Raw genomic sequence first — 48300 nt, 5'->3', positions numbered from 1 at the left:
ATTCAGCTTGCGCTGAATCGCAAAGCCCCCGCCGCTAGGTGGGGGCTTTTTGTTGCCTCTGAGCCCAGCACTGTGAGCGATGCCGATGCAGTGGTTGGCATCTAGGGCATCAACGCCACAGCTTCAGAAGGCGTTGATGATCCAGCAGAAGCACTGCTGCCAGCAAGCGAAACGCCTTCACGCGCTGGGCAGACGGGCTACAAGTAGTGAAAGCGGGGAAACAATGACAGACCACCAAGCCGGCCCCACGGGCGAACACAGTGCGAATGCAGTGGTCGAAGGCTTGATCGAGGAGTGGAAGATGCAGCCCCACCCCGAAGGGGGTTGGTACAGAGAGATCCATCGCAGCTCCCAAACCGTCACCCGCTCCGATGGCGCGACACGCGCAGGCTTCACCACCATCCTGTTTCTGCTGAAAGCTGGCTCCACCAGCCGTTGGCATCAGGTGCGCCACGCCGATGAAGTCTGGATCCACCTTCAAGGGGCACCGCTCAGCCTCTGGGACCTGCCGGAGACAGGAGGAGAAGCAGCCCGACAGATTTTGTCACTGCAGCAGCCAGTTCAGGTGATCCCAGCAAACCACTGGCAGGCCGCCAGGCCTGAGGGCCCCTACTCCCTGGTGAGTTGCTGCGTCGGACCTGGCTTCGCCTTCGAGGACTTCACGATGCTGCACGAACTTCCGCAATCAGAGTGGCCAGAAGGCGCGCTCACGGATCTGGTCTGACCTCAACAGCTCAGACCTGACAGACGACTCATTACGCTCTATCCAGCTCTATCCAGGTGGAGAGAGGCATGGGAAGCAGCATCGGCACACTGTTCCGGATCAGCACATTTGGGGAATCTCATGGGGGTGGTGTCGGCGTGATCGTCGACGGATGCCCACCCCGCCTCAGGCTTGATCTAGAAGCGATCCAGGCAGATCTCGAACGGCGCAAGCCTGGCCAAAGCAAGATCACCACCCCACGCAAGGAAGCTGATCAGGTGGAAATCCTCAGTGGTCTGGTCGACGGCGAGACCCTGGGAACGCCGATTGCCATGGTGGTGCGCAACAAAGACCAGCGTCCTCAGGATTACAGGGAGATGGAAATAGCCTTCCGCCCCTCACACGCCGATGCCACGTATCAAGTGAAATATGGCATCCAAGCCAGGAGTGGAGGAGGCCGTGCATCCGCCAGAGAAACGATCGGCAGGGTTGCCGCTGGTGCCATCGCCCGCCAGCTTCTGCACAAGGCCGGGGGCACCGAGGTGATCGCTTGGGTCAAACGCATCCATGACCTGGAAGCCAGCATTGACCCAGCCAGTGTGGAACCCGACGCGGTTGAAGCCAATATCGTCCGCTGCCCGGATCAAGCGATGGCTGAACGCATGATCCAACGGATCGAAGCGATCGGCCGCGAAGGGGATTCCTGCGGAGGGGTGATCGAATGTGTGGTGCGCAATCCCCCCGTGGGTCTCGGCATGCCGGTGTTCGACAAACTGGAAGCTGACCTTGCCAAAGCGGTGATGTCTCTGCCGGCCACAAAGGGATTCGAAATCGGATCCGGATTTGCTGGCACCCTGCTCAGGGGTAGTGAACACAACGATGCCTTCCTGCCGAGCGAAGACGGCCGCCTACGAACGGCCACCAACAACTCTGGAGGCATCCAGGGAGGCATTAGCAACGGCGAACCAATCCTGATCCGCGTGGCTTTCAAACCAACGGCAACGATCCGCAAGGAACAGACGACCATCAATTCGGCTGGAGAAGCAACCACCCTTGCTGCCAAGGGTCGGCATGACCCTTGCGTGCTGCCAAGGGCTGTGCCGATGGTGGAAGCGATGGTCAATTTGGTTCTGGCCGACCATCTGCTGCGTCAGCAGGGGCAGTGCAGTCTGTGGTGAGTCGCCTCAGGCTGCACTACGAATCCAGCGCCAATCGAATCAGCTTCGCGCTGGCGAACTGATCCCACTGGTCGCAAGAGCACTGCTACTGCTGAGGCGACCGGCGGCCTTGGCCATGCGCTTGGCGACCGACGTGGTGCCAGTGCCAATGGTCGCCTTGCGGGCCCGCTTGGCTGGCCTTGGCTTACGGGTCGCGGATGTGGTGGTCGTCGAGGCCGATTTACGCACGGTCTTGGCGCTGGCCTTCGAACTGGTCTTCGTGCTGGTCTTGGCACTCGCCTTCGTCACAGGCTTGGCCGACTTCGAGGTCTTGGCACTGGCCTTGGTCGCAGGCTTAGCGGTTTTGGCAACCTTGGCGACCGCTTTAGCAGCTGTTGCTGTTGAGGCCTTGGTCTTCGCAGCGGCTTTCGTGCGTTTGCGAGGTGCCGACTTGGACGCTGAACCATCGCTAGCGGAGCGCTGTCGATGGTTCAGAACCATCGCCCATTCAGCATCACTCAACGACGATGGCTTGCTGCCATGGGCATTGGCGAGCTTCGCCGCTTTTTCAATGTCCTTGATCAGATTGGTCCAGGACGTGGCGAAACGCTTGTCGGACTGGGAGCGGGCACCACTTTCAACGAGGCTCTCCACCACACCCGCCGCGGTGACTTTTTTGCGGCGACGGTTGAAGATCTCCTTCTGAAGCTGAGCGATCAAGGCATCAGCCTTATCGGACAGCTTGATCGAAAGCTGAGACATTGAACAAAGAACATCTATCTCATCTGTAGCACTTGATTCTCATCCCAACCATGAAAGGAGGCTTTGATCGAGCTTTTCGCCGTCGATCAAACCGCGACCAAGGGCCAAGGCGTGATAACCCGCCGCAAGCCAAGGATCCAGATCTGCTGCAGTCAGACCGCCCGCCGCGATCATGCAAGGCAACGGCGAAAGCGGCGCCGATAACTGTCGGAGATAGTTGATCCCAACTGTGGCAGCCGGGAAAAGCTTCACGAGCTCGCATCCGAAAGCGACGGCCTGCTGCACCTCCGAAGGCGAAAACACCCCGGGAACCAGAAGCTGACCATGGCGACGGGCCAACCGGAGTAGAGATAGATCAAAACAAGGAGACATGGCATAAGCCATGCCGAGGTCGATCACCATCTCCAACGCTTCCCGTCGCGTCACCGATGCAGCTCCTAGCCGCAGGGCTGGATAGCGGTCTCGCAGCCAGCAGATCAGCTCACCCCAGCGGCGATGAGGAGTCCAGGCGATTTCGATGTGGTGAACTCCAGCATCGACTAGTTGGTTGATCACACAGAGCAGAGGTGCCTGATCAAACGTCTCCACTGACCAATCGAGAGGAGAGGGGCGAAGCACCACCAGAAAGGGCTGCTCTCGCAGAGATCGGATCAACTGGTGCTGACGATCAGTCCAGTTGATCCGATCAGGACGCGATCGATCAGATGTATTCGGCAACGCGAACGTCGCGGCGAATCAACAACTCTTGCAGCTCCTCGGAATCCACGGTCTCCTGTTCAACAAGCATCTCGGTCAGTTCATCCAACACCGAGCGATTGTCGAGAAGCACCTTGGTTGCGCGCTTGTAAGCGGCATCAACAAGCTCAGAGACCTCAGCATCAATCGTGGCCGCGGTGTCTTCCGAGAAATCTCTTTCGGCTGCGATGTCGCGGCCCAGGAACATCCCGCCCTGAGCACGACCAAGCGCGACGGGTCCTAATTTGTCGCTCATGCCAAAGCGAGTCACCATCTGACGGGCAACCTGAGCAACCTGCTGGAGGTCATTGGACGCTCCGGTTGTGACCTCGTCTTCGCCATAGATAATTTCTTCAGCGACACGACCGCCAAGGGCCACTGCCATTTGGCTCTGGAGATAGGTGCGGGAATACAACCCCGACTCCATCCGCTCTTCACTGGGCGTAAAGAAGGTGAGACCGCCGGCATTGCCACGAGGAATGATCGAGATCTTTTGGACTGCGTCGTAATCGGGCATCACAGCTCCCACCAGAGCGTGGCCTGCCTCGTGATAAGCAACGAGACGCTTACGCCGTTCCGTCATCACCCGATCTTTCTTTTCGGGTCCCACCATGATGCGCTCAATCGCATCACTGATCTCGTCATTGCTCACCTCCGTGAGGCCACGACGTGCGGCCAGGATCGCCGCTTCGTTGAGAAGGTTCGCTAAATCAGCTCCGGTATATCCAGGCGTTCGCCTGGCCACCTTGTCGAGGTCGACGTCCTTGGAGAGCGTCTTGCTGCGGGCATGAACGCCGAGAATCTGGAGCCGACCGTTGTAATCAGGACGATCGACGGTGACCTGTCGGTCAAAGCGACCAGGACGCATCAAAGCAGCATCCAGAACATCAGGACGATTGGTGGCGGCGATGATGATGATGCCGGTGTTGCCCTCGAACCCATCCATCTCTGTGAGCAATTGGTTCAGGGTCTGCTCACGCTCGTCGTTGCCACCGCCTAAACCTGCCCCACGCTGGCGTCCAACGGCATCGATCTCGTCAATAAAGACGATGCAAGGTGCATTTTTCTTGGCCTGCTCAAAGAGGTCACGAACACGACTGGCGCCAACACCGACGAACATCTCCACAAACTCCGAGCCGGAGATCGAAAAGAACGGCACACCCGCTTCACCCGCCACAGCCTTGGCGAGCAGGGTTTTACCGGTACCGGGAGGACCGACCAGAAGGCAGCCTTTAGGGATCTTTGCGCCAACAGCGGTGAAGCGGTCGGGGTTCTTGAGGAAGTCGACGACCTCAGTGAGCTCAAGCTTGGCTCCTTCGATGCCAGCCACATCTCCAAACGTGACCTGAGTGGAAGGCTCCATTTGGACACGAGCCTTGCTCTTGCCGAAGTTCATGGCTGGATTGCCACCGCCTCCGCCCTGGGCACGGCGGAAGAGGAAGAACAATCCACCAAGCAGCAGCAAGGGGAACACCAAACTGCCAGCAGCCTGCTGCCATGCACCCTGTTGTCGGGTGGGTTGCACCGCGATATCAACGTTGTGATCGGTCAACAACTTGAGCAGATCCTTGTCCGGAGCGAGATTCACCTCGGCGCGTCGGCCATCGTTCTCCACGATCAACGCTGAGCCGCGGTCTGGAGAGATGGTCACCCGACTGACCTGATCCTCCTGAACCGCCTCCACGAAATCGCTGTAACGGAGGGTACGGGCTGCGGTCGCAGGGTCTGGACGGTCAAGGAAGGCTGTTCCCACCGCAATGACCACGACCACAAGCAGGACGTAAAGCCCAACGTTGCGCCAACGCTTGTTCAAGGTTCTCTTGCCTCTGATGAAGGAATGTTAATGGAGATGCTCAGGGATCAGGCGGAGCGGAGCACATCAACAACGCTCTTGAATGCGAACCACTCCGGGATCTCCTCACCGCTGCGCAGCATCTTGCGGAATTGGGTGCCGCTCAGCTTTTTGACATGGAGACCACGGGTCTCTGCATGCTCAGCCGTCACATAGCCCTCTTCCTCCGTGAACACAAGATTGAGGGAAGGAACTGTCTCCATCGACAGTTCAACAGCACACTCCTTGGCAAAGTTCTGAGCGTCATAAGGGCCGTAAAAGTCATCGCCGTTCAGCGACGACTTACAGCCAGCCATATCGCGGCCGATGATGAAGTGGGTGCACCCGTAGTTGCGGCGGATGATCATGTGCTGCAGAGCCTCACGAGGGCCAGCCATATGCATCGCATAAGGGAGGTACGCCCAGCGGATGCTCGCGTTGTCCACTTCAGCCGCTAAACGTTCATAGGTTTGAAAGCGCACCACCCCGGGGATGTCGTCTTGTTGGGTGGGGCCGCAGGTGGGATGCACCAGCACCACAGCGTTCTCACTCACGTTTTGGGCATGCAGCGCCCGGGTGAAGAGCTCATAGTGGGCACGGTGAATGGGGTTACGGCACTGGAATGCCACAACATCTTCACCACTGGGCAAGCCTGCACGCACCTCAGCAGGCGTCTTACAGGGGAAGACTCGCTTGGGCAGTGCAAGCCCCTGGATCAGCCCACCTAAATAAAACCGCTTCCGCTCCATCGTGATCATGCGAACAGCGGGGTGCTCAATCGACGTAGTGCCATAGCAACCCTTGGCTTCCACAACCTTGTCGGGCTCCCACTTGTCTTCAACAGTAAGCACCGCCAGATCCTGACCCTTGTAGGTGAGCAGCACCCGATCGCCAACCGCAACATCGTCGCAATCGGTGTCCATCACGATCGGCAGGCCGAACAGATATCCCGACGTGGTGCGATGAGACGCCACAACGGAGTCGTAATCGGCCTGATGCATGAACCCCCGCTCAGGGGAAAAGCCACCCACCACAAGCAACTCAACATCGCAAGCATTGCGATCGGAGCACTCCAAGGTCTTCGTGGCTGAAGCCTTCACTGCTGCCTGTTCCGCATCGGAGACCATCAGGTCCACCAGGGTGCCGCCGTATGGAGCGATCACGCTGTTCGGAGCAGAGCTGGCAGTCATGGCTGAGCTTGGGAGGGAAACAACGGGGGGATTCTCACAGACGACACAAAAAAAGGGGGGCCAATGGCCCCCCTTGCGATCTGGCAGGTGTGCGGCTTGCGATCAGCCCTCTTCCAGACGTCCGTAAAGATCACCACTGATTTTCACGTCGACAATCTCGCGTCCTCCCATGTCGGAGTCGGAAGGCTGGGTGGCTGAGAACACGCCGGCGAATTCACCGGTTTCTGGATCCACCTTGGTGATCGAGAGGGTCATTTGACCAACGCCATCGATGTAGCGCTTGATGTTCTCGCTATCCAGTTCCTCGTAGTCACCAGCCAAACCAATCAAACCCTGGGGATAGTCCACACCGGTGGTGAGGGCACGACCCTTGGGATCAATGAAGTTGCTGGTGCGGTAGCTGGGGGTGCGGTAGGTGCCTTCGAAGTCAGTACTGGTGGTGATGGCAGCGCCATCAGCTGTGGCTTCAAGCGACTTACTGGAGAAGGTGAAGGGGTACTCCTCCCCGCCAGGAACCAGCACGGTGATCGGCTGAAAGTCGATGCCGCCTTGCTCGCTGAAATTGATGCCGTCGCTCTTCACGGTGAGGTTGCCGTACACCTCATCAAGACTGGAGGTAAAGCGCGTGAGGATCTTGCCCTCAACGAACTGAGCCTCCTGACGCTTATTCGCGGGCTCACCTTTCACGAAAACCCTTGTGGGATGCATGCAGATGCCCTTGAGCTCATAGGAGCCACCGGGGGTGAGGCTGATCGATCCGCGGGCGGAATCAGAAATAACTGGGCAATCATTCGCTTTGCCGGTGTTGCGAATGTCGTCGTAAGTGATGTTGGAACTGTCAACAGCCTGGGCACCACCGCTGCAGGCGGTCACCACGGTGAGACAGAAAGCCAGCACCAGGGCCAGCAGGGGACGGATGCTCATGAAAGGAAGCCGAATGGCCGAATGATGACGGTATCCACCGATCAGGCGGATCCTACAGGTGGCAAACGCTTGTTCCGGGTACCCTTTCGCAGCTGTAAACAACCCGTCGCGTTGTCCGTCCTCAGTTCTGAGATCGAAACACTGCCTTCAGCAGAGCAGGAACGACTCGAAGCACTGCTGGCAGAACTGAATGCACTGGCCGGCCATCTTCAGGGGCGGCCCCAAGCTCTGCTCACGATGCTGCGCAGTATCGAAGCCCTGCATCGCGACATTCAAGATGGATCTTTCCGCAGCAGCCTCCCGGAAGATCGTCAGCAGTTGTTCAACCTGCTTCAATCCATTGAGCGCTCAGGCGGATGGCCCTACATCCCCAGGCTGCAGCTCAAGACCTTCATCGCCATGCTCGACCAACCCCAAGTCGAGATGGCAGCCTGAGGGATCGAGATCAGGCTTCCTGCAAGGAGAGCAAACGATCCAGCAACCGATGGGCCAAGCAGAACTTGTCCATCACAGGCACCACCTCCACGCCGCCATTGGCGCTGATCAACCAACCACCATTCGGAGCCTCTCCGAATCCCTGGCCAGGGATGTCGATGGGATTCGCCAGCAACAGATCGCAACCCTTGGTTGTGCACTTCGCATGGGCACGGCTGATAATCTCCTCCTCCCCACCGCTAAGGGCTGCGAACCCAAGCAGCCGCTGCGTTGCTGGTCGGTTGGCATGCAGCCCCGCCAGCAAATCGGGCACAGGTTCAAGGTTGGAGGTGAGGGACGCTTGCAACGCAGCCTTGGCAGCCTTGGCAGGGGAAGGCCCGCCTCGCAGACGCAGATCAGCCACGGCAGCAGCCATCACGACGGCATCAGCGCCTGGCTGGAGAGCACCAAGCTGCTCTTGCATCGCTTCTGCTGAGCTGACCGGATAACAGCCGAGCCCTTCCAGCCAGGCTTCAGGCACCTGCAGCGGACCGTGCACAAGCTGCACAGCCGCTCCGCGAAAGCGCGCAGCTTGGGCGATCAGCACCCCCATGCGTCCACTGCTGCGGTTGGTGATCAACCGGGCAGGATCCAGTGCTTCCACGGTCGGTCCCGATGACACCACCAGGGTGCGTCCGGCCCAGTCACGGGGAACACCACCGTGGGGATCACATCGCTGCAGAGCACTGGTCGCTGCAAGCTGAATGCACTCCGGGGCCGCCATACGACCATCCCCCATGCGGTCGCAGGCCAGCAGCCCGACCTCGGGGCCAAGGCTGAGAACCCGCGGATCCTCCGCCAAGAGAGTCCAGTTGCGTCGCACCGCCGGATGATCCCACATGCCTGTGTTCATGGCGGCTGCAGCAACCACAGGCCGCTCACAGGCCAAAAGCAGGCTGGCCAAGAGACCATCAGCAAGGCCCTGAGTCCATCGCGCCAGGGTGGTGGCACTGAGCGGAGCAACGATCACCACCTCCGCCCATTCCGCCAAACTGACGTGCAGGGGCCTGGGCTGGTCTGGATTCCACTGATCCTCGTCTTGATAACAACGATGACGACTGAGGCTTGACAGGGCCACTGCACTGACCAACCGGGCGGCACTGGGAGTAAGCACACACCGCACCTCAGCACCAACTTTCACCAGCGCACTCACCAACAGGGGGGTTTTAACCGCGGCGATGCTTCCACTCGCAGCAACAAGCACCCTGCGCCCGCAGAGGGTGCCGGAATCAGTCCTCATCGAAGGGTTCCTGATCAATCAAATGCACATAGGGCGCTGTGAGCTCAGGACGATGAATGGCGAGAGCCCGTAACAGGTGCCAATCCCCCAGCCCAGCGAAGGGGGTGGGGTAGTCATCGTCTTCGAGGCGCTGTGCCAAGACAGCCACAGAGGACTCATCAAAGCTCTCGAGCTGTTCTGGGGTGATGGCTGAACTGGCCATGGGCATCTCTGCCGCCTATGCCTGCATTCTGCCTGGACTCTGACGCTAGGTTTTTGCAATCGGGGAATTAGCTCAGCTGGTAGAGCGCTGTGATCGCACCGCAGAGGCCAGGGGTTCGAGTCCCCTATTCTCCATTGACAATCCAACAAAACCCTGGTGCCAACTGGATCTGATCCAGTGCCACTGAACATTGCAGGATCAGATGCGGTGCCAATCTCCACGGCTGCCTTGGCAGAGGAGGAGACGTGCAGAGCTGCCAGGGCAACAGCACCAACCATCACGCCAGCTCTCAAGCTGGAGCACTGCGCAACCCGTGAGACTGCAGACCTCTTGGAGCGTGGCCCAGCGCAAGCAAGATGGCGGGGCGGTATCCCTAACGCCCCAAGACATTTTGAACCGTTTTTGAGAGCGACCGCGAGCGCTGTGGACCCGAGACACAAAGCCCAGGGGTCGTCACCATCCATCCAGCTGGGATGACGCTTTATCACCTCACAGGCTCGCCAACCTCAAGATGTCGTGCTGCTGCGCCTGTGCAGTTCGGCCTAGCAGCCCATCAAAAAAGGAAGACCGCCCTCACCGGCGGGAAGGCGGCCTACGTCGCTCGTTGGTGCATGGCTCAACCCAATCAATGCAAAGGACAGAAAGGTGTAAGCGTCTGGCTCGAGGCGGCCTGGGGCCATTGGCTCAAGGTGTTGGGTCGCGATCTCCAGGGGTACCTAGGGCGATGCGAGCGGAGGGTCGATTGGCGCGGCGAACATTCCAGTGCCGACCAAAAGACCAACCCAGACGCTTGTTTGAGACTGTTGGAGCAGGCGCCAGAAAGTCAGCCTGCTTCTGCAATCTGCTGGGGTGGAGTATCCGCCGTCATGGGCTCCTCCGATCTGGTTGGTCTTAACTTTCCACCCTTCAAGCTGCTTCTGACATCCGTCGAATCGCCCATTGCTCTCGAAGACGAAACCGCCGAAAGTGGCGCTGGCTTGCCGGAACGTGGCGCAAGGATGAATGTTCAGCCCAATCCGATCGGAGAGTCAGACAACACCAAGGAAGCGCTAAGGGCTCGCACGGCTTTGATCTAATGCCTGAACTGCAGACCTAACCAGAGCTCAAGATGGAATTCGCTCGCCAACCTCTTCGAGGCGAAGTCTGCGCTGAGGCCACAGCCCTACTCCAAGGCACTCAGGCCATCGTTTGCATGGCGGACCCATTGACGCTGGGAGCATTCAGCCTCCTACCCCCAATCTCCGAGGGATTAATAGGGGCCTACACCACAGAAGAAGAGGTTGTGGAGATCACAAAAAGCTGCTGCCCAGACCTGCTTTTTGTGACTGAGGACTTGGAAGAGGGCTGCGGCATCAGCCTGGTCAGAAAAACCAAGCTTGCTTGCCCTGACACCATCTGCCTTGTGTTTCTGCGCACTGAGACCAAGTCGATGGTCCATCACTGCATCGAAGCTGGTGCAGAAGGAGCAATGTTCGTGTCCTCTCTCGGTGGCCGCGGTGATGGTGACTTCATGGGTGCGTTACGGAAAACCCTGCATGGCGGCATCTATTACCCGCGCGATGTACTCAAAGCGGCTGATTTCGCCAACAACCCACAACATTTACTGCCATCTGATCTAACCAAAAAGGAATCCGAGGTCCTGAGCTGCCTCACCTCAGGCTCCACGAATAAGGAAATTGCCGAGCGGCTCTTCGTGTCTGTGGAAACAGTCAAAAGCCACGTCAGCGCTGTCATTGGCAAATTAGGCGTACGCAACCGGCAAGCAGCCGCAGTCGTCGCGATCCAAGCAGGCATGGCGATGTAATCAGCCAATACCAGTGCTGCACAAACGAACCGCAAAAGGCACTGATATCAATCCTTCTGGATTCCTTTCAGCCAGGCCTCACCACAGGCCATTGACCCAAGCCCTGACAGGAACGCCAAGTGACGAAAAAGCCTTCAACAAACATTGACGCTCTAAAACCGATGCATGCGTTAGAGAGCACATCATCATCAGGCCATCAGCTTCTCACCAGCAAACCAATCCAAGCATTAAAGCCTTGATCCAAACGCACTAAAAACCAAGAAAAATCTAATCTTGCACAGGCAAAATCGAGCAGATGCAATTCGGGTGCTGCTTAATATAGTCATTAAATTCCATGGCAAGAATGCGAGCTTTTACCACATCAGCGGCAGAAATAGAGGTGCACTCTGTAAAACCATCAGGTTTTTTGTAGCAAATACTGTAAGCCTGCTCAGCGGTAGACATTTAAAAAATCGAATCGAATACTCTTAAAGGCTGACTCGACTATGACGCAAGGCAAAGAAACAACAGATTTCATCCATCCGCTTGCACAAGCGCAAAAATACTCAAACAGCTCCAACCGTCTTGAGAGGGTGCCTTTTAAGCTATCACCAGAGCCCTATCGAGACTTTTTCGTCCAAACCTGCAAAGAAGTCTGCTTGCAGCAACCTCTGGTTCAGCAACAGAGGCAGAAAAGCTCGATTGTTGACCTTGGCACGATTCAGGGCTGACAAATAGGCCTCCAGGCCCTCCAAGCCCTCGAAAAGAAGCCCGAGTGTCAGCACTCCATCGCACAACTGCATCCATCGATCCAAGTGTGGCTAACAACAGCAAAGCCACTGGCCGACTGATGCAGCACTTCCTGATCGTTTGGACGTTCCCAACTGTTGAGGGAGCGTGGGAATCATGCCCCGGATTTGCTGACTACATCAATGCAGGAGGCCCTGGCGACACATTCGAAGGTTTTGAGCTGAAATACCGCGTTTGCGAACCTGTCAGCGGGAGCGGCGTCGCCATCGCGATGGCAAGCGACATCGGCAAAGTTTGGGCACACCTTGGCCCTTGGATCAAGGGATATGGGATTCAATTCGAAGTCACGGCCGTCGTGTCTGATGCAGAGTTCGTTGCTTTATGGCCAGGGGTCGAAGCCGCGGCGGCTGTGGCCTAAAGACAGCCGCAAAACCCAGAGACGTGAAAGGCCGAGCCCTGCACTTGCCAATGGCCCCATCAAGCAAGATCCGGAGGGTCAACACTTAACGGCTGGGCTTGTCACCCCAGCATTCCTCCCACTCGTCTTGAAGCTCGCTGGCACTGAGGGAGTTGTAAAAACCTCTCCACTTCGCCTCGGCCTTGGAGTCAGTCGCCACCAAAGACACCAACAAGTCGATGACTTCTTCAACGGAGAAGAGCCGTCCTGTCTGCGATCTGAATTGCATGCTCCCAGCCGTAGACCTTGCGGCTAACTATCCTGCCAAAGCAAACGCAGCACGTCAGATATTCAGAGAGATAGGGCAATCAAAAATGAAGACTTCGGCACCCATTTGGAAGCCGGTCTAGTGAGGTCCGAGGGCAGCGGCTCCCGAGTCAGGCCTGATGGGACACAGCATTGATGGGCATCACAACAGCTACCGCACATCCGAGTAGAGAAGCGTTAGGTCTGCTGTCGCCAAAGCGAGTTAGTGTTGCTCAGATGAAGGGTGCGCCGCTCTTTCTTTTGGACGGCTCGGCACAACGCCATCACTCCGGATTCAACGACTCTGAAGAGAAAGATCCGACCTCAACCGATTTTGCTTTCCTTTAAGATCATGCGCCTCCTGCGCTCTGCTGCACATATTCCGCTCATTTGCGCGCCTTTATTTGTCCTGAGCTCATGCTCAGACCTTCAGGAAAATCGATTCATTTCAGTATATTGCTCAAACTCCAATCATGTGCTCGATCAATCCAAAGCAGCCTTTGATACCTATCCAGACGCGAGCTCCCTTCATGCACAAAGAGCCTCTCAAGGCAAAGAACCTTTATGGGCTTTTGATAGAAAAACTGGTCAAATCTATGCATATGAAGGATGGCCCACAGAAGCTTTTATCCCTCTTACAAAGACCGAAGAGAAAGAAATAGCGGCAGGATCAGGAGCCTACTGGGAAGAGTACCAGTCTTCTCTGAGCCCTGACAAGAAGCGGGTGGAGATCAAGATGCGACATGTGAAGAGAGATTCACTCATGAATGAGAGCCTCATCGGTGAGGCTCTCATTCATTTTTCCTTCGATGAATTGCAAATTACCTGGGGCGCGGGTGGTCCTACTGAGTTAGTAGAGAAATGCGTGCTAGTACCCACTCTTGGTATCCAAATTAATTGGAAGGAGCATGGCTAGGCATCATGCAGAAAGGTGATCAGTGCTCCCAATTCCGTGAAGCGAGCTGACGAAAAGACTCCTGCTGGTCATGCCGTTGCAGATTCTCAGCGAGTCACCAGCACGGGCCCAAGACAATTCAGAAGCCTGACTTCAGGCCCATACCAAGAAACAGCTCCCGCTAGTTGAGCACCGTTAGTTGTTGAATTCGAGCCCGACGGACCCAGGCGGCCAATGCATCGATATCTGATCGATCCGGAATGCAGATGCAGCCAGTACCTGGAAAACAGCGATGGATGCCAAGCGCACTGCGCGTGGTCTCAAACCGAGGCTGCAAATCAAACCAGAGATCATGCCCCCAGGGTTCCGGTTGACCAAGGGCATAGATCCCGATCGGTAGAGGAGAAGCATTGCCAGGGCTCCAGCGGCGATCTGCATGTTGTCGCTGGGAGACCCCACTGGCCGCATCCCAGCTGGCGAGCAGTCTTCGCCCACGATGCAACTCCACTTTCCAGATGGGATTGCCATCCGGAAACCATTCATCCGTACGGCGAGCACTAAGACGAGGGACCTCTCCGGCTAAGAGATCCGCTGTCGGACCAACCTGACCGGGTGGTTGCAATGGAAGCTGCGCAGCTACAGCGCCAGAAGAGATGGCACTTGGCTGGAGCTCTTGGGTACTGTCGAGGGACGAACAGGCAGCAAGAAAGCAAATAACAGCCAGTGAGACTGCTCGCAGCAAAACGATCAACGCAGAAATCACATCAACTCTGGCGGAGCCAAAGCCAAAAGGCTGTGCCTACGAATGATTAGCAGTTGATTCTTATGCGAAGAGCGAACTGGCAAGCCGCTTGTGTGAATTCAACGCAATGCCTGGTGCAGTGAGCGAGCAAGCCAGAAGGAGCATTGATGCCAACGAGCACGGGATTGGATGGTAGGAAGCAACCATCCACAAACTCTGCGGGCACTATGCAGCAGACGGCTTCTGACTCAGCTCGGAGAGAGTGGGCATCGGATCAGGCTCACCATCAGCGATGGCACGAGCTCGCAGATAAAAGCCGCTATGGATTGCACCAGCAGCCTCCATATCTGATGCGATCTTTTGCCAGTTTTTAAATTCGGTCTGATCCATGCAAGCCTGAGATCATATCCAATCTGACTGGTCGGACTAGACCACTGCAACTGGTTCTAAGGGTGGTTGCCGAACCAACGACCGAACAACACCAACCGACCAGAGATCCATAGCTTATCTCGATGATCAACGATCCCCATGAGCCACCATCGCTTGTCTGTCGAACAGAGATTTCAGCTTGAAGCCGCCTTCCGCGAGATTGATGCCTGTCAAGAACTGGCTGAACTGAAAGAGGTCACCAAGCAAATCCTTACCGCACATGAGAACGAAAAAGCATTTGTTCGTGAAGCCACCACTCACCTACGCAAGGAACTAGAAACACGCGCAGCATCCAGAGTTGGCCTCCATGCCAAAGCGATGCAAGATTTTTCGGATGCGCGCGCGTGATCCAACGCCCACTCTGGACACCAGCGCTCTAAGCCCATGACCATTCAAGACAGGCTGGGGCAGTCAAGAGAACGGGGAGAGGCCAATGTGTATCGCGGGTGATCACGATGCTGTGTGGTTGCTTCGAAAGCAACCGTTTTGGCAGCAAGTGCCTACATGATGCTCACCAACTGAGAGTTTCATGAGTGTGACGATGTTCATGTTCAGCAAGTGCCGAGACACTGCTTCGAGGCAGCATCCACCGAAACGGCACACCATCGATATGTAAAGCCGCTGGAGACCCCACTCACCCAGCCAAGAGAAAACGATAAGATTATCTGACGCGATTGGGCTTCAAAGCCACCGCGCGCGATCCGATAAGAGTCAAATCAAATGAGCAGAAGAGGCATCCACCCCCTTTTGATGGGGTGCAACAAAGCAGAGAGAGCCAAGGAACAACAGCAGCAGGAACTGACTGGCTATGAGTCAGCCCAGCGCAAGCGTTTCTTGCTCTCCGAAGAGGACACCAAACAAGAAGAAGCTGCTTAGACAGCCTTTTCAACCGGTTGTGATCAGCTCACACATTTGAAGCGATCGCTACACAATCACGCAACTCCTACACTCATCCCCCTGAGCAGAGCAGCCCCCTTGGGTTCAACTCTTATTGGTTGCATGATATCGATGGCAGAGCGATCAATCGCAAACGACAGGGATGAGATCATCGTGCTTCGCGGCCAGAAGAGACCTGTCTTGTCTTGAGAGCGACTGAATCGAAGAGGCGGCAATAGGACGGGCACAGAGTGCCAACCTTGAGAAACAGATTGGTGACACAACAATGCCATCACAGTGACTGGCCTGCAGTCTTGAGCATCCACAGCCAGTAGCACTGTTGATCGTCAGACCGCTGGTCAACGCTTGCCAGATGAAAAGTCGGCAACACCGCATTGCATTCAATGATGCGTTGCCTTCGATGCTGCCAGATACAAATGATCAGAGCAGGGACAAGAGCTGATGGTTCGTGACCACCACCTCACTGATCACGAGACGATGCCTCAAGCGATTGACAGGGGAGAGCCTGCATTCCTGCAGGCTGTTGTTCGATGCAATGGCCGGCCAAGCGGGGCTTCACGACAGCCTGCATGGTCTTGGCTAGCCCTGGTCGACTTGATCAAGAGCTGGGGTGGAGAACACAAAGCAGAGGAACGTTTACTTTCAGCCGCAGGTGACTGGCAACGCGGAAGCATGAGCTGCTAACGAAAAAGTGCAACTTTCTATCCCAATAGCTGACAGCAAAAACTCAACTCTTCACTCACTCGTGCTCAAAACTGGATCAACCAAGATGGCTAGCCACAACAGATTGAAGCCAAACCGCCCATTAGACATCCATCATGTTTGCAACTTGATGCTCGACGACAACAGTGACAAGCTTGTAGAGCTTGGCCTATCTGCTGAAATGCATGCGGAGCTCTCTGCCATGCGTTCCACTTATCGAGATGCTGAGCGACTCCAGGAGCTTGCTGAGCAACGAATGGTTGCGTATGAGATGCGATACAACCGCCTGAAGCAGCTCATGCTTGCTGATCAGCCAGCCAGCCAGACCACCGCACTCGCCTCGAAGGGAGGTGAGATGCAATCACGATCTCAAGCATGATCAGCAGGATCTTCCTAAAACCGAGGCTCAAGATCGAGACTTTGAGCGATTCACACGATCAGGCAAGGCTCTGGTGAGACCCTCTGCAGGACCTTAGTGGAGGGAAAGAGAAGAGCGGGTGCGCGCCTGATGCGGCATCCAGACCACTCAGCCAACGATGCCGAGCAGGGCCGCAACGCGTCGTGGAGTTAAAGCATGCAGGCTCAAAAAACTGCCGCACACCAAAAAGGCCAACGCAATGAAAGCATCAAGTCATTCAACCAAGATTCTGCCGGAAGACATCATTGCAACGCAAAAATCAAGAGATAAATCTTAAAATGTTAAGACGAACAAGCTTCTTACACCAAAAAACCAGCGAAATCACCATCGCAAATGCAAACACCATTCCCATGCCCCACTCAATGGTTCTTTCTACACCCAACCAATCAAGACAATGAAAAGCTGAGCCCATAAAAAAAATCAATGCCAAGGCGAGGCTCCTGGGCGCGAGCAAAATAGAGCTAGACAATTTGCTCACCTTCAGACCCCAAAGCAATGTTAATCAGAACGATCAAAAATCCCAAGGCCACAACGACCATTGGCAAGACCGCGATCCCCATACTCAGCACATCTGCTGAAGCTAAAAACATCTCGTGCGCATAGACAGCACTGATCAAAGAAAGCATTGCGCAGACCAATGCTTTACTCATCAGCCCCGTCATCGATTGAGCAATGAGAGCTTTAAAGCGGAGCGCTAGTTCAGCCATAGAACAAGGAGAACCATAATCTCACAGATTAAATCGAGTCAGCATCTAAACCCCAACAATTTGAGCCAAACCATGGCGACATACAGCCCATCTCAATGCACAAAGGATACATAGATGCGAATACTTTCTTACAACCTTTTACCACCATCTTTAATGAGCCCAGCACAAAAAGGAGACCCACAAACGTCCTCACACCGATCACCTCAAAAACACAACATCACTGTTCACGACACAATCAAGACCAATGCATAAATCGCATCCTGCCATTGCCATCAGCCGAATGAGGCCGCCGTGGTGAGTTGATCGCAGCGTGAACAACAAGTGTGAGCAAAAGCCGTGCAGCACATTCTGGCGGGCCGACCCCAGAACACTGTCACTGCCCAGCGATGAGGGCAGACAGACGCGAGAACACTGAATGACACTCAATCAGAGCCCAACCGCTAGTGACAGCAAAAGAACTCAAAGATGACGCCCTTCAAGCACTGCATCCTTTAGCCTCTTTTTAAGGCGAAGATTGATAAGAGCATGGAGTGGAGCAATGAAGCTGAACAAGCCCTGAGGGAAGTTCCTTTCTTCGTGCGTCCGGCTGTGCGCAAGAAAATCGAATCGATCGCCAATGCCGCCGGCATCAACGTGATCGATGCTGATGTGTATGCCGAAGCCCGGGCCCAGTTCAGCAAAAGGCGATAACCATGGCCAAGCGAAGGCCATCCACATTGGCCCGATCCCTAACGCGCCGGCCGAGGCTCCCCCTGCTCACAGCGCTCAGCACACTCGTGGCAGCCACGGTGCTGGCCAGGCCAACCGCTCTTGTCACCTTCGGACTGATCGCACTGGCCGGAACACTGAACAGCAAACGCCATCCGCAAGGACGGATCATGAGGTAAAAGGGAGGGCATTAGTAGCTTTTCCCTCATGTCGCAGTCGAAGCGAGAGCAGGTAGTCAGCCACCTGCGCTACATCCGTCAGGAGCTGCGAGAAATGCACCAAGGCGTGATGGAGGACGGGCTGCTTCCAGAAGCAGGCGAAGTGCGCGGTGTGATGGCTCAGATGGAAGCCCTGCTTGAGCTACTGGAAGGGAAGGGATCCAGGAAGGCCAAAGCAGAATCGAAATAAGCAATCGCCACCTTGCCAAGCCTCCCGTGGGGAGGTTTGCTTGGGACATGAGCGCTGACGGCGGGCCAAGGACTTCAACGGTCGAGCCCTCTTTACCCACCACCCGTAGTGCATCGTTACGGCACGAACACCAGAAATGGTGTATATAGCTAATGGCAGGGCACTGGGTCGGGTGATGGGGATCATCGACTGTCATCCCTGCCTCTTTTTCCACGGGATTGACTGGATCTCTCCGGATGGTGCCGGAGAGCGATGAGTCAACGTTTACAGACAACCCATCTGCAACGGAGCTTGGGTGATTGGTGGGGGCGACTGCAGCGCTGGGCAGACAACCCATGGCGACGAGCCTCCTTGCTGCTGATCTTGATGCTTGCCAGCTTCCTGATCGGAAGCTCCGTGGGGTCGATCGCTGGCGCCAGCGGACTGATGGATCCTGTGGCTGCTCTCATCACAGTGGCCTTCTGGGAAATGCTTGTCAGGATCCGCCGGCCATGGCCGAAGCGAACCGAGACCCTTTTAGGCCTGCAAATGATCGATATGACGAGAATCGGTTTGCTCTACGGCCTGCTGCTGGAAGGCTTCAAATTGCTCTGAATAGGGGCCATCACAACGCGCACACCTTCCATCCGGATCAATTCCGAAGTTTCAAACCAAAACGGTCATTTCCGAACAACGTTCATACCATTCGGTTTAGGACCATTGCTACAGGGTTGATGGCAGCAGAGCATTTCTTCCTCGAGCTGGAACCACCGGAAGAGAGGCTCCGCCATGCGCCCCATGTTGTGATCGTGGGGGGAGGATTTGCAGGAGTCAGGGCCTGCAAGGCCCTTGCTAAGGCCGATGTACGCATCACCTTGATCGACAAGCGCAACTTCAACCTGTTTCAGCCCCTGCTGTACCAGGTCGCCACTGGCCTCGTCTCTCGTGGTGATGTTGCCACCCCTCTGCGCCAGCTAGTCGGCAAACAAAGCAACGTTCAGGTGCTTCTGGGCGAGGTCACCAATCTGAAGCCTGATAGCAAACAAATCATTTTCAACTCCAGGGCCTACAGCTACGACCATCTGGTTCTGGCCACGGGCTCCGGAAGCAGCTTCTTCGGCCATGAGCAATGGCGCACCTTTGCGCCGCCAATGAAGATCCTCGAGCACGCTGAAGAAATCCGTCGACGTCTGCTGATGGCGATTGAGCAAGCAGAACAATCACCAGATCCTGCGGCCCGTAAGTTCCTCCAGACCGTTGTGATTGTTGGAGGTGGGCCAACCGGCTGTGAAATGGCTGGTGCGGTGTCGGAACTGATGCGCAACGCCATGCGTCGTGAGTTCAAGCAATTGAACACCGAGGACACGCGAATCGTGCTGGTAGATCCAGGAGAAAGGCTGCTCAAGGCGATGCCGGAGTCTCTGTCAAAGGCGGCGCAGACCAGCCTCGAAAAGCTGGGAGTGGAAGTGCAATTCAAGGCTCGGGTGCAGACGATGCAACCGGGCGAAGTGACGATGAGCACCCCGGAGGGGGACCTGCTCATCCAGGCGGCCACAGTGATCTGGACCGCTGGGGTGCGCCCTTCTCACCTTGGCCGACAACTGGCCGAAGCAATCGATTGCGAACTCGACCGAGCCGGTCGAGTGGTTGTCGAACCAGACTTCTCGATCAAAAGCCATCCGGAGATTCGGGTGGTGGGGGATCTTTGCTCCTACCGCCACACCAGCAGCGGCAACCCACTTCCTGGCATGGCCGGTCCTGCCACCCAGGCAGGCGGTTTCGTGGGCAAAGACATTGGCGCCATCGTGGCTCAAACACCTCGCCCGAACTTCAACTGGTTTGATTTCGGCAGCATGGCCGTGCTCGACCGGATCGACGCAGTCGCCGATCTGCGTGGCTTGAAATTCAGTGGCGGGATTGGCTGGCTCCTCTGGGCAATGGCCCACTTGGCCTTCATGCCCGCGCGTGAAAACCGCCTGACGCTTCTGATCAAGTGGATCTTTGCGGTGACATCACAACAACGAGCATCCATGCTGCTCACTGGCATGCCAAGCCAGCACATTGGCCTTGATGCGCCGGATGCACCCTTCCCGATGCAGAGCGGAGGCACAGGCCCATCGATCTCGGCACCCGACGCTGCTTTGAAGGCCGCCATGGAGTACTACTCCAATCAGGTTTCAGGCCATCATGATCATCCCGCAGAAACCTCAGAAGGCTCCACAGACGACTCAGCAGCTGCCATGAGATAAAGCAGGGCCATGCGCACTGGGATGCCGTTGCGGACTTGCTCCTCGACCAAACAGCGGGCATTGTCATCAAGAAGGGAGCCGCTCATCTCCACCCCACGGTTCACAGGGCCTGGGTGGAGAACAGGAATATCAGCACCACACCGCTGCAAACGTTGGTGGCTGAGGCCGTAGGCACGGTGATAGCGATCGAGATCGGTGAGCAGATGCTGGCGCATCCGTTCTTTTTGGAGACGCAAGGTCATCACCGCATCCACCCCAGCCAAAGCGGTGTCGAGATCTCGCTCCACATTGACCCTGCCGCGTTGGGGTACGGGATCCCACAACTGGCCAGGGGGAGGGGCATCGACAAAACTGGTAAAGCTCTCGGGGAGCAAACTCGGCGGTCCGCAAAGGGTCACATCCACACCACAGGCGGTGAGTGCCCAGAGATTGGAACGGGCCACGCGGGAATGAAGGATGTCTCCCACAATCAACAAACGTTTGCCCTGAAGGACATCGATCGATGCCCCTTGAGGATCGAAATAATGGGCCAGGGTGTAGAGATCCAGTAATCCCTGACTGGGATGACTGTGCAGGCCATCGCCGCCGTTCAGCACCATCGTGGGTTCACCGGAAGCTTCCAGCGATTCAGCCAGCTGCTGCGGAACGCTGGTGCACTGATGACGCACCACCAGCACATCCGCCCCCATGGCCACATAGGTGCGCGCCGTGTCGAGCAGGGATTCACCCTTGCTCAAGGAACTACTGGCTGGCGCGAAGCTCTGAACATCCGCAGAAAGACGCTTGGCAGCCAACTCAAAGCTGCTTCGGGTGCGTGTACTGGGTTCAAAAAACAAGGTGGCAACCAGCCTTCCCTGCAACGCCGGCAACTTGCGAGCACCGGTCAGGGGCATGGAGCGGAAGCGGTGGGCAAGCTCCAACACCATCGCGAAATCGTCGCGAGAGAACGCCGCCAAATCAAGGATGTGGCGATGGCTCCAGGTGCTCATAACGCTTGGGCTCCATCGGGCATCCAAGCAGCGGAAACAGGCGGGAGCCGATCACCCCGGGCCCGCTTACTGACGCTGCGGCTCGCCTGCAGATACCAGCGCCAGGGCAACGCAAGCCCCTGGGAGATTCCGATCCGGGTGGTCGTCACAAGCACAGGTTGCTCGAGTGCTGCTGGTCGCGGCGCCAGCCACAACTCATTCTCACCACAAACCGAGTTGCTGTCATCGGTGCGATCGATCCCGAAACGACGTGCGAGAAGCCCCGGACCGGCCGCAACCCTTTCAGATTCAGCAGGGAGGGCGATGGCGCGGAGCAGCACCCCGTTCGCCCAGTTAGCGCAGTGGGTCACCACATTCACGCAGTGGTGGATGCCGTAGCTCACATACACATAAAAACGCCCTGGGTCACCGAAGAGCGTTTCGTTCTGCGGTGAGCGGCGCCGATAGCCGTGGCAGGCGGGGTCATCCTGCGAATACGCCTCCGTTTCCACAATCACGCCCCAAAGCAAGCTGCCGTCGTCTTGGCGTTTGACCAACCTGCAGCCCACCAAGTCAGGTCCCACCACCTCTGCTGGGCGGCAGAAGAAGGATTGAGGCAGAGCTGGGAAATCCTTGGCGATGGGCTGGGTGGCTATGAAACAGGATTCTCGTCGTCCTTCATCTTGATGACGACCAACCAACTGCTCTAAACCAAGTGGCAGCTTGGCTTGTGTACGCCAATGTTCTGGATGTGAAGTGGTGCAAGATGCAGCAGTCCATCCGTTTAAGTCTGACGCTCACTGGTGCTGCAGCCCTGACACTGGCGTCCATACCTCAGGTGAATGGCAAACCTGCTGAGGTTGCGCAAGGGACGGCTGATGACCTTGGGGTGATGAGCATCAACTTCAAGGATGTGGTCAAACCACAGATTGGCTTTCAAGGTGCTCTCCAAGGCGCTGGTACGCCCAACCAGGCAGGCATTGGAGGATTCCTTCCACTGGTCGTTGGCGACAACAGCGTCTTCTTTGCTGACGTGGAAGCCAACCTCAATTTTGCTGACTTCAACTACTATTCGAGTATTAATAACACCACGGTGGCTGGCACCACCATCTCCACCTCATCCCGTCTTGGTTACCGCTGGCTGAATGGTGACCAGAGCTGGATGTTTGGCATCAACGGTGGCTATGACACCCGTCCGATGGCAACGGGCTACGCCGATACGGGAGTAGATGTTTCTGGGAAGCAAACGGTCTTTTTCCAGCAGGCTGCCTTTGACTTAGAGGCAGTGAATGCCGCTTGGGCATTGAATGCCTATGGATTAATCCCAACAGGGACAACGGAATACACACTGAATAATCGCTACAAAGGCGGCGCACTGGATACTTACGGACTTGATGTGGGATACAGCATCACCCCAGACTGGAACCTGAGTGTTGGCTATTACTACCAAAATGGCGACCTCAATACTGCTGACGGTTCAGGCGTGAAGGGACGCCTTGCCTATGCCATCAACAACGACCTCACCATTGGCACCAACATCTCTTATGACGATGCCTTTGATACGCGCCTCTCAGCAAATATCAAGTGGCGCTTCAATACAAATGGAATGAATAGAGAGAAGCAAAAAAAAGCGTGGGAAAAGCCAGTAATTAAGGCCGCACTAGAAAGCGTGAAGAATAGGAACGTGAGGGTACACGATAAAGAAAGGCATCCACTAGACCCAGAACGCCTACCTGGAATGTGACAGCGAACCACACCTAACGGCATACACACAACACGCCAACCGCAACAAAAGCCCACTGGAACAGGTGCTTTTTATTTCTTTAATAAAATCCATAAACTCATAAATCGTCACCCAATACGTGGCACTAATAGTCCCACGGCAGTTCAAACGACCGTCCCATCAATTGACGCAATCAACTCATACACCCAACACCGCAAGGCACCAAAACAAGCCTCAAGATCTTTACCCCTACGTCTATCAACCCTTATTACCCACTCAACCCAATCACCACACACTTCTCTTCTCGCCATCACGGATGCCATTCGCCCTGCGACATCTCACCGCAGCCTGTTGCAACTCCTCTGAGATTTGATTGAACCGCAGATCCAAGACAAAGGGCAGCTGTTGCTGTCCTGGTAAAAACCAGGTCTAGGGCTGCACCACTGACCCAGCCAACTCGGCCTGCAGGCCTTCGCAGCCAGAGAGAGAGGCTCTGTGCGAACAATCTGGGGACTGTCCTGGGAGCGGCTTCCCGATTGGCACCAAGACCCGCTGCAGTCAATGCGATCTCATGCCAAGCCTAGGGTCTTTTACCTCAAGGCTCATCCTGCGAAGACGCCTCCACCTCCACAATCCCGCCCCAAAACGAACTGCTGACAGCTTGACGTTTCGCCAATCTGCAGCTCACCAGTTCTGGTCCCACAACCTAGGCAGGGCGGCAGAAGAAGGCTTGGGTGAGGGCTGGAAAACCCTTGGGAATGAACGGGGTGGCGATCGGAGTGGATTGGGGGCGACAACCTTCTTGACCCAAGTGAGACAACAACGGTTGGATTTGCGATAATGAAAGCACTCTTTCTTTCCCCGTAATGTCAGAAAGCCAACTCAAAGCATTCCAGGAAAAGGTCAAAAGCGACACCTCCCTTCAGGCCCAGCTCCAGAAAGCCGCAGACAACAATGCCATCGTCGCGATTGCAAAGGATGCAGGCTTTCGCATTTCCGCGGATGACATCAATCAATCTCAAGAGATGACTGAATTATCAGAGGAAGAGCTGATGGCCGTAACAGGGGGACGTGCTTTTTCATGGGGAGTGGGCAATTCCGGCCTATAGGAACTAGTAAGAATGAGAGCCAAAACCTGCCATTAACAGTCCAAGAGCTTTGCAAAGTAATTCAGGTTCCCCACCAAAGCCCATGGGATCCTCACTCTGTTTCAATTCAGAGGGGCATGTCAAAAAATGAGCCTTAGATCGTAGATGCGCGGATTCATCAAAAACGTTGGACACACATCCTCAAAAAAGATCTGCATTCTTCTAAATACAACTTTCATCTGAAGCAAAGCCCACTGATCCTCTTCTTCTGAACAACAGTCTGCTTGGCTGGAATCGGCCGAGGCCTGCTGAGCATGCTGCATCGACTTCCGCCTCCTTTAAAGCGTCGGATCCGACTGGCTGGATGCCAGGCCATGGCGCAATGGCGCCGGTATCCAGGCACACCAGCGCTCCAACAGCGGACACTGAGCCAGACGGAGGCCAAAGCCTTCACAGCTCAGGCCAGACCTTGGCAAGAGATCACCACACCCATTCCGGAACGGGGAGACGCCACAACCTGCGCGAACCGCCTCCACAACCTGGAACGTGCGATTGAAACGCTTCATAACCACCTTATCCCTCCCGGTGAGGCATTCAGCCTGTCGCAGCTGCTCGGAGAGCCCACAGAAGCAGCTGGCTACCGAGCTGGCCCCGTCTTCATTCGGGGGCAAGTTCTCTCCGAGGCCGGAGGCGGCCTATGCCTGATTGCCACCAACCTGTACCAATTGTTCCTTCACGCCGGCTGTCGGGTGCTTGAGCGCCATAACCACAGCATCGATGCCTACGGCGAGGAGCGCTTCTACTCGCTCGGAGAAGACGCAGCAATCGCATACAGCACCAAGGATCTCGCCATCCGCAATCACTTCCAGATGCCGATGCTGCTTCAGATCCGACTCGGCCCCCATGCCGTCCATAGTGCACTTCTGGGGCCAGGGGCTAGGCCTGTACAGACCCTCGTGCACTCCGTGGTTCTGGAGCGCTATCCACCATCGGCCGAGCAACAGCACCCGGGGTGGCAGGTGAGCACGAGCCGCTTTAGCAAACAGGCATCAAGCTCAAGATGGCGTCAGGACTACCTGGCCTTCAGCCACTACAGGCCCTGTTGAGCATCCCAGGCATGTCTCCCTTTACCACCGTGACCAGTAGCAGCTTGCAATCCCGCCGCGATCTGGTGTTTCTGGTGCTGGTGGGATTGTTCCTCGGCACCCTGGGGATGCTCAACATCCTGGGGCTGACGCGCTTTCTAGCTCTGGGCCACATCGGCTCCTGGCCAATCGTGGTGGCCGTCGGTGCACTCCCCTACCCAGTCACCTTCCTCTGCACCGACCTGATCAGTGAACTGTGGGGTGAACGCAAAGCAGCGCAGGTGGTCTGGGTGGGCCTACTGCTCAACGTCTGGGTGGTGCTGATCCTCTGGCTGGGAGGCGTGATGCCGGGGCTCCAAGACGCTCCAGAGACGACCTTCTTTGAGATCCAGAGGCTGGCCTTTGGCTCAGTTGGAGCCTCGATGGTGGCGTATCTCACCGCCCAGTTCGTGGATGTTCGTCTGTTCCATTTCTGGAAAGAACGCACCCAAGGCAAAGCTCTATGGCTGCGCAACAACGGCTCCACCCTGGTGAGCCAGCTGGTCGACACCAGCGCGGTCGTGCTGATTAGCCACTACGCAGCCCACGTGCTGCCAATCCGCACCGGCGAACCAGTGCTGCCGCAGCTCACCGCCTTCATCGCCAGCGGCTATCTGTTCAAAGCCATGGCGGCCCTGGCAGACACACTGCCCTTCATCTGGCTTACTGCCTGGTTGCGGCAATGGCTGGACGTTCCAGAGGCAGGTCAGGAAATCACTGGTTAACCAGCAACCGTTGCATCCTTGACTATGTCGTTGCCTGGATCGCGCCAAAACGACAGCTGAGCGATCACTGCACGCCAACGGTGACGATCAGCGCACCAATTCCAACTCCAACCTGATTGGTTGGCATGCTTAAAGCATCAAACATCTGACCATGGCCGCTGCCCTCTCAGGATTCAACCTCGGCACCGTGCTGCTCTTTAGCTGCGGTTTTTTCGTGCTGGCGACGCTCTATTTCGGGACCAGAGGTGGCTACTACAACACCGACAAGTACGACGGCAACGGCACCGCCCATTGATCCATTCCCCGATCGGCAAGCGGGGGGTTGCTGAGCGATCATCAGACGAATGATTCGCTTGGCATGAGCTCTCCCCTCCCAGGACCGGTCTCCAGCACCGAAGCGATACGACTGGCTCTGCGCAGCTGGCCTGAAGTAGATCGCTATCTGGAGCAGTACAACGGTGTGATCATCCCGCTCGGATCGACCGAGCAACACGGACCCACCGGAGCGATCGGCACCGACGCACTGACCGCCGAAGCGGTGGCCCTTGAGCTAGGGCGACAGAGCGGTGTGCTTGTGACTCCCGCACAAGCCTTTGGCATGGCAGAGCACCATCTCGGTTTCGCCGGCACGATGAGCCTGCAGCCCAACACCCTGCTGGCCGTGCTGCATGACCTGGTTCTGTCCCTGGCCACCCATGGCTTCGAGCGGATCTTCGTCGTGAACGGACACGGCGGGAACATTGCAACAGCCAAAGCCGCCTTCGCCCAGGCCTATGGCACCGCCACCAGCCGCGGCCTGCCAGTCGCTCCGCGACTGCGCTGCAGGCTGGCGAATTGGTTCATGGCCGGACCAGTGATGCAACGTGCGCGCTCTCTCTACGGCGACAGGGAAGGCCAGCACGCCACCCCGAGCGAAATCGCCCTCACCCTCCATCTACATCCCAGCCTGGAGGACAAACAACGCCCACTACCTGAACCAGCCCCCTGCGGGCCCATCCATGGCCCGGCAGATTTCCGCCGCCGCCATCCCGATGGCCGCATGGGCTCTGACCCGTTTCTGGCGAAGGCCGACCATGGCGCCGAATTCCTGAGCACGGCAGCGACGGCGCTGCGCAATGATTTAGCCACCTTCCTCACCGCTGCATGAGCAAAATCACAGCCGACGACGTGCGCAAGGTGGCCAAGCTGGCTCGGCTCGACCTGCCGGAGGAGACCATCACCACCTACACCGGCCAACTGGAGCGCATCCTCGATTACGTCGAACAGCTCCAAGCCGTCGAGACAGAAGGAGTGCCGCCAACAACGCGCGCTGTGGAAGTGGTCAACGTCACCCGCGAAGATGCAGTTGTGCCAACCGATGTGCGCGAAGAACTGCTGAACCAAGCGCCACTGCGGGAAGGCGATTTCTTCCGGGTTCCCAAGATCCTGACGGAGTGATCAACAGCGAGCAGAAGGCACACAGCCGAACCGAATCAGCACAAACTCAATGCTGATTAGAAGCGTCTGCGTGCCGGAGTGACAGCTGTGCGCTGGAGCAGCCCCATCCAACCCCGACGCATGCGAGAACTTGGCATGACCCAAGCAAGGCGGCGCATCTTGCTGCCATGTGGCTTATGGCTACGCACCCCAAGGAAGATGTCGTAGAGGAAGTTGAACAGATCGGTGCGCGTCTCAAAGAGCCCAAGGCGCTGAGGGGAACCCTTTGCATCAAGCAGGGGCTTGGTGGCTTCATAGGCCGGCTTGTACTCGAACCAAGGGATCGAAGGCCAGAGATGGTGAACCAAGTGATAGTTCTGGCCCATGATCAGCCAGTTCATCGTGCGACCGGGATACACGCGCGCGTTCTGCCAGCGGTTACGCGACAGAAACGGACGGTGGGGCAGATAGTCGAAGAACAAGCCGAGGGTGACACCCACCATCAAGGCTGGGGCAAACCAACAATTGAAAATGAAGGACAGAAAATCAAAGCGGACCGCAGCGACCACGATCGTGATGAAGACAGCCCGTTCAAACCCCCACTGCAGCAATTCCCAGCGTTTCCAGAGCTTGCGCTGAAAAAAGAAATACTCGTGATAAAAAAAGCGCGGTGCTATTAACCAAAGCGGACCGAAGGTGCTGACGATGTGATCGGGATCGTTCTTGGGGTCGTTCACATGGGAGTGATGCTGGAGATGCACTCGCGTGAACACAGGGAAGCTGAAGCCAAGCAGCAGAGCTGACCCATGCCCCATGGCCTGGTTGATCCAGGGCACAGGATGGGCGGCCTTGTGGCATGCATCGTGCACAACGGTGCCTTCCAAATGCAGGGCCAGAAATCCCGTCATCAACAGCACGGGCAGGGGCCAGGTCCCGACAAACCATCCCCAGACGGTGACCGCAGCAAGGGCATAGCCACAGAGGAAGAGCCCCACGGTGGGGTTCCAGGCCGCAGGGGGGTCAAGGAACTCCTTTGGCACTGAGCGCAACCCCTGGCCCGCAGGCGGTGCAGTGAAGGCAGCAGCGGTTGCGTTGGTCATCGGTTGACGCAGCCTTCTCAACATGTCACAAGCACTTGACCCTAAGAAAAGTGCAATGCCCACCGGGGGACTTGAACCCCCACGACCGAAGCCACTGGTACCTAAAACCAGCGCGTCTACCAATTCCGCCAGGTGGGCAGCGGCCGAACTCTAGGCATCCAACCAGAATGGAGCCAACCCGCACCCACTTGCTGATGCTGGCCAACCTCACCGGAGATCTCTGCCTGCTGGTGGGCATGGCAGTGCTGTTGCTGCCCCTGCTGGCAACTGAACTGAGCCGACCGCGCGATGGTCTCTGGGGGGCAGTGGTTCTGCTGCTTGGGCTGGTGCTGGTGACCAGCAGCGATCTGCTGCGGGGGTCGCCGATGCTTGCAGTGGTCTGCGGCACTCTGCTCATCGGCCGGCTGGGCAGCGAAGTGGCCCAGGCTCGCTGGCACCAGCTCAGCAGCGAGGAACAACAGCGTCTCAGTTCTCGCGAACGCTGGGTCACAAGCGTGCAGCAGCTGCTTGCGGCCATGGTGAGCCTTGGCAACAGCGCCGGAGCAGCACTCACCGCTCTCAAGCCCTCCCCACCGACCTCTGCAAAGCCTGAAGGAACAAGCCGCACGGGGAAACGCTGGGTGCGTCCTGAAACAGAGGACACCACCCCTGAACCATCCAGTACTGACCAGGCCGAAAGCACAGCACCTGAGGCCCACAACGACACCACAGTGGCCTCCATCAGTGCTCCTGAACCCCTAGAAGCACCAGAGACAAACGCAACAGCCGAAGCCGCCGAAGCAGCAGTCAACGCTGAGACGATCAGCGTGACGGCGGATCAAGTTGCTACCAAGCGGACATCGCCCGAATCGGCGCTGCCAATGCACAGCGCACCCTCCGAGAAAAGAGGCAAAGGCTTCGGCAGCCCTCGCGTTAAGGGGAAAGGCAAACGTTGGGTTCGGCCAGAACCAAAACCAGCAACATCACTGGAACCACCCAGCGATGCAGACATCACAACAGCTTCGAGCACGGTCTTGTCCGAGCCATCCGGCGACGATCCGGAAGCCGAAACCCCGATGAGCACCGGCGAGGACTGATAATCCCGGTTGCTGCAGCGCCATTGTGTCCCAGGAGAGCCGCCCGGCCGCTGATGCGCGCCCCTCATACAAGGAAACTCTCAACCTTCTCCAGACAGGGTTCGGAATGCGTGCCAACGCAATCCAGCGCGAACCGCAGCTGCAGACCTTCTGGACCGCACAAGGAATCGACCAGCGCCTTGGCGAAGAGAACCCAGGCCCGGTCTTCACTCTTCACGACGGCCCGCCCTACGCCAACGGGGCCCTGCACATGGGGCATGCCCTCAACAAGGTGCTCAAAGACATCATCAACAAACATCGGGTGATGAAGGGTCAGCGCGTGCGCTTCGTGCCCGGCTGGGACTGCCACGGCCTGCCGATCGAACTCAAGGTGCTCCAGGCCATGGACCAAGAGCAGCGCAAAGCGCTGACACCGGTGAAGCTTCGCAAGAAAGCTGCGGTCTATGCCCGCAAGCAGGTGGAAAGCCAAATGGCGGGCTTCAAGCGCTGGGGGATCTGGGCCGACTGGAGTCACCCCTATCTCACCCTCCAGAAGGAGTATGAAGCCGCCCAAATCGAGGTCTTCGGGAGCATGGCCCTCAAGGGCCACATCTATCGAGGTCTGAAACCGGTGCACTGGAGTCCAAGCTCCCGCACCGCCCTTGCCGAAGCCGAACTGGAATACCCCGATGGCCATACCAGCCCAAGCGTGTATGTGGCCTTCCCAGCTGTCTCCGTGCCAGATGCGCTTCGTGCCTCTCTTAAGAAGCAAGGCCTAGAGCTGCCGCTCGATGGCCCCGAGCTCGGGCAGACGCTGAAGGTGGCGATCTGGACCACAACACCCTGGACTCTTCCCGCCAACCTGGCGGTGTCGATCAATGAGCGCCTGGATTACGCCTTCGCGGCCGATGCAGATGGCCGTCTGCTGATTGTGGCCTCCGAGCTGTGCAAGGGCTTGGCCTCCAAGTTCGAGACCTCGCTAACCCAGAGAGCCGTGGTCAAGGGAGCCGATCTTGCAGGCCTGAGCTACCGCCACCCCCTGCTCGAGAGGGAAAGTCCGATCGTTGTTGGAGGTGAATACATCACCACGGAGTCTGGAACCGGGCTGGTGCACACCGCCCCTGGCCACGGTGTCGATGACTTCAACACTGGCCGGAAGCACGGCCTGCCCGTGCTGTGTCCGGTGGATGAAGCAGGCACCCTCACCGCCGAGGCCGGTCCTTTCGCAGGCCTGAACGTCCTGAAAGATGCCAACCCGGCCATTCTCGAAGCACTGGAACAATCGGGCGCACTGCTCAAACACGAGAGCTATGCCCACCGCTACCCCTACGACTGGCGCACCAAGAAACCCACCATTTTCCGTGCCACCGAGCAGTGGTTTGCCTCTGTGGAGGGGTTCCGCGCCGATGCCCTTGAGGCGATCGATCAGGTGAGGTGGCTTCCGAGCTCCGGCCGCAACAGGATCGAGTCCATGGTTGCTGAACGGGGCGACTGGTGCATCTCCCGACAACGCACGTGGGGTGTACCGATCCCAGTCTTCTATCACCGCAGCAGCGGCGACGTGCTGTTGAACGCCGACTCCATCAGCCACATTCAGGCTCTCATTGCCGAGCACGGCGCCGACGTGTGGTGGGAGAACGACGAAGCCGAGCTTCTGCCACCCAGCCATCAGGCAGAAGCTGACCAATGGCGCAAAGGCACCGACACGATGGACGTGTGGTTCGACTCCGGCTCCAGTTGGGCCGCCGTGGCCAGCCAGCGCGAGGGCCTGAGCTATCCCGCCGACCTTTACCTGGAGGGATCCGACCAACACCGGGGCTGGTTCCAGAGCTCCCTGCTCACATCGGTGGCGGTCAACGGCCATGCCCCCTATCGCACTGTGCTCACCCATGGCTTCGCTCTCGACGAGAAGGGCCGCAAGATGAGCAAATCCCTCGGCAATGTCGTTGATCCGATGGTGATCATCGAGGGTGGCAAGAACCAGAAACAAGAGCCGCCCTATGGCGCCGATGTGCTGCGTCTTTGGGTGAGCTCCGTGGACTACTCAGCGGATGTGCCGATCGGCGCCGGCATCCTGCGCCAGCTCGCCGACGTCTACCGCAAGGTGCGCAACACTGCCCGCTACCTCCTCGGCAACCTCCACGACTTCGACCCGACACGGGATGCCATCCCGATTCACGAACTGCCGTTGCTCGATCGCTGGATGTTGCAGCGCACCGCCACCGTGCTCGACAGCATTTCAGAGGCCTTTGAGAATTTCGAATTCTTCCGCTTTTTCCAGTTGCTGCAGAACTACTGCGTCAGCGACCTCTCCAACTTCTACCTCGACATCGCCAAAGACCGGCTTTACGTCAGTGCCCCCAACGACAAACGCCGCCGCAGTTGTCAAACGGTGATGGCTCTCATCATCGAACGACTCTCCGGGGCGATTGCCCCCGTGCTCTGCCACATGGCGGAAGACATCTGGCAGAACCTGCCCTACGCGGTGGAGGAAGACTCCGTGTTCCGGCGCGGTTGGCCCACGGTGCCAGACAGTTGGCGAGACGACAGCCTCCAGGCCCCGATGCAGCAGCTGCGAGACCTACGAAGCGCCGTCAACCGCGTGCTCGAAGACTGCCGCGCCAGGAGAGAACTAGGCGCGTCCCTCGAAGCCACCGTGCGGATCGATGTGCGCAGCCCAGCACTGCAAGACTCGGTGAACTGGATGCAGGAGCACGGGCAACCAGAGGTGGATGGGCTGCACGATTGGTTGTTGGTCTCCCAACTACAGCTGGGAGGTGATCCCTGGGCCGAGCTTTTGGCGAGCGAGGAGAGTGAGCTGGCCGTGATCGAAGTCGCCCGTTCCCGTGGTCAGAAGTGTGAACGCTGCTGGCACTACGAAAACGACATCGGGCAACACCCAGATCACCCCGAGCTGTGTGGTCGCTGTGTGGCCGTGCTTGAGCGTCGTTAACTCAGCTCCAAGCCTCAGGGTCGAGCAACTGGTGAACGGGGACTGGACCCAACAGCAGTTGCTCAGCATCCGGATTCAATGGCCCCACAAGCAACGTGGCCTGCTCAATGCAGGCCCCATCAGGCAACACGCTCTGATCGGGATCAAAGGCTGTGGGGTGAGTGATGCAACTGCTGAAGCCACGGAACAGCAAGAGTTCAAGCGCTTCTGTTGCACCTCCCGACAATTGAACATAACCAGTGAGCCGCACGACACGGTCGGGGCGCTCACGGCTGATGCTCTCCAAGATGACGAGCTCACCTGACGTCAACGGATCAGAACTCACCTGCGACGCGCCCCTGTCTGGGCAGACGGACCAACAGCCACTGGAGCAGGCCCACGACATAGGCCACCAGCATCACGTAGCCAAAGAAGGCCGCGACGGCTTCGTTCCAGTCTCCACCGAACAGGAAATCAAACACTCTCTCCAGTACCCGATGCAATCCTTGGGGGGCCTCAAGCCAGGCTTTGCAGTCACTGCCTTGGAGTGCCGTCACACAAGAGAGGCTGCTGATCGCCATCGCGGTAGCGATCACCGAGAACCCACTCAAGGCCCACCGCCAGAGCCTCACCGTCAGGGTGAGTGGATTACGCAGAGATCCATCAGCGAGCTCCTCATTCAGATCCACCCAGAACCAAACGCTGATCGTCATCAGCACGGGGGCCAGCAAGGCTGTGATGTAACCCAGTGGGCGCTGATCCGTCAGCAACAACAGGGTGATGACAAGCAAGCTGGCCACCTTCCAATAGATGCCGAGTAAACGATTGATCACCGCCTCCCTGCGCACCGCGGCCCAGATCAGCAGGACAAGTGGCAGACCCAAAGCGAAGGTGGCTCCGAGGCGATAGGTCAGCCACACCAGGCTGCGGTAAGGAAGATCGGGCACCGGAGTGGTTCAAGTCGGCGCCATTATCGACGCAGACATCCGCAAAGGCAGGGTTGGTAAGGTCCAGCCATGCGGCTGTTCTCACCGTTCAACTGGTTGCGACCACGCCAGGCCCAGGCCCGATGTCGCACAGCGCTGTCCAGTCAGACCTCCCTGGATGCAGCCGTGAAGGAGGTCAGCACCGCTCTCGGGCCGGCCAAAGCTGACCTAGCCCTGGTGTTTGTCTCCAGTGATTTCGCCAGTGATCTCCCCCGATTGCAGCCACTCCTTCAGGAGCGACTGCAATCGGAGCACTGGCTGGGTTGCATCGGCGGCGGTGTCGTCGGCACCAACAACAAAGGCAAAGCCTGCGAACTGGAACAAACACCAGCCCTGAGTGTCACCCTGCTCAACCTGCCTGGGGCGGTGCTTCAACCCTTTGCAGTCACAACCGACACCCTGCCCGATCTAGACGGATCCAATCAGCAGTGGCAGCAATGGCTTGGACTGGATCCTTCGGCGCTGCGGTCGCTCATCATCCTGATCGACCCAAGCAGCTCGAGCATCAACGACATGATGAGCGGCCTCGACTACGCCTTCCCTTCCGCTCCCTGCCTGGGAGGAATCGCCGCTCCTCATGCCGCCCCCCATGGCTCTCTTCTGCAGGGACAGGCCGTGAGAAGTGGAGCCGTCGGCATTGCCATTGGCGGGGACTGGACGCTGGAACCGGCGGTAGCGCAGGGATGCAAACCAATTGGCCCAGTGTTCTCAATCGAGCAGGCTGAACGGAACGTGCTGCTCGAACTCAGTCATAACCAGAAACGCGACACGCCTGTTGCCTGCCTGCAGCGGGTTCTTGCCGAGCTCAATGACGAGGAACGCGAACTGGTGAAAGACTCCCTCTTCCTTGGTATCGAAAGAGGTGCTCTGCTGATGGGAGCCAGCACTTCCCCAGAACCACGCAGTGCCTTCCTGGTGCGCAACCTGATCGGCGTCGATCCCCGAAACGGAGCAGTCGCCGTTGCCGAAAGGATCCGGGTCGGACAGAACGTTCAGTTTCAACTACGGGAAGCAGAAGCCTCCCGCAGAGAGGCCCGCCAGCTGCTCTGCGAGGCCAGAGAACGTTGTGAACAACAGCCACTGTTTGGCCTGCTGTTCGCCTGCCTCGGAAGGGGGGAAGGCCTCTTTGGCAGCAAAGACGGGGATGTTGGGATCGCCCGTTCTGTGATCGCAGACCTACCGATCGCGGGTGCCTTCTGCAACGGCGAAGTTGGTCCTTTGGCCGGGAGCACCCACCTGCATGGATACACCGCCTGCTGGGGACTCCTGCGTCACGCTCCCCTGGCAACCTCAGAGGCTGATCCACCACCCTCTGCCTGATCTTGCGCCAGCACGTCAATCCCCTCAGCCGGTTTTTCCAGCTGCCCCGGGAGCTGCCCGGGCCCGATGCGCTGTTTGACGATCCGAGCCGACCCATCCACCTGGACATCGGCTCTGCCAGGGGCCAGTTCTTGCTAGCCCTGGCGGAAACCCAGCCACACTGGAATCACCTTGGCGTCGAAATCCGCAGGCCCCTTGTGGATGCAGCCCAACGCGATCGGGAGACCAGGGAGCTGCACAACCTCCATTTCCTCTTCTGCAACGCCAACGTGAGCGTGGAGGGCTGGATGGAAGCGCTACCGCCCGATCGTCTCCAGCGCGTGTCGATTCAATTCCCGGACCCGTGGTTCAAGAAACGGCACCAGAAACGGCGGGTGCTACAACCCTCCCTGCTGCTCGCCATCGCCTCCACACTCCAGCAGGGCCGCGAACTGTTCATCCAGAGCGATGTCCTCGAGGTGATCAAGCCGATGGTGGCTCTCACCGAACTGAGTGGATGCTTTGCTCGCCCCAAGGAGGACACCCGTCCCTGGCGAGGGGACAATCCTCTACCCGTGCCGACAGAACGAGAGCGTTACGTGTTGGAGCAGCAGCTGCCGGTGTACCGGGTGTTGTACCGCCGCAACAACACGCCACTGCCATCCGTTGCAGAACTCGAACAATCCTGGGAACGGGTTGATAATTCAGCGGACACCACACCCTCCCCGTGATGGCTGATGCGGTTGCCACACCTCCGTTATTGCTGCGCTGGCAGGGATGGCTCCCCTGCTCGAGCGGCCAACAGAAGCGCCTGCAGGCCACAGCCTGCCTGGTGCTGATGGCTCTGCTGGCCACTTTGCCCGTGATCAGCCGCACAGGTCTCAGCCTGGTGATGATGGCCTGTGGTGCCCTGTGGCTGCTCTTGGCCCTCATCACCCCACCGGGTCGACTTGGTGCGATCAGCGGCTGGATGCTGCTCTACCTGGCCATTGCCATTCTGACCACAGGGTTTTCGCCTGTGCCAATCGCTGCGGCAAAGGGCCTGATCAAGCTCCTCAGCTATCTCGGGGTCTATGCCCTGATGCGCCAACTCCTGCACGAGCGTCCGATCTGGTGGGATCGTCTCGTGGCAGCGCTGCTCAGCGGCAGTTTGCTCAGCAGTGTGCTGGCCCTGCGTCAGCTGTACGGACCGACCGAAGAACTCGCCGGCTGGGCTGATCCCAATTCCGTTGCCGAAGGCACGATTCGCATCTATGGCCCCCTCGGCAATCCCAATTTGCTGGCGGGTTATCTGGTGCCGATCCTGCCCATCGCCCTGGTGGCACTGCTGCGTTGGCGCACCTGGGGGCAACGGCTGTTCGCCGGCACTTCCCTAATTCTGGGAACGGGCGCGACGCTGTTCAGCTACAGCCGCGGCGGCTGGCTGGGAATGGTGGCGGCCCTCGGCCTTGTGCTGCTGCTCCTGCTGCTGCGGGGGATCCGCCATTGGCCGCCGCTCTGGCGGCGGCTCCTTCCTCTTGGCCTGCTCATGCTGGCAATCGCCCTAACTGCCGTAGCCGCAACCCAGGTGGAACCAATTCGCACCCGCGTCGCCAGCCTGCTGGCAGGTCGTGGCGATAGCTCCAACAACTTCCGGATCAACGTCTGGATGGCCTCGATCGCAATGGTTCAAGACCGACCTTGGCTGGGCATCGGCCCTGGCAATAACGCCTTCAACAGCATCTACCCCCTCTATCAGCAGCCACGATTCAATGCCCTCAGCGCCTACTCAGTACCTCTCGAGATCCTGGTAGAAACAGGAATCCCAGGCCTCATCGCCAGCCTTGGTTTGCTTATGAGCAGTCTGCGCCGCGGCCTCATCGGGCTCGGAGGTGAAGGGCTGCTGAACTTGCCTCGGCTGGCGAGCCTTGCCGCTATTGCTGGCTTGGTGGTGCAAGGCGCCACAGACACGATCTTCTTTCGGCCGGAAGTGCAGATCGTTGGCTTGTTCTGCCTCGCCACCCTGGCCCAACCCTTCACCACCACTGACGAAACAAACCTCATCGACGCAAGGGAACAACCATGCTGATCGCCGGATTCGATGCCGGTCAAACCCACACCCGCTGCCGCCTGCAACGCTGGCTCTCCAACCCTGAACCAGGGGCCGATGCAGGTGCTGGATCAATCGTCGGCGAAGGCGAGGGGAGTGGGGTCTGCCACCTCGCTGCCGAAGGTGGCGAAGCCGCCTTCCAAGCCGCGATTCGCTCCAGCCTGAACGCTGCCCTCACAGAAGCAGCCCTGCCCCAAACCACCCCGATCAAGGCAGCCGTCGTTGGCGCCAGCGGCATCGAACAGGGCACGGCCCTGCAACAACGCGGGCATGCGTTGCTCTGCCAAGCCCTCCAACTCGACCCGGCCTTGGCCCTTGTGAACGGCGACGAACGCACGGCCCTGCATGCCGCCTTTCCTCAAGAAGCCGGGATTGTGCTGATCAGCGGCACCGGCATGATTTGCCTTGGCCGCAATGCCGAGGGGCGAGAACACCGCAGCGGAGGCTGGGGCTGGCGGCTCGACGGCGCCGGATCGGCCTATGACATCGGCCATCAGGGCCTACAGCTGAGCCTGCGCATGGCCGATGGTCGTTTACCCAAGACTCGATTATTGGACCAACTCTGGACAGCTCTGGGGTGCAGCAGCCCCGAAGCGATCAAAACACTGGCAGCAGGCCAGGAGATGGGCGTGGCTGCCATAGCCCGCTTAGCCCCGCTGGTGGAAGCTGAGGCCCAGGCCGGCGACAAACAGGCCCTTCAAGTGCTCGATCACTCGGCCATGGCGTTGGCAGAAGCTGTGGCTGCGGTCGCCAAAGCTTTAGACCTTCCCTCGGCATCGATCAGTGCCCAGGGAGGCGCGATTACCCATCTTCGTTTGCTCCGCAACCTGGTGGAGCAACACCTCACGGCCAAGCTGCCCCACTGGCAATGGGTTAGTAGCGCCGGTGACGCCTGCGACGGTGCTCTGAGCCTGGCCCTAGGGCTACTCAGGCCGCATTGAGATGCTGATCAGCAGCAACGGCAAGACGCTCAGTCCAGAGGTCCACACTGGCTTGCTCTGCCGCCTCAACCATCACTCTCAACAGGGGTTCGGTGCCGCTGGCCCGCACCAAAACACGCCCCTGATCAGCCATCGCTTCCTCTGCTTCACGCACGAGCGCATGCAAAGGCTCACAGCGATCCCAATGTTTGCGCCGGCTCAGATCAGGCACCCGCACGTTCACCAACTTTTGGGGATAAGGCTGGAAACTTTGATCCAATAACTCGGCCAGGCTGAGCTCCCGCTGCTGGCAGAGGTTGGCGATCTGAAGAGCGGTGAGCACCCCATCGCCTGCCAGACCATGGGCCGACGAGAGGATGTGGCCCGATTGCTCACCGCCAAGGGCGGCGCCAGAGCTCACCATCGCCGCATGCACGTGCTGATCGCCCACAGCAGTGCGTTGGAGGACACCGCCTCGCGCCTGCCAGGCCCGTTCGAAGCCAAGGTTTGACATCACTGTGGCAACGAGAAGCTGATCAGGCAGAGCCGCCTGATCCTGCAGTGCCGATCCCCAGAGATAGAGCACGTGGTCTCCATCAACCACCCGACCCTGACCATCCACAGCCAACATGCGGTCAGCATCGCCATCGAAGGCAAAGCCCATGGCGGCACCACTTGTCATCACCGCTTCCCGCAAGGGTTCGAGATGGGTGGAGCCGCAACCAACATTGATGCGGGTGCCATCCGGTTCTCCGTGCAGCACCGCGAGATCGGCACCAAGAGCCTGAAACACCTCCGCACCGAGGGCCGTGGCCGATCCCCAACAGAGATCCAGCACCAGCTTCACCCCCTTGAGTCCCTGGCCAGGCACGCTGGCCAGCAAACCATCCCGGTAATGCTGGAGCAGTTCCGGGCGGTGATGGGCGGGTGCACAGGCCGGCTCCACCTCGGCTGGAGCGGAGGCGGCTGACGCACCACGCAGCCCAGACTCGATCGCCTGCTGCAACTCAGGGCGCACCTTGTTGCCATCCGCACCAAACACCTTGATGCCATTGTCATGTGGCGGGTTATGGCTGGCAGACACCATCAAGCCACCGGCGGCACCGCATCGACGGATCAAGTGGGGCACCGCCGGGGTAGCGCACAGTCCCAAGGTCCAAACCTCACGCCCCGCAGCGGTGAGACCGGCCGTGAGCGCCGACACCACCATGGAGCCACTGCAGCGTGAATCCATGCCAATCAGCACCGGACCCTGCCGCGGGAACACGCGGCCGCACCAATAGCCCACCTGAAGGGCCAACGCGGGCGTGATCGCAGAACCTACCCGTCCACGCAGACCATCAGTGCCGAAGGCCGCCTGGGAGGGATGGTGGGGCATCCCCAGGGGCGGAGTGGCGTGGTCGGCCATCAGGTCGCAGTTGAGAGAGCTGGAGATTAAGCCGCTTCCAGGCGTCTCACCGCCAGCGCTTCGCGGCCAGCAGCAATCCCGCCAGCTCCAGCACTGCCCAGACAGCGATGAGCACCACCACCCAGCCGGGTAGCCACAGCAGAGGCCAGATCCATCGCCCGCCCCAAATCAAAAGCAAGAGCAACCATGCCAGTGCAATCCGTCGGCGCTGGAACTCTCCCGGATGCGACTCTCGCTTCACCCTCGCCATGCCAGAGGTCATGCCTCAGCAACAGAATGCCAGCAGTTCGCGCCGGCGGTTTGACTGAGCGTACTTCCCGCGGCCTGCTGCTACTCGGCGGCACAGTGATCGGCAGCGTGGGGCTGATCCTGGCCGGTCAGCAGCTGCTGCGACACCAGCACACCGTGCTCACCCCTGCCGCCAGCGAGGCAATGCTTTGGAAGCACTACCGATGGTCATGGGATCCCGGCCAACGGCGCGAAGCCGCCTTGCTGCTAGCGAGCGCCGATCAAGACTCTCAAAGGCGCCGGCAACGGTTGCTGCATGGACAGGCCTGGGGATCGGCACCGATTGCCGCCGCTGTCCTGCAACAACAAGCCAGTACGGCAAGCCAACTAGGCGACCTTGATCGCGCCAAGTCTCGCTGGCAGGCACTGGTGCTGCTTTTCCCTGACAGCCCGCTCAGTGCGGATGCTGCCTATCACCTCTCCAGGACAAACCCTGACCTCACACAACACCTGCTGAAGCAGCATCCAGCCCATCCCGCCAGCCTTGAACGTGCTGTGGAAACCAAGCAGGCGCTCCATCTAGCCCGCTGGGGCCCAGGCCACCATGGCGCCGGGGGGGTCATCCGTGAGGCCTGCCTCTTGAGCACCACTGCCGCCGCCCCCAGCAACGACGAGCGTCAGTTACTGGCCAGGGCCCTGGCGACCCTCGGGGATGGACAGGCAAGCCTCGACTGCCTGCAGGGAGCACCCCCTCAACCCGCCACTGCCCTGAGCATCGGCCGAGCCTTGCTGCACGGCACGCAAGAACAGCAGTCCAAGGGGGAACGCTTACTGGTGGCACTGACCCATAGCAGTGCCAATCCTGTTGGTGCCACTGGCCTCGAGGCGGCACGCCTCCTGAGCGAGCCCTTGTACCCGAAGGCAACGCTGCTAGCCCAACTGCCGCAATCGTTGCGCGATCAGTCCGCCGATATCGCTACCGCGGAGGTGCGCCTGGGGAAGCGCAAAGCTGCCTCTGTCTTCCAACGATGGCCGAAGCATCCAGCCAGTTGGCAGCTGCAGTGGGACCTGGCACGAGCGGAACTCTTGGCTGGTCGTTGGCAGCAGGCAGAAGGCTGGCTGCAGGCATTGGCCACCACCGTGCTGCCGGAACCGCTAGCAGCACGGCAGCGCTTTTGGCTCGGGCTCAGCCTTGCCAAGCAAGGGCGTGCTGCGGAGGCCAAACGCCAATGGCAAACGCTGCTGAAACAGCATCCTCCGGGGTACTACACGTGGCGAGCCTCAGCCCGGCTTGGGCAAGACACGCTTCCCGGTCTGAATCAAGCTGCTGAGGCCAAGTTGAACTCTGGTGATCGAGACACAAGCCCTCCGAGCTTGAACTGGCGCCCTCTCAAGAGCGACGACGCCCTAGTCAACAACCTATGGCGACTGGGCATGGCGAAGGAGGCCTGGGAAAGCTGGCGCAGCCGTCATGCCAGCCGGCTGGATCCCACATCACTTAGCCCTGCACCCGATCACCCGGAGATGATCACGACAGGGCGACTTCGCCTCGCTGTCGGAGATCACTGGGGTGGGCTCGACACTCTTTGGCGCACGAGCCTGCGTCTCGTGGGTGAAAGCTGCAACATGCGCTGGAACCTGCATCATCTCCAACATCCCCGTCCGTTCACCGCTGTCTTTGCGGCGGCGGCCCACAAAGAGAACGTGCATGAAGCCCTACTGCGAGCAATCGCCAAACAGGAATCCCGCTATTCACCCGGGGTGCGTTCGGTTGTGGGTGCCCAAGGGTTAATGCAGCTGATGCCCGCCACAGCAACCGAATTGGCCGGACGCAGTCTCAATGACAAGGAGCTGAAGGATCCGAAGGTCAACTCCAGACTCGGAGCCCGCTACTTAGGCCAACTGTTGCACCAGTGGCAAGGCAACCCCTGGCTCACGGTGGCGAGCTACAACGCCGGTCCAGGAGCCGCCGGAGGTTGGCGCAGCGACGAGCTAGAGCAGGACCCGGAACTCTGGAGTGAACGAATCCCCTACCCGGAAACGAGGATCTACACCAAAAAAGTGCTGGGCAACCTCTGGGCATACCTGCAGAGCAACCAGGCCCCCTGCTCACCACGACACGCTGAAAGCGCAAACGATTGACCTAGGGGGCTATCTGTTTCAGAGACTGATCGACGCTGGAACCGCCAATGGCCATAGCGGGCTCGGCAAGGAATGGCCCAGCCAGATCCCAGCCAGCACAATCATCGCCATCCAGAAAGCCATCACGACAGGCGGCGGCACCACCCTGATTCGGGTGAGATCCAAACGAGCCAAAAGCACAGCTGAGGCAAGAATCAGCACATCAGCCAGCAACTTCAGCTGCAAGACATACAAACCACCTGTAATCACCAAGAGCAAGGTGACCACCAGGCTAAAGACCCTGCTAGAGGCCATCAGCATCGAGATTTGACGAAGCAGCAAATCCGGCATGGTGCAAATGATCACCACCACCAGAGACTGGACCACCTCCACCGTCCAATAGATCTGAGGATCCAGGCCTTCCCCTTGAATGAGCCCCTGTTGGAACACTGTCCAGTGGTGGCCCATCACCGTCGCCACCCCGAACAGGAGCAGCACCAATGGTGCTCGAAAAGGCAGCAGCAAAAATCTCAGCAGCGGCATCGGCAGTCGCGCTTGATCAAACGCTAGCAACGCCGTTCACGAGAGCCTGCCAGAGTGACGTCCGTCTCTGAAGTTCGGCATGACCGGTCAGTCCGCGTCCGCGAGCCTGAGCGCACTACAAAAGATCCTGCTTGTGATCAGCGCGGTGGTGTTGGCGGTGATGCTCTTTTTGCTGCGCAATGGCATGTCGGCGGAATCACCGATGGATCAACTCGCACGTCGATCACTTGCGCCGGAAGTGGCTCTGAGCAATCAAACTCCAACCATGCTCGAGTTTTATGCCGACTGGTGCGAGGCCTGCCGGGAGATGGCACCAGCGATGCTGGACACCGAACGACGCACCAGCGGACGGATGGATGTGGTGCTGATCAATATCGACAACCCCCAATGGCAGGACTTGATTGAGCGCTATGAGGTCAACGGCATTCCTCAGCTGAATCTGTTCGACGCCGATGGGGAGCTACGCGGCAGATCGCTTGGTGTGCGCACACCCGCCGAACTTGAAGCACTCAGCACAGCACTGATCGAAGGAACGCCCCTACCGCAGTTCTCGGGTATCGGCAGCATTAGCGCCCTAGAACCTGTCGATTCAATTGCTACAGCCACATCCGGCAGTGCCGGGCCTCGCAGCCACGGCTGAAAGAAACGGCCATGATCGGCCAAGACCCGTTCATTTCATTCCCATCCGCTATGGATCCTCGCTTCCGGGTCGACTTGATCGCCGCCACACCCAACCCCCAGCAGTGTGTGTATGCCGGCATGCATCAGGACTACAGCGAAGGCTTCGTGGCCGGGGATAGAGACCAGTGGCCGGATGAACGCCGTGCTGGAGAAGTTTGTGTGAAACGGCTCCTCGCTGGGGAACGTGGCCATTACGGCCCACTCGAACATGCCCAGATCGTGCTGAACGTGGGTTGGTTTCCCCATTCAGTGATGCAGCAGGCCCGGACCCACCGGGTAGGAGTGAGTTTCGACGTCCAATCCATGCGCTACACCGGCGATCGAATCTGCCGTGCAGCCAACGGCGAACTCGACCTCGAGGAAGTGTTCTACCTACGTCCCTTAGGTACCTACAGCGATCGGCAAGGCAAGAAATATGCCTACAGCGAGGAGCAACGAGCACAGGATCTCCAACTCTGTCGCCAGGGAGCTGAGCGCTATCGCGACCTGCTTCAGAGCGGATTTGCCGAAGAGCATGCCCGTGGAATCCTTCCCTTCGACTACCGCCAGCACTTTGTTGTGAGCTTCAGTCTTCGGGCTTTCCTTCACTTCATGGATCTGAGAGCCAAGCTCGATGCCCAGCAAGAAATCCGTGAGTTGTGCGACCTGATGTGGCCACACTTGCAGCAATGGGCTCCGGAGTTCGGGGCCTGGTACGAAAAAACCCGATTACACAAGGCCAGACTGGCTCCCTGAAGGGGAGAGCCTTCAGACCTTTGCCAACGTCACCCTCTCAGGCTGGTGCTGATACTTGCCCTGCCGATCGCTGTAGGTGGTGTCGCAGGGATCACCTTCAAAGAACAACAGCTGACAGATGCCTTCGTTGGCATAAATGCGGCAATCCGCTCCGGAACTATTGCTGAATTCAAGGGTGAGATGCCCCTCCCAACTGGCTTCTGCAGGAGTGGTATTCACGATGATGCCGAGCCGGGCATAGGTGCTCTTTCCAAGGCAAATCACCGTGATATTCGGCGGCACCTTCATCTTTTCGAGGGCAACACCAAGGCCATAGGAATGAGCCGGAAGGATGAAATAGGCGCCGTCTTCGTCGTGATGAAGCTCAGTCGGCTCAAGATTGGCTGGGTTGAACCGCTTGGGGTTCATCACCGTGCCAGGCACATGCTTAAAGATCAGAAATTCCTGGGGCGAGAGACGAAGGTCATAGCCATAGGAGGAACAGCCAAAACTGAGCACAGGACTCTGCCGCTGTTCAGGGTCGAGATGGCGCACCAACCCTGACTGAAACGGCTCAAGCATGCCGCCAGAAGCCTGCTCAGTGATCCAGCGATCGTTCTTGAGCATTAGAAACCTCGACGCAATTCGGTGACCTGATCGGCCATGTCCATCAAGGAGTCTGGAATGGATGGGCCCGTAACGATTACATCCATAGAACCCGGCCGCTGGTCAAGCGTGCTGCGAACCTCCTGTTCATCCAGATAACCCAAAGCAACTGCAAGACCCAACTCATCCAGCACCAGATGATCAAGATCGCCCGCGAGCAGACGCTGCCGACACTCGACCCATAGGGCCTCCACAGCGGCCCTGACATCCGGGCTCTGATCGGCAGCCGGATCGGCCAGGCAGCAAGCCAAATCAGGGCGAAGCCACTGCAGCCGACCACAGAGTGTGAGGCGACGCTCCGGGCCCTGGGCCACACCACCCTTGAGAAATTGCACCACCATGACGCGACTGCCGAGGCCAGCTGAGCGAAGCGCCTGACTGAGAACAGTGGCAAAACTGCCGCGATAAGGAGCGGTGTGGACTTGCAGCTCTCCTTCTGGCGAAACCAGATGCAAGGGTGGCCGCGGCGCGGGCAAAGGCAGCGGATGCAGCCCTGCACGCTCCAGAGTCCGATGATCCGCCAATCGGGAATCACCGGGACGATGGCTAGTGCTGAGGCTCGCTGTCATCAAGTTCTCGCGCGTCCGGGAGTATCCCGCTGAATTCAAACCTAGCGCCGCTGGCCAGGTTTACAAGCACTCTGACACCATCCCTGGTGTAAAGGTGCGGAGCGTGCCTCTCGCCCTGCCCACACAAGACGCAGGTAGCGAACTGGCCACCTGCCAGGCTCAAGCCACCCCTCTCTCCCCAGGCTCTGGCCATGACAGCCCCTACCAGCCATGGCGGCAACACCGAGCGTGCCGGTGGCCGCACAGCCGCTGATCTGCGCCCGTTCTCGATTAGTTGGGATCCGATGGGCTTTGCCCTCAGTTCGCTGATTGTCCACACCGGAGAGACCGCCGTGCTTTGCAGCATCTGCCACCAGGAGGGTGTACCCCGCTGGCGAAAAGGGGAGGGGAAAGGCTGGTTGAGCGCGGAATACCGCCTGTTGCCAGGGTCGACCCCTGAACGCCAGAAGCGAGAGCTGATGAAACTCTCGGGCCGCACCCAGGAGATTCAGCGCCTGATCGGTCGCAGCTTGCGCGCCTGCATCGACATGGAAGCGCTTGGGGAAAACACGCTGCTGATCGATTGCGACGTGATTCAGGCTGATGCCGGAACCCGTACCGCATCGATCACAGGGGCCTGGGTCGCCCTTCAACATGCCTGCAACAAACTTGTGGAGACAGGGCTGGTGCAGCGACAGCCCATCACCCAACAAGTGGCCGCCGTTTCCGTCGGCCTCATCGCAGGCGACGGCCTTCTCGACCTCGACTACAGCGAAGACTGCCGAGCGGATGTGGACATGAACGTGGTGATGGCTAGCAGCGGCAATCTGTTAGAGATTCAAGGCACAGCGGAAGGTGCGTCCTTCAGCCGGCAACAGCTCAATCAGCTGCTCGACCTTGCCGAACCGGGCCTGACCCAATTGATGGCAGCACAACGACTGGCTCTGGACGAGCGCTGAATTCCGTACCTGTTGCTACACGAGTCGACAAAGTTCATCCTTAACTTCTGGAGATCAGCAGTGTCTTCATGCCTGGAGTCATGCACGGTTTCAGCCGTACCGTCTCTCCACTTACAGGGCCGGTGAACCTCGCCAACGCCTCCGAGCAGAAGCCACGCACTTTGATGGACGTGATCCGTGGCCTTGATGGCGCCTCCACGGAAATGGTTGAGCGGGGCAAAACAATTTTCTTCCCGGGCGATCCTGCCGAACGTGTGTATCTGATCCGCCGCGGTGCAGTGCGCCTCTCACGGGTCTATGAGTCTGGCGAAGAGATCACGGTGGCACTGCTAAGGGAAAACAGCCTGTTTGGCGTCCTTTCCCTGCTGACTGGCCATCGCTCCGACCGGTTTTATCACTCAGTCGCCTTCACCAGGGTGGAAATGATCACCGCTCCAGCCGGGTCAGTCCGCCAGGCGATCGAAGCCGACTCTGGCGTCGGCCTGCTGCTACTGCAGGGGCTTTCCAGCCGCATCCTTCAAACGGAGACCATGATCGAGACATTGACCCATCGGGACATGTCCTCCCGCCTGGTCAGCTTCTTGCTCGTTCTCTGCCGTGATTTTGGTGTTCCCAGCGATCGCGGTATCACCATCGACCTACGCCTATCGCATCAGGCGATCGCCGAAGCCATTGGCTCCACACGGGTAACGATCACACGCTTGCTGGGCGATCTGCGCAATTCAGGACTGGTTGAGATCGACCGCAAAAAGATCACTGTGCTCGATCCAATCGCCCTAGCGAAGAAATTCAGCTAGGGATTCAAAGGGTGAGAATGACTGTCGGTTGGCAAGGTCACCCCCCAACCACTACGGAACGTTGACCGGCTGGCTGCTGATTCTCACTCTGCTCGTACTTGGTGGCGTGCTCGCCACCCTGGGCGATCGTCTTGGCTCACGTGTCGGCAAAGCACGCCTGAGCCTGCTGGGCCTGAGGCCGCGCAGCACTGCCGTTGTGATCACAGTGTTGACCGGCAGCCTGATTTCCGCACTGTCACTGGGATTGATGCTGCTGGTCAGCAGACAGCTGCGCGTAGGACTGTTCGAACTGAATGCATTACAAGAGAAATTGCGCTCAAGTCGCCAGGAACTGGAGCGCAGTCGTGATGCTCAGGCTGGAGCGACCAGGGAAGTGAAACAAGCCCAGGCGGAACGACAACGGGCCCGTCAAGAACTCGCCACCGCCCAGGCCAAAGCGGATGCGCTGCGAAAGACTCTGGTGCCCCTGCAACAGCAGCGACAGAAACTGGAAGCCGAACGTCAGCGCCTCAGTCGCGATGTGCAGGCTCGTGATGCCGAAATCCAACGCACAGAACAAGAACTGGACGATGTGCGTGAGCGCATCAGCAAAGGGGAAGCAGAACTGCGGGAACTCGAGAAACAACGCCTAGCCCTGCGCCTTGGCAACGTGGTTCTCAGCAGCGGCCAGCCCCTGGCTACCGCGACCCTTCGCCTCGACAATCCTGGACAGGCGAAGCAAGTGATCGATCAGCTGCTACGAGAAGCCAATCAACAGGCCTATCAACGAGTGCTGCCTGGCGAGAGTCCTGATCGCCAGATCCTCCTTGTTCCCCGCAACGACATTGAAGGCGTGGAATCCACCATCAAAAAACCGGGCACCTGGGTGGTGAACATTCGCTCGGCAGCCAATGTGCTTTTGGGCGAAAAAGTTGTTTACGCCTTCCCTGAGGTGCGGCCCAACACCACTGTGGTCGAACGAGATGCAGTGCTCGCCCGTACGGCCTTGGAGCGATCGGAAACCGACGCTGAAGCGATTCGCAACCGCCTCAACCTGCTGCTCGCATCGGCTCTGGCCGAAGCCCAGCGGCAAGGATCGCTCGTGCAGGGCCTGCAGTTCGACGCAAACGCCCTCAATCAGCTCGGCAGCACACTGCTCAGTCGTGCCCCCTCAAGAGTCGAGCTTCGCGTGCTGGCATTGCGTCGCAGCGACACTGCAGATCCTGTGATGGTGACCATTGAACCGACGGGAGAGATCCCCCAGCCCAGAAGCAATGACCGCCGCTAATCCGTGCAGCGGTCTTGTCGTCGCCATCGACCCTGGTCGAAGCAAATGCGGCCTAGTTCTGGCGGATTGCACCAGAGGGCATGTCCTCGATGCTCTCGTCATGGCAACGGAGCAGACCGTTGAGCAGCTCAATCAATGGCACCAACGCAGGCACCTCTCCTCTCTGGTGCTTGGCAACGGAACATCCAGCAGCGGCTTGGATCAGCAGCTGCAGCATCTGGCCCCCATCGTGCGGGTGAACGAGGCCGGTACAACCCTCAGAGCAAGGGATCGGTACTGGCAGATCTGGCCAGCTCGAGGATGGAGGCGACTGCTGCCGCATGGCCTGCGTCTTCCACCATGCGAACTGGATGCC

General features: G+C 58.5%; 57 protein-coding genes and 2 tRNA genes (1 of these 59 cut by a window edge). 36 read left to right on the top strand and 23 right to left on the bottom strand.

The genetic code is table 11. The features are described 5' to 3' along the window. Nucleotides 1-223 precede the first annotated feature (223 nt). Together DXY10_RS02835 and aroC are read left to right on the top strand one after the other, a co-directional pair. On the top strand, nucleotides 224-724 hold the full coding sequence (locus DXY10_RS02835) for a cupin domain-containing protein (protein WP_115015999.1): 501 nt from the start codon (nucleotides 224-226) through the stop codon (nucleotides 722-724). A gap of 68 nt (nucleotides 725-792) precedes the next feature. After that, complete coding sequence (gene aroC, locus DXY10_RS02830) at nucleotides 793-1881, top strand: chorismate synthase (protein WP_115015997.1); 1089 nt, start codon at nucleotides 793-795, stop codon at nucleotides 1879-1881. 39 nt (nucleotides 1882-1920) lie between these two features. On the opposite strand, the gene DXY10_RS02825 is transcribed toward aroC, so the two are convergent. The 5 genes from DXY10_RS02825 to psbO all read right to left on the bottom strand — a co-directional run bounded on the left by DXY10_RS02825 (nucleotide 1921) and on the right by psbO (nucleotide 7302). Further along, nucleotides 1921-2622, bottom strand: a complete 702-nt coding sequence (locus tag DXY10_RS02825; protein ID WP_115015995.1) for a hypothetical protein — start codon at nucleotides 2620-2622, stop codon at nucleotides 1921-1923. Between the two features lie 39 nt (nucleotides 2623-2661). Next, entirely contained in the window at nucleotides 2662-3276 is a 615-nt protein-coding gene (locus DXY10_RS02820) for a bifunctional 4-hydroxy-2-oxoglutarate aldolase/2-dehydro-3-deoxy-phosphogluconate aldolase (protein ID WP_244281899.1), read from the bottom strand. A gap of 46 nt (nucleotides 3277-3322) precedes the next feature. Further along, nucleotides 3323-5170, bottom strand: coding sequence for an ATP-dependent zinc metalloprotease FtsH (gene ftsH, locus DXY10_RS02815; RefSeq protein ID WP_115015990.1), 1848 nt, complete (start codon nucleotides 5168-5170; stop codon nucleotides 3323-3325). Nucleotides 5171-5217: 47 nt separating this feature from the next. After that, nucleotides 5218-6378 (bottom strand): sulfate adenylyltransferase, encoded by a 1161-nt coding sequence (sat, locus tag DXY10_RS02810; protein WP_115015988.1) that lies wholly within the window; start codon nucleotides 6376-6378, stop codon nucleotides 5218-5220. A gap of 102 nt (nucleotides 6379-6480) precedes the next feature. Beyond that, complete coding sequence (psbO, locus tag DXY10_RS02805; RefSeq protein WP_115015986.1) at nucleotides 6481-7302, bottom strand: photosystem II manganese-stabilizing polypeptide; 822 nt, start codon at nucleotides 7300-7302, stop codon at nucleotides 6481-6483. Between the two features lie 21 nt (nucleotides 7303-7323). On the opposite strand from psbO, the gene DXY10_RS02800 reads away from it, so the two are divergent. Continuing rightward, on the top strand, nucleotides 7324-7737 hold the full coding sequence (locus tag DXY10_RS02800) for a hypothetical protein (protein ID WP_371411109.1): 414 nt from the start codon (nucleotides 7324-7326) through the stop codon (nucleotides 7735-7737). Between the two features lie 10 nt (nucleotides 7738-7747). Here the strand turns inward: DXY10_RS02800 and coaBC are convergent, their stop codons facing one another. Both coaBC and DXY10_RS02790 read right to left on the bottom strand, forming a co-directional pair. After that, a complete protein-coding gene (gene coaBC, locus DXY10_RS02795; protein WP_115015917.1) occupies nucleotides 7748-9016 on the bottom strand; it encodes a bifunctional phosphopantothenoylcysteine decarboxylase/phosphopantothenate--cysteine ligase CoaBC in 1269 nt (422 codons plus the stop codon). Then, complete coding sequence (locus DXY10_RS02790) at nucleotides 9006-9218, bottom strand: DUF2555 domain-containing protein (RefSeq protein WP_371410867.1); 213 nt, start codon at nucleotides 9216-9218, stop codon at nucleotides 9006-9008. The genes coaBC and DXY10_RS02790 overlap by 11 nt, the downstream gene beginning before the upstream one ends. A gap of 61 nt (nucleotides 9219-9279) precedes the next feature. On the opposite strand from DXY10_RS02790, the gene DXY10_RS02785 reads away from it, so the two are divergent. The 3 genes from DXY10_RS02785 (at nucleotide 9280) to DXY10_RS02775 (ending at nucleotide 11022) form a co-directional block, all read left to right on the top strand. Beyond that, a tRNA-Ala gene (locus DXY10_RS02785) sits at nucleotides 9280-9352 on the top strand. Between the two features lie 339 nt (nucleotides 9353-9691). Then, a complete protein-coding gene (locus tag DXY10_RS02780; protein ID WP_136989021.1) occupies nucleotides 9692-10294 on the top strand; it encodes a hypothetical protein in 603 nt (200 codons plus the stop codon). A 32-nt stretch (nucleotides 10295-10326) separates the two neighbouring features. Further along, nucleotides 10327-11022 (top strand): response regulator transcription factor, encoded by a 696-nt coding sequence (locus DXY10_RS02775; protein WP_115015910.1) that lies wholly within the window; start codon nucleotides 10327-10329, stop codon nucleotides 11020-11022. A gap of 267 nt (nucleotides 11023-11289) precedes the next feature. Here DXY10_RS02775 and DXY10_RS14750 read toward each other — a convergent pair whose 3' ends face one another. Continuing rightward, a complete protein-coding gene (locus DXY10_RS14750; protein ID WP_206749687.1) occupies nucleotides 11290-11466 on the bottom strand; it encodes a hypothetical protein in 177 nt (58 codons plus the stop codon). Between the two features lie 385 nt (nucleotides 11467-11851). Between DXY10_RS14750 and DXY10_RS02765 the strand changes: the two genes are divergently transcribed. Then, nucleotides 11852-12169 (top strand): DUF3303 domain-containing protein, encoded by a 318-nt coding sequence (locus tag DXY10_RS02765; RefSeq protein WP_115016030.1) that lies wholly within the window; start codon nucleotides 11852-11854, stop codon nucleotides 12167-12169. Between the two features lie 85 nt (nucleotides 12170-12254). Here DXY10_RS02765 and DXY10_RS02760 read toward each other — a convergent pair whose 3' ends face one another. Beyond that, entirely contained in the window at nucleotides 12255-12437 is a 183-nt protein-coding gene (locus DXY10_RS02760; RefSeq protein ID WP_115015901.1) for a hypothetical protein, read from the bottom strand. Nucleotides 12438-12698: 261 nt separating this feature from the next. On the opposite strand from DXY10_RS02760, the gene DXY10_RS02755 reads away from it, so the two are divergent. Continuing rightward, complete coding sequence (locus tag DXY10_RS02755; RefSeq protein ID WP_136989017.1) at nucleotides 12699-13370, top strand: hypothetical protein; 672 nt, start codon at nucleotides 12699-12701, stop codon at nucleotides 13368-13370. 160 nt (nucleotides 13371-13530) lie between these two features. Here DXY10_RS02755 and DXY10_RS02750 read toward each other — a convergent pair whose 3' ends face one another. After that, a complete protein-coding gene (locus tag DXY10_RS02750) occupies nucleotides 13531-13971 on the bottom strand; it encodes a hypothetical protein (protein WP_115016028.1) in 441 nt (146 codons plus the stop codon). 345 nt (nucleotides 13972-14316) lie between these two features. Further along, nucleotides 14317-14481 (bottom strand): hypothetical protein, encoded by a 165-nt coding sequence (locus tag DXY10_RS14435; RefSeq protein ID WP_170955671.1) that lies wholly within the window; start codon nucleotides 14479-14481, stop codon nucleotides 14317-14319. Between the two features lie 138 nt (nucleotides 14482-14619). On the opposite strand from DXY10_RS14435, the gene DXY10_RS02745 reads away from it, so the two are divergent. From DXY10_RS02745 to DXY10_RS14430, 3 genes are all read left to right on the top strand, one after another. Further along, nucleotides 14620-14868, top strand: coding sequence for a hypothetical protein (locus tag DXY10_RS02745; protein ID WP_115015897.1), 249 nt, complete (start codon nucleotides 14620-14622; stop codon nucleotides 14866-14868). A gap of 402 nt (nucleotides 14869-15270) precedes the next feature. Further along, nucleotides 15271-15396 carry a hypothetical protein gene (locus DXY10_RS14985; protein ID WP_256359467.1) on the top strand — a complete coding sequence of 42 codons (126 nt, stop codon included), beginning with the start codon at nucleotides 15271-15273 and terminating at the stop codon, nucleotides 15394-15396. A gap of 853 nt (nucleotides 15397-16249) precedes the next feature. Further along, a complete protein-coding gene (locus tag DXY10_RS14430; protein ID WP_170955670.1) occupies nucleotides 16250-16498 on the top strand; it encodes a hypothetical protein in 249 nt (82 codons plus the stop codon). A gap of 500 nt (nucleotides 16499-16998) precedes the next feature. Here the strand turns inward: DXY10_RS14430 and DXY10_RS02730 are convergent, their stop codons facing one another. Further along, nucleotides 16999-17244 carry a hypothetical protein gene (locus DXY10_RS02730; RefSeq protein ID WP_115015888.1) on the bottom strand — a complete coding sequence of 82 codons (246 nt, stop codon included), beginning with the start codon at nucleotides 17242-17244 and terminating at the stop codon, nucleotides 16999-17001. Between the two features lie 525 nt (nucleotides 17245-17769). Between DXY10_RS02730 and DXY10_RS02725 the strand changes: the two genes are divergently transcribed. From DXY10_RS02725 to DXY10_RS02705, 5 genes are all read left to right on the top strand, one after another. Further along, the gene (locus tag DXY10_RS02725) at nucleotides 17770-17934 is read left to right on the top strand and encodes a PCP reductase family protein (protein WP_115015886.1); all 165 of its coding nucleotides are present in this window, start codon (nucleotides 17770-17772) and stop codon (nucleotides 17932-17934) included. 2 nt (nucleotides 17935-17936) lie between these two features. Then, entirely contained in the window at nucleotides 17937-18131 is a 195-nt protein-coding gene (locus DXY10_RS02720) for a hypothetical protein (RefSeq protein ID WP_115015884.1), read from the top strand. A gap of 28 nt (nucleotides 18132-18159) precedes the next feature. Further along, entirely contained in the window at nucleotides 18160-18360 is a 201-nt protein-coding gene (locus DXY10_RS02715; protein ID WP_007099795.1) for a hypothetical protein, read from the top strand. Between the two features lie 252 nt (nucleotides 18361-18612). Next, nucleotides 18613-18954, top strand: coding sequence for a DUF565 domain-containing protein (locus tag DXY10_RS02710; RefSeq protein WP_115015881.1), 342 nt, complete (start codon nucleotides 18613-18615; stop codon nucleotides 18952-18954). A 119-nt stretch (nucleotides 18955-19073) separates the two neighbouring features. Beyond that, nucleotides 19074-20588: an NAD(P)/FAD-dependent oxidoreductase gene (locus DXY10_RS02705; protein ID WP_115015879.1), complete on the top strand. Its 1515-nt coding sequence runs from the start codon at nucleotides 19074-19076 to the stop codon at nucleotides 20586-20588. Here the strand turns inward: DXY10_RS02705 and DXY10_RS02700 are convergent. Then, nucleotides 20531-21577, bottom strand: coding sequence for an aspartate carbamoyltransferase catalytic subunit (locus DXY10_RS02700; protein WP_115015876.1), 1047 nt, complete (start codon nucleotides 21575-21577; stop codon nucleotides 20531-20533). The two genes, DXY10_RS02705 and DXY10_RS02700, sit on opposite strands and share 58 nt — an antisense overlap. After that, nucleotides 21574-22212: a DNA-3-methyladenine glycosylase gene (locus DXY10_RS02695; RefSeq protein WP_115016027.1), complete on the bottom strand. Its 639-nt coding sequence runs from the start codon at nucleotides 22210-22212 to the stop codon at nucleotides 21574-21576. Before DXY10_RS02695 ends, DXY10_RS02700 begins: the two co-directional genes overlap by 4 nt. Before the next feature lie 110 nt (nucleotides 22213-22322). On the opposite strand from DXY10_RS02695, the gene DXY10_RS02690 reads away from it, so the two are divergent. The 7 genes from DXY10_RS02690 to gatC all read left to right on the top strand — a co-directional run bounded on the left by DXY10_RS02690 (nucleotide 22323) and on the right by gatC (nucleotide 27653). Further along, the gene (locus DXY10_RS02690; RefSeq protein ID WP_115016025.1) at nucleotides 22323-23300 is read left to right on the top strand and encodes a carbamoyl-phosphate synthase L chain; all 978 of its coding nucleotides are present in this window, start codon (nucleotides 22323-22325) and stop codon (nucleotides 23298-23300) included. A gap of 845 nt (nucleotides 23301-24145) precedes the next feature. Beyond that, nucleotides 24146-24388, top strand: coding sequence for a Nif11-like leader peptide family natural product precursor (locus DXY10_RS02680; protein ID WP_115015873.1), 243 nt, complete (start codon nucleotides 24146-24148; stop codon nucleotides 24386-24388). Nucleotides 24389-24681: 293 nt separating this feature from the next. Beyond that, on the top strand, nucleotides 24682-25473 hold the full coding sequence (locus tag DXY10_RS02675) for a VanW family protein (protein ID WP_136989015.1): 792 nt from the start codon (nucleotides 24682-24684) through the stop codon (nucleotides 25471-25473). 11 nt (nucleotides 25474-25484) lie between these two features. Continuing rightward, nucleotides 25485-26216, top strand: a complete 732-nt coding sequence (locus DXY10_RS02670) for a queuosine precursor transporter (protein ID WP_115015869.1) — start codon at nucleotides 25485-25487, stop codon at nucleotides 26214-26216. Between the two features lie 151 nt (nucleotides 26217-26367). After that, nucleotides 26368-26511 carry a hypothetical protein gene (locus DXY10_RS14425; RefSeq protein ID WP_170955668.1) on the top strand — a complete coding sequence of 48 codons (144 nt, stop codon included), beginning with the start codon at nucleotides 26368-26370 and terminating at the stop codon, nucleotides 26509-26511. A gap of 63 nt (nucleotides 26512-26574) precedes the next feature. After that, on the top strand, nucleotides 26575-27363 hold the full coding sequence (locus DXY10_RS02665; RefSeq protein ID WP_115016023.1) for a creatininase family protein: 789 nt from the start codon (nucleotides 26575-26577) through the stop codon (nucleotides 27361-27363). Next, nucleotides 27360-27653, top strand: a complete 294-nt coding sequence (gene gatC / locus DXY10_RS02660) for an Asp-tRNA(Asn)/Glu-tRNA(Gln) amidotransferase subunit GatC (protein ID WP_115015866.1) — start codon at nucleotides 27360-27362, stop codon at nucleotides 27651-27653. Before DXY10_RS02665 ends, gatC begins: the two co-directional genes overlap by 4 nt. Nucleotides 27654-27709: 56 nt before the next feature. Here gatC and crtR read toward each other — a convergent pair whose 3' ends face one another. Then, nucleotides 27710-28732, bottom strand: a complete 1023-nt coding sequence (gene crtR, locus DXY10_RS02655) for a beta-carotene hydroxylase (protein ID WP_115015863.1) — start codon at nucleotides 28730-28732, stop codon at nucleotides 27710-27712. 56 nt (nucleotides 28733-28788) lie between these two features. Next, a tRNA-Leu gene (locus tag DXY10_RS02650) sits at nucleotides 28789-28870 on the bottom strand. Between the two features lie 29 nt (nucleotides 28871-28899). Between DXY10_RS02650 and DXY10_RS15110 the strand changes: the two genes are divergently transcribed. Together DXY10_RS15110 and ileS are read left to right on the top strand one after the other, a co-directional pair. Continuing rightward, nucleotides 28900-29808 carry a hypothetical protein gene (locus tag DXY10_RS15110; protein WP_244281898.1) on the top strand — a complete coding sequence of 303 codons (909 nt, stop codon included), beginning with the start codon at nucleotides 28900-28902 and terminating at the stop codon, nucleotides 29806-29808. A gap of 25 nt (nucleotides 29809-29833) precedes the next feature. After that, complete coding sequence (ileS, locus tag DXY10_RS02640; protein ID WP_115015861.1) at nucleotides 29834-32740, top strand: isoleucine--tRNA ligase; 2907 nt, start codon at nucleotides 29834-29836, stop codon at nucleotides 32738-32740. A gap of 1 nt (nucleotide 32741) precedes the next feature. On the opposite strand, the gene DXY10_RS02635 is transcribed toward ileS, so the two are convergent. Then, a complete protein-coding gene (locus tag DXY10_RS02635; protein ID WP_115015859.1) occupies nucleotides 32742-33050 on the bottom strand; it encodes a hypothetical protein in 309 nt (102 codons plus the stop codon). 4 nt (nucleotides 33051-33054) lie between these two features. Continuing rightward, nucleotides 33055-33666 carry a DUF3177 family protein gene (locus tag DXY10_RS02630; RefSeq protein WP_115015856.1) on the bottom strand — a complete coding sequence of 204 codons (612 nt, stop codon included), beginning with the start codon at nucleotides 33664-33666 and terminating at the stop codon, nucleotides 33055-33057. A 69-nt stretch (nucleotides 33667-33735) separates the two neighbouring features. Between DXY10_RS02630 and DXY10_RS02625 the strand changes: the two genes are divergently transcribed. The 4 genes from DXY10_RS02625 to DXY10_RS02610 are packed head-to-tail and all read left to right on the top strand — an operon-like array spanning nucleotide 33736 to nucleotide 38034. After that, entirely contained in the window at nucleotides 33736-35025 is a 1290-nt protein-coding gene (locus DXY10_RS02625) for an FIST N-terminal domain-containing protein (protein WP_115015854.1), read from the top strand. Between the two features lie 2 nt (nucleotides 35026-35027). Further along, nucleotides 35028-35735, top strand: a complete 708-nt coding sequence (gene trmB, locus DXY10_RS02620) for a tRNA (guanosine(46)-N7)-methyltransferase TrmB (RefSeq protein WP_115015852.1) — start codon at nucleotides 35028-35030, stop codon at nucleotides 35733-35735. Next, entirely contained in the window at nucleotides 35735-37072 is a 1338-nt protein-coding gene (locus DXY10_RS02615) for an IctB family putative bicarbonate transporter (RefSeq protein WP_115015850.1), read from the top strand. Before trmB ends, DXY10_RS02615 begins: the two co-directional genes overlap by 1 nt. Then, nucleotides 37066-38034 carry a BadF/BadG/BcrA/BcrD ATPase family protein gene (locus DXY10_RS02610; RefSeq protein WP_115015847.1) on the top strand — a complete coding sequence of 323 codons (969 nt, stop codon included), beginning with the start codon at nucleotides 37066-37068 and terminating at the stop codon, nucleotides 38032-38034. The genes DXY10_RS02615 and DXY10_RS02610 overlap by 7 nt, the downstream gene beginning before the upstream one ends. Here the strand turns inward: DXY10_RS02610 and glmM are convergent. Together glmM and DXY10_RS02600 are read right to left on the bottom strand one after the other, a co-directional pair. Further along, nucleotides 38021-39421: a phosphoglucosamine mutase gene (glmM, locus tag DXY10_RS02605; protein ID WP_115015845.1), complete on the bottom strand. Its 1401-nt coding sequence runs from the start codon at nucleotides 39419-39421 to the stop codon at nucleotides 38021-38023. The genes DXY10_RS02610 and glmM overlap by 14 nt on opposite strands. Nucleotides 39422-39467: 46 nt before the next feature. Next, entirely contained in the window at nucleotides 39468-39683 is a 216-nt protein-coding gene (locus tag DXY10_RS02600; RefSeq protein WP_244281897.1) for a hypothetical protein, read from the bottom strand. A 14-nt stretch (nucleotides 39684-39697) separates the two neighbouring features. Between DXY10_RS02600 and DXY10_RS02595 the strand changes: the two genes are divergently transcribed. Further along, nucleotides 39698-41791, top strand: a complete 2094-nt coding sequence (locus tag DXY10_RS02595; protein ID WP_115015842.1) for a lytic transglycosylase domain-containing protein — start codon at nucleotides 39698-39700, stop codon at nucleotides 41789-41791. Nucleotides 41792-41809: 18 nt separating this feature from the next. Here the strand turns inward: DXY10_RS02595 and DXY10_RS02590 are convergent, their stop codons facing one another. Continuing rightward, nucleotides 41810-42313, bottom strand: coding sequence for a hypothetical protein (locus tag DXY10_RS02590; RefSeq protein ID WP_115015840.1), 504 nt, complete (start codon nucleotides 42311-42313; stop codon nucleotides 41810-41812). Nucleotides 42314-42392: 79 nt separating this feature from the next. Here DXY10_RS02590 and DXY10_RS02585 point away from each other — a divergent pair, with 79 nt between their 5' ends. Together DXY10_RS02585 and thyX are read left to right on the top strand one after the other, a co-directional pair. Further along, complete coding sequence (locus tag DXY10_RS02585; RefSeq protein ID WP_115015837.1) at nucleotides 42393-42953, top strand: thioredoxin domain-containing protein; 561 nt, start codon at nucleotides 42393-42395, stop codon at nucleotides 42951-42953. 50 nt (nucleotides 42954-43003) lie between these two features. Next, nucleotides 43004-43729, top strand: coding sequence for an FAD-dependent thymidylate synthase (thyX, locus tag DXY10_RS02580; RefSeq protein ID WP_115015834.1), 726 nt, complete (start codon nucleotides 43004-43006; stop codon nucleotides 43727-43729). 12 nt (nucleotides 43730-43741) lie between these two features. Here the strand turns inward: thyX and dcd are convergent, their stop codons facing one another. Both dcd and DXY10_RS02570 read right to left on the bottom strand, forming a co-directional pair. Further along, nucleotides 43742-44335: a dCTP deaminase gene (dcd, locus tag DXY10_RS02575; RefSeq protein WP_115015831.1), complete on the bottom strand. Its 594-nt coding sequence runs from the start codon at nucleotides 44333-44335 to the stop codon at nucleotides 43742-43744. Further along, the gene (locus DXY10_RS02570) at nucleotides 44335-44943 is read right to left on the bottom strand and encodes a cob(I)yrinic acid a,c-diamide adenosyltransferase (RefSeq protein ID WP_115015830.1); all 609 of its coding nucleotides are present in this window, start codon (nucleotides 44941-44943) and stop codon (nucleotides 44335-44337) included. The genes dcd and DXY10_RS02570 overlap by 1 nt, the downstream gene beginning before the upstream one ends. Before the next feature lie 191 nt (nucleotides 44944-45134). Between DXY10_RS02570 and rph the strand changes: the two genes are divergently transcribed. The 4 genes from rph to DXY10_RS02545 form a co-directional block, all read left to right on the top strand. Continuing rightward, complete coding sequence (gene rph / locus DXY10_RS02560; protein WP_115015824.1) at nucleotides 45135-45881, top strand: ribonuclease PH; 747 nt, start codon at nucleotides 45135-45137, stop codon at nucleotides 45879-45881. A gap of 68 nt (nucleotides 45882-45949) precedes the next feature. After that, nucleotides 45950-46678, top strand: coding sequence for a global nitrogen regulator NtcA (gene ntcA, locus DXY10_RS02555; RefSeq protein WP_115015822.1), 729 nt, complete (start codon nucleotides 45950-45952; stop codon nucleotides 46676-46678). 61 nt (nucleotides 46679-46739) lie between these two features. Further along, entirely contained in the window at nucleotides 46740-47945 is a 1206-nt protein-coding gene (locus tag DXY10_RS02550; protein WP_115015820.1) for a DUF3084 domain-containing protein, read from the top strand. Next, nucleotides 47932-48300, top strand: the 5' portion of a protein-coding gene (locus DXY10_RS02545; protein WP_115015817.1) for a resolvase. The gene runs 102 nt beyond the window's last position; the window shows 369 of its 471 coding nt (coding positions 1-369); the start codon lies at nucleotides 47932-47934; its stop codon lies beyond the right edge, outside the window. The genes DXY10_RS02550 and DXY10_RS02545 overlap by 14 nt, the downstream gene beginning before the upstream one ends.

Source organism: Synechococcus sp. UW140 (genome assembly GCF_900474295.1).
Taxonomy (GTDB): domain Bacteria; phylum Cyanobacteriota; class Cyanobacteriia; order PCC-6307; family Cyanobiaceae; genus Synechococcus_C.
This window is presented reverse-complemented; position numbering and strand designations above follow the sequence as displayed.

Excerpts from the sequence above, each read along its gene's own strand:
- DXY10_RS02835 (WP_115015999.1), top strand. The coding sequence starts at position 224 with ATGACAGACCACCAAGCCGGCCCCACGGGCGAACACAGTGCGAATGCA.
- aroC (WP_115015997.1), top strand. The coding sequence starts at position 793 with ATGGGAAGCAGCATCGGCACACTGTTCCGGATCAGCACATTTGGGGAA.
- DXY10_RS02825 (WP_115015995.1), bottom strand. The coding sequence starts at position 2,622 with ATGTCTCAGCTTTCGATCAAGCTGTCCGATAAGGCTGATGCCTTGATC.
- sat (WP_115015988.1), bottom strand. The coding sequence starts at position 6,378 with ATGACTGCCAGCTCTGCTCCGAACAGCGTGATCGCTCCATACGGCGGC.
- psbO (WP_115015986.1), bottom strand. The coding sequence starts at position 7,302 with ATGAGCATCCGTCCCCTGCTGGCCCTGGTGCTGGCTTTCTGTCTCACC.
- DXY10_RS02800 (WP_371411109.1), top strand. The coding sequence starts at position 7,324 with ATGATGACGGTATCCACCGATCAGGCGGATCCTACAGGTGGCAAACGC.
- coaBC (WP_115015917.1), bottom strand. The coding sequence starts at position 9,016 with ATGAGGACTGATTCCGGCACCCTCTGCGGGCGCAGGGTGCTTGTTGCT.
- DXY10_RS02790 (WP_371410867.1), bottom strand. The coding sequence starts at position 9,218 with ATGGCCAGTTCAGCCATCACCCCAGAACAGCTCGAGAGCTTTGATGAG.
- DXY10_RS02780 (WP_136989021.1), top strand. The coding sequence starts at position 9,692 with ATGACGCTTTATCACCTCACAGGCTCGCCAACCTCAAGATGTCGTGCT.
- DXY10_RS02775 (WP_115015910.1), top strand. The coding sequence starts at position 10,327 with ATGGAATTCGCTCGCCAACCTCTTCGAGGCGAAGTCTGCGCTGAGGCC.
- DXY10_RS14750 (WP_206749687.1), bottom strand. The coding sequence starts at position 11,466 with ATGTCTACCGCTGAGCAGGCTTACAGTATTTGCTACAAAAAACCTGAT.
- DXY10_RS02765 (WP_115016030.1), top strand. The coding sequence starts at position 11,852 with ATGCAGCACTTCCTGATCGTTTGGACGTTCCCAACTGTTGAGGGAGCG.
- DXY10_RS02760 (WP_115015901.1), bottom strand. The coding sequence starts at position 12,437 with ATGCAATTCAGATCGCAGACAGGACGGCTCTTCTCCGTTGAAGAAGTC.
- DXY10_RS14435 (WP_170955671.1), bottom strand. The coding sequence starts at position 14,481 with ATGGATCAGACCGAATTTAAAAACTGGCAAAAGATCGCATCAGATATG.
- DXY10_RS02745 (WP_115015897.1), top strand. The coding sequence starts at position 14,620 with ATGAGCCACCATCGCTTGTCTGTCGAACAGAGATTTCAGCTTGAAGCC.
- DXY10_RS14985 (WP_256359467.1), top strand. The coding sequence starts at position 15,271 with ATGGGGTGCAACAAAGCAGAGAGAGCCAAGGAACAACAGCAGCAGGAA.
- DXY10_RS14430 (WP_170955670.1), top strand. The coding sequence starts at position 16,250 with ATGCTCGACGACAACAGTGACAAGCTTGTAGAGCTTGGCCTATCTGCT.
- DXY10_RS02730 (WP_115015888.1), bottom strand. The coding sequence starts at position 17,244 with ATGGCTGAACTAGCGCTCCGCTTTAAAGCTCTCATTGCTCAATCGATG.
- DXY10_RS02725 (WP_115015886.1), top strand. The coding sequence starts at position 17,770 with ATGGAGTGGAGCAATGAAGCTGAACAAGCCCTGAGGGAAGTTCCTTTC.
- DXY10_RS02720 (WP_115015884.1), top strand. The coding sequence starts at position 17,937 with ATGGCCAAGCGAAGGCCATCCACATTGGCCCGATCCCTAACGCGCCGG.
- DXY10_RS02715 (WP_007099795.1), top strand. The coding sequence starts at position 18,160 with ATGTCGCAGTCGAAGCGAGAGCAGGTAGTCAGCCACCTGCGCTACATC.
- DXY10_RS02710 (WP_115015881.1), top strand. The coding sequence starts at position 18,613 with ATGAGTCAACGTTTACAGACAACCCATCTGCAACGGAGCTTGGGTGAT.
- DXY10_RS02705 (WP_115015879.1), top strand. The coding sequence starts at position 19,074 with ATGGCAGCAGAGCATTTCTTCCTCGAGCTGGAACCACCGGAAGAGAGG.
- DXY10_RS02700 (WP_115015876.1), bottom strand. The coding sequence starts at position 21,577 with ATGAGCACCTGGAGCCATCGCCACATCCTTGATTTGGCGGCGTTCTCT.
- DXY10_RS02690 (WP_115016025.1), top strand. The coding sequence starts at position 22,323 with ATGCAGCAGTCCATCCGTTTAAGTCTGACGCTCACTGGTGCTGCAGCC.
- DXY10_RS02680 (WP_115015873.1), top strand. The coding sequence starts at position 24,146 with ATGTCAGAAAGCCAACTCAAAGCATTCCAGGAAAAGGTCAAAAGCGAC.
- DXY10_RS02675 (WP_136989015.1), top strand. The coding sequence starts at position 24,682 with ATGCTGCATCGACTTCCGCCTCCTTTAAAGCGTCGGATCCGACTGGCT.
- DXY10_RS02670 (WP_115015869.1), top strand. The coding sequence starts at position 25,485 with ATGTCTCCCTTTACCACCGTGACCAGTAGCAGCTTGCAATCCCGCCGC.
- DXY10_RS14425 (WP_170955668.1), top strand. The coding sequence starts at position 26,368 with ATGGCCGCTGCCCTCTCAGGATTCAACCTCGGCACCGTGCTGCTCTTT.
- DXY10_RS02665 (WP_115016023.1), top strand. The coding sequence starts at position 26,575 with ATGAGCTCTCCCCTCCCAGGACCGGTCTCCAGCACCGAAGCGATACGA.
- gatC (WP_115015866.1), top strand. The coding sequence starts at position 27,360 with ATGAGCAAAATCACAGCCGACGACGTGCGCAAGGTGGCCAAGCTGGCT.
- crtR (WP_115015863.1), bottom strand. The coding sequence starts at position 28,732 with ATGACCAACGCAACCGCTGCTGCCTTCACTGCACCGCCTGCGGGCCAG.
- DXY10_RS15110 (WP_244281898.1), top strand. The coding sequence starts at position 28,900 with ATGGAGCCAACCCGCACCCACTTGCTGATGCTGGCCAACCTCACCGGA.
- DXY10_RS02625 (WP_115015854.1), top strand. The coding sequence starts at position 33,736 with ATGCGGCTGTTCTCACCGTTCAACTGGTTGCGACCACGCCAGGCCCAG.
- DXY10_RS02615 (WP_115015850.1), top strand. The coding sequence starts at position 35,735 with ATGGCTGATGCGGTTGCCACACCTCCGTTATTGCTGCGCTGGCAGGGA.
- DXY10_RS02610 (WP_115015847.1), top strand. The coding sequence starts at position 37,066 with ATGCTGATCGCCGGATTCGATGCCGGTCAAACCCACACCCGCTGCCGC.
- glmM (WP_115015845.1), bottom strand. The coding sequence starts at position 39,421 with ATGGCCGACCACGCCACTCCGCCCCTGGGGATGCCCCACCATCCCTCC.
- DXY10_RS02600 (WP_244281897.1), bottom strand. The coding sequence starts at position 39,683 with ATGACCTCTGGCATGGCGAGGGTGAAGCGAGAGTCGCATCCGGGAGAG.
- DXY10_RS02595 (WP_115015842.1), top strand. The coding sequence starts at position 39,698 with ATGCCAGCAGTTCGCGCCGGCGGTTTGACTGAGCGTACTTCCCGCGGC.
- DXY10_RS02590 (WP_115015840.1), bottom strand. The coding sequence starts at position 42,313 with ATGCCGCTGCTGAGATTTTTGCTGCTGCCTTTTCGAGCACCATTGGTG.
- DXY10_RS02585 (WP_115015837.1), top strand. The coding sequence starts at position 42,393 with ATGACCGGTCAGTCCGCGTCCGCGAGCCTGAGCGCACTACAAAAGATC.
- thyX (WP_115015834.1), top strand. The coding sequence starts at position 43,004 with ATGGATCCTCGCTTCCGGGTCGACTTGATCGCCGCCACACCCAACCCC.
- dcd (WP_115015831.1), bottom strand. The coding sequence starts at position 44,335 with ATGCTCAAGAACGATCGCTGGATCACTGAGCAGGCTTCTGGCGGCATG.
- DXY10_RS02570 (WP_115015830.1), bottom strand. The coding sequence starts at position 44,943 with ATGACAGCGAGCCTCAGCACTAGCCATCGTCCCGGTGATTCCCGATTG.
- rph (WP_115015824.1), top strand. The coding sequence starts at position 45,135 with ATGACAGCCCCTACCAGCCATGGCGGCAACACCGAGCGTGCCGGTGGC.
- ntcA (WP_115015822.1), top strand. The coding sequence starts at position 45,950 with ATGCCTGGAGTCATGCACGGTTTCAGCCGTACCGTCTCTCCACTTACA.